General features: G+C 64.9%; 42 protein-coding genes, 4 tRNA genes and 4 pseudogenes. 18 read left to right on the top strand and 32 right to left on the bottom strand.

Features of this window, described 5'->3' with window-relative positions; all coding sequences use genetic code 11:
- Positions 1 to 249: 249 nt before the first annotated feature.
- The 3 genes from meaB to VFW69_RS13360 form a co-directional block, all read right to left on the bottom strand.
- On the bottom strand, positions 250 to 1,137 hold the full coding sequence (meaB, locus tag VFW69_RS13370) for a methylmalonyl Co-A mutase-associated GTPase MeaB (RefSeq protein ID WP_526501982.1): 888 nt from the start codon (positions 1,135 to 1,137) through the stop codon (positions 250 to 252).
- Positions 1,138 to 1,144: 7 nt separating this feature from the next.
- Positions 1,145 to 2,284 (bottom strand): thiolase family protein, encoded by a 1,140-nt coding sequence (locus tag VFW69_RS13365; protein WP_526501980.1) that lies wholly within the window; start codon positions 2,282 to 2,284, stop codon positions 1,145 to 1,147.
- 114 nt (positions 2,285 to 2,398) lie between these two features.
- On the bottom strand, positions 2,399 to 2,917 hold the full coding sequence (locus tag VFW69_RS13360; RefSeq protein ID WP_526501978.1) for a phenolic acid decarboxylase: 519 nt from the start codon (positions 2,915 to 2,917) through the stop codon (positions 2,399 to 2,401).
- Positions 2,918 to 3,080: 163 nt separating this feature from the next.
- On the opposite strand from VFW69_RS13360, the gene VFW69_RS13355 reads away from it, so the two are divergent.
- The gene (locus tag VFW69_RS13355; RefSeq protein WP_526501986.1) at positions 3,081 to 3,932 is read left to right on the top strand and encodes a proline iminopeptidase-family hydrolase; all 852 of its coding nucleotides are present in this window, start codon (positions 3,081 to 3,083) and stop codon (positions 3,930 to 3,932) included.
- A 21-nt stretch (positions 3,933 to 3,953) separates the two neighbouring features.
- Here VFW69_RS13355 and VFW69_RS13350 read toward each other — a convergent pair whose 3' ends face one another.
- Genes VFW69_RS13350 through VFW69_RS13335 form a run of 4 tightly spaced genes read right to left on the bottom strand, consistent with a single transcriptional unit; the run spans position 3,954 to position 8,099 of the window.
- Positions 3,954 to 4,724: an enoyl-CoA hydratase/isomerase family protein gene (locus tag VFW69_RS13350; RefSeq protein ID WP_526501976.1), complete on the bottom strand. Its 771-nt coding sequence runs from the start codon at positions 4,722 to 4,724 to the stop codon at positions 3,954 to 3,956.
- 1 nt (position 4,725) lies between these two features.
- On the bottom strand, positions 4,726 to 5,814 hold the full coding sequence (locus VFW69_RS13345) for an acyl-CoA dehydrogenase family protein (RefSeq protein ID WP_526501974.1): 1,089 nt from the start codon (positions 5,812 to 5,814) through the stop codon (positions 4,726 to 4,728).
- The gene (locus VFW69_RS13340; RefSeq protein ID WP_526501972.1) at positions 5,801 to 6,706 is read right to left on the bottom strand and encodes an acyl-CoA dehydrogenase family protein; all 906 of its coding nucleotides are present in this window, start codon (positions 6,704 to 6,706) and stop codon (positions 5,801 to 5,803) included. Before VFW69_RS13340 ends, VFW69_RS13345 begins: the two co-directional genes overlap by 14 nt.
- The gene (locus tag VFW69_RS13335; protein ID WP_526501970.1) at positions 6,684 to 8,099 is read right to left on the bottom strand and encodes a class I adenylate-forming enzyme family protein; all 1,416 of its coding nucleotides are present in this window, start codon (positions 8,097 to 8,099) and stop codon (positions 6,684 to 6,686) included. The genes VFW69_RS13340 and VFW69_RS13335 overlap by 23 nt, the downstream gene beginning before the upstream one ends.
- A gap of 126 nt (positions 8,100 to 8,225) precedes the next feature.
- Here VFW69_RS13335 and VFW69_RS13330 point away from each other — a divergent pair, with 126 nt between their 5' ends.
- Genes VFW69_RS13330 through VFW69_RS13320 form a run of 3 tightly spaced genes read left to right on the top strand, consistent with a single transcriptional unit; the run spans position 8,226 to position 10,196 of the window.
- Entirely contained in the window at positions 8,226 to 8,564 is a 339-nt protein-coding gene (locus VFW69_RS13330; RefSeq protein ID WP_526501968.1) for a 2Fe-2S iron-sulfur cluster-binding protein, read from the top strand.
- Between the two features lie 20 nt (positions 8,565 to 8,584).
- A complete protein-coding gene (locus VFW69_RS13325) occupies positions 8,585 to 8,899 on the top strand; it encodes a hypothetical protein (RefSeq protein ID WP_526501966.1) in 315 nt (104 codons plus the stop codon).
- Positions 8,900 to 8,939: 40 nt separating this feature from the next.
- Complete coding sequence (locus VFW69_RS13320; protein ID WP_526501964.1) at positions 8,940 to 10,196, top strand: amidohydrolase family protein; 1,257 nt, start codon at positions 8,940 to 8,942, stop codon at positions 10,194 to 10,196.
- Between the two features lie 78 nt (positions 10,197 to 10,274).
- Here VFW69_RS13320 and VFW69_RS13315 read toward each other — a convergent pair whose 3' ends face one another.
- Genes VFW69_RS13315 through VFW69_RS13300 form a run of 4 tightly spaced genes read right to left on the bottom strand, consistent with a single transcriptional unit; the run spans position 10,275 to position 14,256 of the window.
- Positions 10,275 to 11,315 (bottom strand): CaiB/BaiF CoA transferase family protein, encoded by a 1,041-nt coding sequence (locus VFW69_RS13315; protein ID WP_526501962.1) that lies wholly within the window; start codon positions 11,313 to 11,315, stop codon positions 10,275 to 10,277.
- A complete protein-coding gene (locus tag VFW69_RS13310) occupies positions 11,312 to 12,268 on the bottom strand; it encodes an LLM class F420-dependent oxidoreductase (protein WP_526501960.1) in 957 nt (318 codons plus the stop codon). The genes VFW69_RS13315 and VFW69_RS13310 overlap by 4 nt, the downstream gene beginning before the upstream one ends.
- Positions 12,253 to 12,678 (bottom strand): methylmalonyl-CoA mutase C-terminal domain-containing protein, encoded by a 426-nt coding sequence (locus VFW69_RS13305; protein ID WP_526501958.1) that lies wholly within the window; start codon positions 12,676 to 12,678, stop codon positions 12,253 to 12,255. The genes VFW69_RS13310 and VFW69_RS13305 overlap by 16 nt, the downstream gene beginning before the upstream one ends.
- Complete coding sequence (locus VFW69_RS13300) at positions 12,679 to 14,256, bottom strand: methylmalonyl-CoA mutase family protein (protein WP_526501956.1); 1,578 nt, start codon at positions 14,254 to 14,256, stop codon at positions 12,679 to 12,681.
- Positions 14,257 to 14,326: 70 nt separating this feature from the next.
- On the opposite strand from VFW69_RS13300, the gene VFW69_RS13295 reads away from it, so the two are divergent.
- Positions 14,327 to 15,151 (top strand): SDR family oxidoreductase, encoded by an 825-nt coding sequence (locus VFW69_RS13295; RefSeq protein WP_526501954.1) that lies wholly within the window; start codon positions 14,327 to 14,329, stop codon positions 15,149 to 15,151.
- 5 nt (positions 15,152 to 15,156) lie between these two features.
- Here VFW69_RS13295 and VFW69_RS13290 read toward each other — a convergent pair whose 3' ends face one another.
- From VFW69_RS13290 to VFW69_RS13275, 4 genes are all read right to left on the bottom strand, one after another.
- A complete protein-coding gene (locus VFW69_RS13290) occupies positions 15,157 to 15,969 on the bottom strand; it encodes a class I SAM-dependent methyltransferase (protein WP_526501952.1) in 813 nt (270 codons plus the stop codon).
- A gap of 85 nt (positions 15,970 to 16,054) precedes the next feature.
- Positions 16,055 to 16,753 carry a M15 family metallopeptidase gene (locus VFW69_RS13285; protein ID WP_526501950.1) on the bottom strand — a complete coding sequence of 233 codons (699 nt, stop codon included), beginning with the start codon at positions 16,751 to 16,753 and terminating at the stop codon, positions 16,055 to 16,057.
- A 139-nt stretch (positions 16,754 to 16,892) separates the two neighbouring features.
- Positions 16,893 to 17,096 (bottom strand): cold-shock protein, encoded by a 204-nt coding sequence (locus VFW69_RS13280; protein ID WP_406814079.1) that lies wholly within the window; start codon positions 17,094 to 17,096, stop codon positions 16,893 to 16,895.
- Between the two features lie 645 nt (positions 17,097 to 17,741).
- Complete coding sequence (locus VFW69_RS13275; RefSeq protein WP_526501947.1) at positions 17,742 to 17,975, bottom strand: hypothetical protein; 234 nt, start codon at positions 17,973 to 17,975, stop codon at positions 17,742 to 17,744.
- Between the two features lie 504 nt (positions 17,976 to 18,479).
- Here VFW69_RS13275 and VFW69_RS13270 point away from each other — a divergent pair.
- Positions 18,480 to 18,929 (top strand): DUF5994 family protein, encoded by a 450-nt coding sequence (locus tag VFW69_RS13270; RefSeq protein WP_526501945.1) that lies wholly within the window; start codon positions 18,480 to 18,482, stop codon positions 18,927 to 18,929.
- Positions 18,930 to 19,159: 230 nt separating this feature from the next.
- Here VFW69_RS13270 and VFW69_RS13265 read toward each other — a convergent pair.
- Positions 19,160 to 19,498, bottom strand: a pseudogene (locus tag VFW69_RS13265) (cytochrome P450); the annotation flags it as partial.
- A gap of 407 nt (positions 19,499 to 19,905) precedes the next feature.
- Here VFW69_RS13265 and VFW69_RS13260 point away from each other — a divergent pair.
- From VFW69_RS13260 to VFW69_RS13250, 3 genes and pseudogenes are all read left to right on the top strand, one after another.
- Positions 19,906 to 21,285, top strand: coding sequence for a TIGR00366 family protein (locus tag VFW69_RS13260; protein WP_526501984.1), 1,380 nt, complete (start codon positions 19,906 to 19,908; stop codon positions 21,283 to 21,285).
- A 56-nt stretch (positions 21,286 to 21,341) separates the two neighbouring features.
- Positions 21,342 to 21,575 (top strand): annotated as a pseudogene (locus tag VFW69_RS13255) (DUF5994 family protein); the annotation flags it as partial.
- A gap of 669 nt (positions 21,576 to 22,244) precedes the next feature.
- The gene (locus VFW69_RS13250) at positions 22,245 to 23,048 is read left to right on the top strand and encodes a transglutaminase-like domain-containing protein (RefSeq protein WP_526501943.1); all 804 of its coding nucleotides are present in this window, start codon (positions 22,245 to 22,247) and stop codon (positions 23,046 to 23,048) included.
- 172 nt (positions 23,049 to 23,220) lie between these two features.
- On the opposite strand, the gene VFW69_RS13245 is transcribed toward VFW69_RS13250, so the two are convergent.
- Positions 23,221 to 23,358, bottom strand: coding sequence for a hypothetical protein (locus VFW69_RS13245; protein ID WP_526501941.1), 138 nt, complete (start codon positions 23,356 to 23,358; stop codon positions 23,221 to 23,223).
- 154 nt (positions 23,359 to 23,512) lie between these two features.
- Positions 23,513 to 25,147 (bottom strand): fatty acyl-AMP ligase, encoded by a 1,635-nt coding sequence (locus VFW69_RS13240; protein WP_526501939.1) that lies wholly within the window; start codon positions 25,145 to 25,147, stop codon positions 23,513 to 23,515.
- 492 nt (positions 25,148 to 25,639) lie between these two features.
- Between VFW69_RS13240 and VFW69_RS13235 the strand changes: the two are divergent.
- Positions 25,640 to 25,990: pseudogene (locus VFW69_RS13235) on the top strand (site-specific integrase); the annotation flags it as partial.
- Between the two features lie 350 nt (positions 25,991 to 26,340).
- Here the strand turns inward: VFW69_RS13235 and VFW69_RS13230 are convergent.
- The 9 genes from VFW69_RS13230 to VFW69_RS13190 form a co-directional block, all read right to left on the bottom strand.
- Positions 26,341 to 26,754: a Fur family transcriptional regulator gene (locus VFW69_RS13230; protein ID WP_526501937.1), complete on the bottom strand. Its 414-nt coding sequence runs from the start codon at positions 26,752 to 26,754 to the stop codon at positions 26,341 to 26,343.
- Between the two features lie 25 nt (positions 26,755 to 26,779).
- Positions 26,780 to 27,670: a metal ABC transporter permease gene (locus VFW69_RS13225; RefSeq protein ID WP_526501935.1), complete on the bottom strand. Its 891-nt coding sequence runs from the start codon at positions 27,668 to 27,670 to the stop codon at positions 26,780 to 26,782.
- On the bottom strand, positions 27,667 to 28,584 hold the full coding sequence (locus tag VFW69_RS13220) for a metal ABC transporter permease (protein ID WP_526501933.1): 918 nt from the start codon (positions 28,582 to 28,584) through the stop codon (positions 27,667 to 27,669). Before VFW69_RS13220 ends, VFW69_RS13225 begins: the two co-directional genes overlap by 4 nt.
- Positions 28,581 to 29,465 carry a metal ABC transporter ATP-binding protein gene (locus VFW69_RS13215; protein WP_526501931.1) on the bottom strand — a complete coding sequence of 295 codons (885 nt, stop codon included), beginning with the start codon at positions 29,463 to 29,465 and terminating at the stop codon, positions 28,581 to 28,583. The genes VFW69_RS13220 and VFW69_RS13215 overlap by 4 nt, the downstream gene beginning before the upstream one ends.
- Complete coding sequence (locus VFW69_RS13210) at positions 29,466 to 30,269, bottom strand: metal ABC transporter solute-binding protein, Zn/Mn family (protein WP_526501929.1); 804 nt, start codon at positions 30,267 to 30,269, stop codon at positions 29,466 to 29,468. It lies immediately after the preceding gene.
- Positions 30,270 to 30,755: 486 nt separating this feature from the next.
- Positions 30,756 to 31,058, bottom strand: a complete 303-nt coding sequence (locus VFW69_RS13205) for a DUF732 domain-containing protein (protein WP_526501927.1) — start codon at positions 31,056 to 31,058, stop codon at positions 30,756 to 30,758.
- Between the two features lie 63 nt (positions 31,059 to 31,121).
- A complete protein-coding gene (locus tag VFW69_RS13200; RefSeq protein ID WP_526501925.1) occupies positions 31,122 to 32,333 on the bottom strand; it encodes a PPE family protein in 1,212 nt (403 codons plus the stop codon).
- Positions 32,334 to 32,353: 20 nt separating this feature from the next.
- Positions 32,354 to 33,550, bottom strand: coding sequence for a PPE family protein (locus VFW69_RS13195; RefSeq protein WP_526501923.1), 1,197 nt, complete (start codon positions 33,548 to 33,550; stop codon positions 32,354 to 32,356).
- A gap of 17 nt (positions 33,551 to 33,567) precedes the next feature.
- Positions 33,568 to 33,867 (bottom strand): PE domain-containing protein, encoded by a 300-nt coding sequence (locus tag VFW69_RS13190; protein ID WP_526501921.1) that lies wholly within the window; start codon positions 33,865 to 33,867, stop codon positions 33,568 to 33,570.
- A gap of 691 nt (positions 33,868 to 34,558) precedes the next feature.
- Between VFW69_RS13190 and VFW69_RS13185 the strand changes: the two are divergent.
- The 3 genes and pseudogenes from VFW69_RS13185 to VFW69_RS13175 all read left to right on the top strand — a co-directional run bounded on the left by VFW69_RS13185 (position 34,559) and on the right by VFW69_RS13175 (position 38,241).
- Positions 34,559 to 35,462, top strand: a pseudogene (locus tag VFW69_RS13185) (permease).
- Positions 35,463 to 36,191, top strand: coding sequence for a TIGR03943 family putative permease subunit (locus VFW69_RS13180; RefSeq protein ID WP_526501919.1), 729 nt, complete (start codon positions 35,463 to 35,465; stop codon positions 36,189 to 36,191).
- Positions 36,192 to 37,005: 814 nt separating this feature from the next.
- Entirely contained in the window at positions 37,006 to 38,241 is a 1,236-nt protein-coding gene (locus tag VFW69_RS13175; protein WP_526501917.1) for a site-specific integrase, read from the top strand.
- Positions 38,242 to 38,285: 44 nt separating this feature from the next.
- On the opposite strand, the gene VFW69_RS13170 is transcribed toward VFW69_RS13175, so the two are convergent.
- From VFW69_RS13170 to VFW69_RS13160, 3 genes are all read right to left on the bottom strand, one after another.
- A tRNA-Phe gene (locus VFW69_RS13170) sits at positions 38,286 to 38,359 on the bottom strand.
- A 27-nt stretch (positions 38,360 to 38,386) separates the two neighbouring features.
- Positions 38,387 to 38,463 (bottom strand) — tRNA-Asp (locus tag VFW69_RS13165).
- Positions 38,464 to 38,492: 29 nt separating this feature from the next.
- Positions 38,493 to 38,565, bottom strand: a tRNA-Glu gene (locus VFW69_RS13160).
- Between the two features lie 124 nt (positions 38,566 to 38,689).
- Between VFW69_RS13160 and VFW69_RS13155 the strand changes: the two genes are divergently transcribed.
- Positions 38,690 to 38,765, top strand: a tRNA-Lys gene (locus VFW69_RS13155).
- A gap of 40 nt (positions 38,766 to 38,805) precedes the next feature.
- Here VFW69_RS13155 and VFW69_RS13150 read toward each other — a convergent pair.
- Positions 38,806 to 39,705 (bottom strand): class I SAM-dependent methyltransferase, encoded by a 900-nt coding sequence (locus VFW69_RS13150; RefSeq protein WP_526501915.1) that lies wholly within the window; start codon positions 39,703 to 39,705, stop codon positions 38,806 to 38,808.
- Between the two features lie 121 nt (positions 39,706 to 39,826).
- Here VFW69_RS13150 and VFW69_RS13145 point away from each other — a divergent pair, with 121 nt between their 5' ends.
- The 3 genes from VFW69_RS13145 to VFW69_RS13135 are packed head-to-tail and all read left to right on the top strand — an operon-like array spanning position 39,827 to position 41,018.
- Positions 39,827 to 40,324: a nucleoside deaminase gene (locus tag VFW69_RS13145; protein WP_526501913.1), complete on the top strand. Its 498-nt coding sequence runs from the start codon at positions 39,827 to 39,829 to the stop codon at positions 40,322 to 40,324.
- A gap of 44 nt (positions 40,325 to 40,368) precedes the next feature.
- The gene (locus VFW69_RS13140; protein ID WP_526501911.1) at positions 40,369 to 40,818 is read left to right on the top strand and encodes an ArsR/SmtB family transcription factor; all 450 of its coding nucleotides are present in this window, start codon (positions 40,369 to 40,371) and stop codon (positions 40,816 to 40,818) included.
- Positions 40,815 to 41,018, top strand: coding sequence for a zinc transporter Slc39a7 (locus tag VFW69_RS13135; protein ID WP_526501909.1), 204 nt, complete (start codon positions 40,815 to 40,817; stop codon positions 41,016 to 41,018). The genes VFW69_RS13140 and VFW69_RS13135 overlap by 4 nt, the downstream gene beginning before the upstream one ends.
- A gap of 21 nt (positions 41,019 to 41,039) precedes the next feature.
- Here VFW69_RS13135 and VFW69_RS13130 read toward each other — a convergent pair whose 3' ends face one another.
- Positions 41,040 to 42,113 carry an oxygenase MpaB family protein gene (locus tag VFW69_RS13130; RefSeq protein WP_526501907.1) on the bottom strand — a complete coding sequence of 358 codons (1,074 nt, stop codon included), beginning with the start codon at positions 42,111 to 42,113 and terminating at the stop codon, positions 41,040 to 41,042.
- A gap of 67 nt (positions 42,114 to 42,180) precedes the next feature.
- Between VFW69_RS13130 and VFW69_RS13125 the strand changes: the two genes are divergently transcribed.
- Positions 42,181 to 42,707: TetR/AcrR family transcriptional regulator (locus tag VFW69_RS13125; RefSeq protein ID WP_526501905.1), on the top strand; the 527-nt coding region annotated here is incomplete at its 3' end.

Raw genomic sequence — 42,707 nt, 5'->3', positions numbered from 1 at the left:
CAACCAACTAGGGAACTCACCGCCGCCGGTGATGGCCAGCACCGGATCAAAGCCCAAACGGGTTGAGGCATCAAAAGATTCGTTCACGATACGTACAGCAACGCCGACGTGCACTAACCTGAACCAAATCGTATCTCAAGTGATCTGCCTGACCCTCAACTCAGGGCGGTTGCACGCGACGCACCTCCGCCGATCGGCCCGCAAATGTGACGAATGCGCCTATCCCCCGATCGGGGGACAAGCGGGCTGTCAGTCGGTCTGAGGCATGGGCGGTGAGACCAGCTGATCGGCGGCCGTGTACGGGTCCTGGTCGCCGTCGACGACCGCCTCGGCGAGCCGGTCGAGATCGGGCTGGGTACGCAGCCGGGTTTGGGCCAGCGACAGAATCTGCGCTCGGGCGCGGGCCAGCCGGCGGGCGCGGCTGTCGGTGCGGCGGTGGTCCTCGATGGCGGCCATCAGATCTTCGATGCCCCCACCCCGGGCGGCGATCAGCGACACGATGGGAGCGCTGGTTTCGGCCCGAAGATCCCGAACCGTCTGTTCGGCGCCGTCCCGGTCCGCCTTGTTGACCGCCACGATGTCGGCGACTTCCAGCACGCCCGCCTTGGCGGCCTGAACCGCGTCGCCCGCGCCGGGATTGAGAATGACGACAGTCGGGTCGGCGACGGCGGCAATCTCGATCTCGGACTGCCCCACCCCCACCGTCTCCAGCAGGACCACGTCGTAACCGATCGCCCCCAGCAGTCGGATGGCCGCCGGAACCGCGGCCGCAAGGCCCCCCAGATGCCCGCGGGTGGCCACCGAGCGGATGAGTACGTCGGAGTCGTTGATATGCGCGGCCATTCGAATTCGATCGCCCAGCAGCGCACCGCCACTGAACGGCGATGACGGGTCTACCGCCAACACTGCCACCCGGCAGCCGCGTTCGCGGTAGGCACTGACCAGAGCGGCGACCGTCGTCGACTTCCCCGCGCCGGGCGGCCCCGTGATGCCGACGACCGGCCCCATGTCCTGCGGGGCGGGGCCGATAGTCGCCAAAACCTCGTCGCGCTGCTCGCCCTCGACGAGGCTGAGAAGCCGACCGGCCGCGCGGGGAGATCCATTGCGTGCGCGGGCAATCAGATCAGCGATGATCATGTACGCATTATGGAGCCGCGACCTCGATTACCGTCGCCGAGCCCATTCCGCCTCCCGCGCACATCGCCGCGACACCGATGCCACCGCCGCGGCGGCGCAATTCGTGCACCAGGGTGACCAGCATCCGGGCGCCGGTCGCCCCGACGGGGTGTCCCAGCGAGCAGCCACTGCCGCTGACGTTGACCTTGTCGGGGTCAAGCTCGAGCAGTTTGATGGTGGCCACGCACATCGCGGCGAAGGCTTCGTTGATCTCGAAAAGATCCACCTCGGAGGTCGAAAGCCCGGCTCGCTTAAGGGCTTTCGGTATCGCCTCCACCGGCGCCAGGCCGGTGATCGCCGGGTCGACGCCGACGGATGCCCAGGACCGGATCGTGGCAAGCGCTGACAGCCCCAGCCGGTCGCTCGCGACGACCAGCGCCGCCGCCCCGTCGTTGGCGCCGCACGCGTTGCCGGCGGTGATCGAAAAGCCCTCGATTTCGGGGTGCAGCGGCTTGAGCGCGGCCAGCTTTTCCATGGTGGTGTCGCGACGCGGGTGCTCGTCGACCGAGAACAGGCCATGCGGCGTCTCGATCGGGACGATCTCCTCCTTGAAGCGGCCTTCGTCGATGGCGGCGATGGCGTTGCGGTGTGACCGCAGCGCCCAGGCGTCCATCTCCGCACGGCTCACGCCGGCCTTGACCGCGGCGTTCCAGCCCACGGTGATCGACATGTCCATGTTCGGCGCGTCTGGCCGGTTCGGATGGGTCGGCGGGAACCAGTCAATCCACTCACCGTCCACCTGGAGGCGGGAGCGCGGCGACGTCGACGCGGCATTCACACCTCCGGCGATGATCAGCTCGTCCATCCCGGCGCGCACGCTTGCCGCCGCGCTCTGCACCGCCGCCTGTCCGGCCGCGCAGTGCCGGTTGTTGGCCAGACCGGGTACGTGGGGCAGCCCGGCCGTGATGGCCGCGTGGCGGGCGATCACACCGCCGCCGTAGAGCCCCTCGCCCAGGATCACATCGTCGACCTGCGCCGGATCCAGATCTCTGGCCGCTTCGGTGACCACATGCTGCGCCAGATCGAACGCGCTGGTGTCGCGCAGAGTGCCCTTGCGGGCGGTGCCGATGGGGGTGCGCAGGGCGGACACGATGACGGCTTCAGACACGGATCTTCTCCAGTTCAACCAGCAGGTGCGGAACTCCGAGAGCAATCCGCACACTCACGAGAATCATATTCTCTCATTACGAGAGTACGAGTCGCAACAAGCGGCCGGGGTCGGTCAGTTGGTGCGGTTTGACCATCCCGGCGGGAGGCGATCGGGAGCGGTGTCGATGACGGCTTCGTCGTCGGTCCCGACGTATTCGAACAGGGTGATGTAGGCGAATTCGGGGACTTCGTAGATGGGGTAGGTCGGGCCTTCGTCACGGTACGCGCGCATCTCATCCAGGTGTTCGTTCTGGAAGCAGACGGTGCGCTCACCGTGCGTTCGGACCCACTGGGGGAAGAAGATGACCCCGTGGATGCGGCGCTTGGAGGGCAGGACGTTGACCGCCACGCAGGTGCCGGTGGGTTCGGTCCAGGAGATTTTGAAACTGTCGTCGTCGAGTTGGGCGAGGTTGACCTCCTGACCTTTGACCCAACGGCCGCCGACGTGTCCGGAGTGGATGCGGTAGTCGATGGTGGTGGCGTTCTTCACGTACATTTCGTACTGCCATCCGTTGGCGTAGGTGTAAATGAAGCGGTGCCCGACGATTCCCGAAAAGCTTTGCGGCGGAATCGGGTTTGCGACACTGGTCATTGCCGTCCCTCCTATGTGGCCACCGCTGCTGGCGGCCACGGTAAATGATCCTGCCAGGACGCGGCCCCGTCCGTGCGGCATGTTGCAATGGATTCCGGCTGATGTGCGCAACGGGACTGCGGAAAATGCGCTGATTTGCGATGGTGGGTGGATGCATCAGGGAATGGTCGCGGTCCCGGGCGGCGACGTGTGGTTCAAGCGGACCGGTGGTGGTGCGGGCCTCCCGCTGCTTGTCATTCACGGCGGTCCAGGCCTGCCGCACAACTACTTGCGGTCACTGGGGCGGCTTTCCACGGAGCGCGAGGTCATCTTCTGGGATCAGCTCGGTTGCGGAAACTCCAAATGCCCACCCAACCCGGAGCTTTGGACGATGGATCGCTCGGTGGCCGAGGTGGACGCCGTGGTACGAGCCCTGGGTCTGGATCGCTTCCACCTCTTCGGCAACTCCTGGGGTGGGATGTTGGCCCAGCAGTACGTGCTCGAGGCGCCCGCCGGCGCCGCAAGCCTGACCATTTCCAACAGCATCGCCTCCATCCCGGAGTTCGCGAAGATGGTGGCGCGCTTGAAGTCCGAACTTGACCCGGCCACCCAGGCCGCCATCGACCAGCACGAGACCGCGGGCACCACGCACGCGCCCGAGTATCAGGCCGCCATCCGCACCTGGAACGAGACCTACCTATGCCGGGTACGCCCTTGGCCGCGAGAGCTCGAGGATGCGTTTCGGAACATGGGCGCCGAAATCTTCGAAACCATGTTCGGCCCCAGCGACTTTCACATTGTGGGGACGATCCGCAACTGGGACGTGTTCGAAAGGCTCCATGAAATCGCCTTACCGACACTGGTGCTCGCGGGTAGGTACGACGAATGCGTGCCCGAACACATGTGGGATATACACCAGCGCATACCTGGTTCACGGTTCGAGCTGTTCGAAGCCAGCGCTCACATGCCGTTCATCGAGGAGCCGGACAAGTTCGATGCGGTGATGCATGACTTCCTGCGCCGGCACGACGCCTGAGGCCTTCGTGCAGCCACAACCTCAGTTCTTCCTGGCCGCGTTGAATTTCGCGACGTTGGCCCGGAAATCCTCGGTCACGAACGACTGGCTCTCGGCCGACAGCGCATAGTCCAAACTGGCGAGCACGGCCCGCTCCAGATGGATGTTGAGCACCCGCTTGGTGCTCTCCACCGCCTGCTGCGGCAGCTCCAAAATCTCTTTGGCGCTGGCAATCGCCTCGGCAACGGGATCATCCGCAATGTGATTGGCCAATCCGAGTTCGACAGCCCGCTGTGCGCTGATGCGGGTGCCGGTGAGGGCGAATTCCTTGGCCAGCAGCAGACTGATGTGCAGCGGCCAGGTCAGCGGCCCACCGTCGGCGGCCACCAGCCCAACCTGCACGTGCGGGTCAGCCAGATAGGCGCTTTCGGCGATGTAGACGATGTCGCTGAGCGCCACCAGGCTGCAGCCCAGCCCGACGGCGGGGCCGTTGACCGCCGCCACCACCGGAATTCGGCAGCGGGCCATGCCCAGCACGATCTCGCGCCCGTCCCGGATGGTTTTGGCGCGCAGCTCAGCATCGTTCGCCAGCTCTTCGAGATACGTGAAATCGCCGCCGGCCGAAAACGCCCTGCCCGCACCGGTGATCACCGCGGCGCGGGCCGTGGGGTCATCGGTCAGTCGCTGCCACAATCGCGCGAGCCCGACGTGCAGGTTGTCATTGACCGAGTTGAGCGAATCCGGCCGGTTGAGCGTGATGATGCGCAGGGCACCGTCGGCCTGAACGTCGATTTCGGTAGGCATGTCGTACACGTCAGACTCCCAATCCCAAGATTCGTGAAGCGATGATGTTCTTCTGTATTTGTGACGTCCCGCCCATGACGCTCTGCGCCCGGCTGTAGAGATAGGCGCTCAGCAGATCGGGATCGCGCGTTCCCGTTACGGCAAGGGCCGCATGCCCGACGGATTGTTCCACCCAGGTCATCAGCAGCTTGTCCAGCGACCCTTCCGAGCCGTGCGATACTCCATCGAGCTGTTCGGACAGCCGCCGCCGAACGTGATGGGTCAGCATATCCGACTGGACCGCGGCCCACGCCAGCTCAACGGGTACTTCACCGTCGTTGCGCAACAACAGCTCTCGGACGAGCTTGCCGTAGCGGGCCGCATAGCCCAGCGTGGAGGGCTCGCGTTCGTGCCCGACGACCGTCATCGCCACCGCCCAGCCATCGCCGGGAGCGCCGACCATCCGGTCCGCCGGCACCGTCGCATCATCGAAGAACACCTGACCGAACTCGTTGGTGACCCCGTTGATCATCTGCAGCGGGCGCTGTTGCACACCAGGCTGTTTCATGTCCAGGACGAACGCGGACAGACCGCGGTGGCGCTTGCCCTCGGGGTCGGTGCGCGCCAGCAACAAACACCGGCCCGCGATGTCGGAGTAGCTGGTCCAGATCTTGTGCCCGTTCACCACATAGTTGTCGCCCTCGAGGCGCGCGGTGGTGGTCAGCGACGCCAGATCCGAGCCGGCGCCCGGCTCGCTGAAGCCCTGACACCAGCGCTCGGTGCCGTTGATGATGCCGGGCAGGAAGCGTTTTCGAAGCTCGTCGCTGGCGTGCGCGCCGATGCCGTACACCAGATAACCGACGCTGGGCCGCGGCGGTGCACCGGCACGCACCAGCTCCTCGTCGACGATGACGTCGTAGACCGGCGCCAGGTCCTGGCCGCCCCAATCGCGTGGCCAGGACAGGCCGAAAAAGCCGTTCTCGTACAGGGCGCGGTGCCAGTCGGCCATGCGCAGCCAATACTCGTCGCCCGAGCCCGAAAACTCCTTGGCGTGTGCGGCAAGCCACGTGCGCAGCCGCTCCCGGAAGGCGGCTTCATCGGGTGAGTCACGAAAGTCCAAGATCGATCTCCTTCAACGCGACCGGCCACAGCTCGGTCGATGTGAGGGCCCGGCGCAGGTAGACGTGCGCCACGCATTCCCAGGTGTTGCCGATACCGCCGTGCACCTGGATGGCCGTCTCGCATACGGTGCGGGTGGCGCGGGCGCAGTAAACCTTTGCGATCTGTGCGGCCCGGATCGCTTCGGCGGGGGAAAGCTCATCGACCGCCCACGCGGCATGCCGCAACACGCTCACCGAACCCTCAATCAGCGCAAGGCTTTCGGCCAGCAGGTGCGCGATGGCTTGATACGAGCCGATCTGCTTGCCGTACTGTTCACGGATTTTCGCGTAGTCACAGGCGACGGCGTGCGCGCCCCGGGCGATGCCGACCAAGTCGGCCGTCGTGGCGACCAGCGCGAGGGCCCGCCATTGCTCGGCAACCTCGGAGGACACGTCCCCCAACGCCTCCGGCGATCCCGCGATCGTGGCGTCAGCCCGCGTGAGGTCGACGCTCTGCGGCGAACCCTGCACATCGACAGTGAGGACCGTGCCGCGCGAAAGCGACAGGGCGCGCCGGGCGCCGCGGGCATCAATCACTCGATCGCCGACGGCGACCGTCGCCGCCGATACGTCCGCACCGACATGGCGGCCCAGATCGTCGGCGAGTACGGGCCCAAGGAACGGTGTGTCAACCAGGCGGCGGCCGAACTCCTCGGCCACGATGGCTACCTCCACACCGGAGGCCCCATCGGAACGCAACGACCGCCAGCCGGTGTTCTCGATTTGCTTGTCCAGACGGGTAATCCGAGTCTGGTCGTCGAGATCCTGCACGGTTGCGGGGCCCAGATCGTCGGCCAGCTTGGCGGCGGCATCGCGTAATTGCTGTTGTTCAGCTGTCAGACGTACATCCATATCGCTCCTTCAGCACTCGACGCAGCACCTTGCCAGACGGCAGGCGGGGGATGTCGGGGACGAAGACCACCCGGCTCAGATGTTTATATGACGCCAATCTTTCCTCCACCCGGGCGGTCAATTCGGTGGTGACCGCCTCTGTGTCAATGGTTTCGGACGCGGCGACCGCGGCGATGACGGCTTCACCGTTGAGTCCTTCGGGAATCCCGAACACCGCGCAGTCTTTGACGGCGGGATGACCCTGCAGCACCATCTCGATTTCGGCGGGGGCGACCTGGAACCCGCGCACTTTGATCATCTCTTTGAGGCGGTCGGTGATTCGCAGCCAACCACCGGTGTCGAGCCAGCCGACATCCCCGGTGCGGTACCACCCGTCGCGGATCGCCTCGCCGGTCGCTTCGGCCGGTAGGTATCCGGCCATGAGCGACGCCGACCGGCCCTGGATCTCACCGACCTCACCCGGGCAGACCGGCTCGCCGGTCTCCAGTGAAACGACGCGTACGTCCACACCGGGCACCGCTCGCCCGACGGTGTCGAGCCGCGGGTCCTCGATCGGATTGCACGCTACGACAGGCAATTCCGTGGTTCCGTAGGCCGGAAGCCAACGCACTCCGGTGCGCCGGGTGACCGTCTCCGCGACGTGGGTGTTGACCGGCGTGGCACCCCACATGATGTAGCGCAGCGACGACAGGTCATAGGACTCGAGGTCGGGATGCGAGGCGATGGCCAGCGCGATGGGCGCGACCGCCATTTCCACTGTGATGCGGTCACTTTCGATGTGCTGCAGCACCCGGTCAATGTCGAAGCGGCGATGCAGCCGCACGCAGGCGCCGGTCTCCCACGCGGTCAGCAGGTTCAACAGTCCGAGAATGTGTGACGGCGGCGTCGCAACCTGGATCCGGTCGTGCTGCGTCAGTTGCAACGCTCGGCGCCAGTGCCGCACCGCCTCATTCAGCGAGGCATGGGTGTGCCGGACGGCCTTCGGCAGGCCGGTGGTGCCGGAACTGAACACCAGCGCCGCGTCGTTCGTGGGCGGCGGTGAGCCGGCTACCGGCTCTGCGGGCGGGACCGGCTCGTCGAGGTGCAGCATCGGCATCAGACCGGCCAGCACCGGGTGGTCCCCGACCGCATGCTCGGGGCGGGTCAGCGCGAGCGCATGGTCGACCTCGTCGCGCTTCCACGCGGGACTGATGAGCACCGCTGTAGCCGCCACTCGCCAGATCGCCAGCACCACGGCGAGGAACTCCGGCCGATTCGAGGCCATCACGGCGACGCGTTGACCCGCGGTGACACCGTCTTTTGCCAGGTTAGCGGCCCATCCGTCGGCTAACGCGTCGACTTCGGGCACGCTGAAGCGACGTTCCTCGAACACGAGCGCTGCCGGCTCGGTCACGTCCCGTCCTTCCCTGACAGACCGGGCTGACCCGACATCCATACAGTCTTGAGAAGATGCTATCTCTTCGTGAGAATAGTATTCTCTATACTGAAGAATGCAAGTACGGGAGAGGGGGCGGTCTCAATGACGGTCACCCGGATCATCGAGGGGACCCCACGGGTGACAGATCCGGCGACAAACGGCTCCAGTGCCGGAACGGTGACGATTCATCTCGACCGAAAGAAGGTGTCGGCACCCATAGTCCCGGGCGAGACTCTGTTGGAGACCGCGCGGCGGGCCGGGCTGGAACCGCCGTTCAGTTGCGAGGCCGGCAACTGCGGTACGTGCATGGCCAAGCTCGAAGAGGGCCATGCCACTATGCGGGTCAACGACGCTCTCGAGGAGGACGAGGTCGCCGAGGGCTACATTCTGACGTGCCAGGGCGTTCCGGATACGGACTCGGTCACGGTGCGCTACGAGTAGCAGCCAGAGAGGTGGCGACGATGGCCAAGGGCATCATCCTCGTGGAGAGCCGACCCAGCTCACCCGAGCGCGAGCAGGAATACAACACCTGGTACGACGAGGTGCACCTGAATGAGCTCGTTGCCTTGGACGGATTCGTCTCGGCACGCCGGCTGCGACCCGTCGCCGCCGACGGGCCCTACGTCGCCATCTATGAGATCGAGGGTGAGGACCTGCAGGCGATTCTGGACAACATGATCGCCAGCGCGGGGCAGCTGCACATGTCGGACGCCCTGCAGCTGGATCCGGCGCCCATTCCACGACTGCTCGAGACCACCACGGAGTGCAGCGGCTGACCGAGGTCGGCTCGGTCGCTGCGCGGGAGAGGACTGCTTGATGAAGGTCGATGACCTGATTTTGGTGAGCATTGACGACCACGTGGTCGAACCGCCGGACATGTTCCTGCGGCACGTGCCCGCCAAGTACCGGGACGAGGCCCCGATCGTCGTGATGGACGACAAGGGCGTCGACCAGTGGATGTACCAGGGCAGGCCCCAGGGCGTGAGCGGACTCAACGCCGTAGTGTCCTGGCCGGCCGAAGAGTGGGGCCGCGATCCCGCCGGGTTCGCCGAGATGCGTCCCGGCGTCTACGACGTCCACGAACGCGTCCGGGACATGAACCGCAACGGCATCCTCGCGTCGATGTGCTTCCCGACGTTCACCGGCTTCTCGGCTCGGCACCTGAACATGCACCGCGAAGAGGTCACTCTGGTGATGGTGTCGGCCTACAACGACTGGCACATCGACGAGTGGGCCGGGTCGTATCCCGATCGGTTCATCCCGATCGCCATCCTGCCGACGTGGAACCCCGAGGCGATGTGCGCCGAGATCCGCAGGGTCGCCGCGAAGGGCTGTCGGGCGGTAACCATGCCGGAATTGCCTCACTTGGAAGGACTTCCGAGCTACCACGACGAGGACTACTGGGGCCCGGTGTTCCGCACGTTGTCCGAGGAGAACGTGGTGATGTGTCTGCACATCGGCACCGGGTTCGGTGCGATCAGCATGGCGCCTAACGCGCCGATCGACAACCTGATCATTCTGGCCACCCAGGTTTCGGCGATGTGCGCGCAGGATCTGCTGTGGGGCCCCGCGATGCGCAACTACCCGGATCTGAAATTCGCCTTCTCCGAGGGCGGTATCGGCTGGATTCCGTTTTACCTGGATCGCAGCGACCGCCACTACACCAACCAGAAGTGGCTACGCCGCGACTTCGGCGACAAGCTGCCCAGCGACGTCTTCCGCGAGCACTCGCTGGCCTGTTACGTCACCGACAAGACGTCGTTGAAGCTGCGCCACGAGATCGGCATCGACATCATCGCCTGGGAGTGCGACTACCCGCACTCAGACTGCTTCTGGCCCGACGCCCCCGAGCAGGTGCTCGCCGAGCTGCACGCCGCCGGCGCCGACGACTCCGACATCGAGAAGATCACCTGGCAGAACTCGTGCCGGTTCTTCGGCTGGGATCCGTTCGCCCGAACACCTCGCGAGCAGGCGAATGTTAAGGCCCTGCGCGCCAAAGGAAGTGACGTGGACGTGTCGATCCGGTCGCGCGCCGAGTGGGCGCGGCTCTACGCGGAGAAGCAGCTGGCGTAGCCGGCGTAAGGCCTCGAACGTGAAGTTAGTTTCACGCTGGAGGTCGAACGTGAAGTTAGTTTCACACTCGCGTGGTGACTAGTCCTGCGACAACGCGGGCGGCGGCCGGTACTGCGGCTCATACCCGGAGACGTGGATGGGGCTTCCGACCAAACGGAATTCGCCCGCTGTCACAATCACCTCCGGTGTCGCCTCGAGCGCGTCGGGCAGGGTCCGGACGGCTGCGACCGGAACTCCGAGCGGGCGCAGTCGCTGCTCCCACCCGACGGCGCTGTCGGTGGCCAGCATCGCCGTGACGACCGCCAGCACTTCGTCGCGGCGTGCGACTCGCTCGGCCATCGTTTCGAAACCCCCGATGCCCGCTTCCGCGGCGAACGACTTCCAGAAGCCGTCGTGCGTGATGAACAGGGCCAGATATCCCTCGGCGGTCGGAAAGAGCTGAGCCGGAACGTAATACGAGTGCGCCCCATAGGGGCGGCGCTGCGGCTCGACGCCACCGTTGAGATAGGCGGAGGCGTGGTAATTCAGCTGGGACAGCATGACGTCGCGCAGCGACACATCCACCTGGCCGCCGGTGCCGGAAATGATTTTGGCCAACAGCCCCAGGGCCGCGGTCATTCCGGTGGAGTTGTCGGCCGACGAGTAGCCGGGCAGCGTCGGCGGACCGTCCGGGTCACCGGTCAACGCGGCGGTACCGACGCCCGCCTGCACCACGTAGTCGAAGGCCGGATCGTCGCCGCCGTACAGACCGAAGCCGGTGATCGCCACGCAGACAATCCGCTCGTTGTGCGGTCGCAACGCGTCGTAGGTCAGACCGAGCCGGCGGATGGCAGACGGCTTCAGGTTCACCAGCAGCGCGTGCGATTCGGTGACCAGTTCGCCCAATCGCTGCTGTCCCGCACCGGAATTGAGGTCAAGCGTGATGCTGGACTTGTTCCGGTTGAGGCTGGCGAAATAGGTGGCTCCGACGCTGCGGGAGATCTCGCCGCCGGCCGGTTCGATCTTGGTGACCTCGGCACCGAGATCGGCGAGCAGCATGGTCGCGTACGGACCCGCCAGCATGGTGCCGACCTCCAGGATGCGTATCCCGGCCAGCGGTCCGATGTTGCTTGCGGTCAACGCAATTCCGCGGCGAGTGAGGCGATCATCTCTCGGGTGCGCCGCTTGGAAGCGACCAGCTCATCACGGTTGTCACCAATGGGCAGCAGCCGCACCGACAGATCCGTCACGCCCGCATCGGCGAAGCGGCGCATCCGGGCCAGGATCGCCTCCTCGTCACCGGCTGCACACAGATCACCGACATCGCGGGCATCGCCGCGGTCGAGCAGGCGCTGATAGTTCGGCGACACCTCGGCCTCACCCAGGATGCGGTTGGCCCGCTCCTTGGCCGCGTCGACTTGCCCAGGCGCACAAAGGCATACTGGGATCCCCGCGACGATCCGCGGCGCGGGACGACCGGCGTCCGCGGCGGCCTTAGTGATCTTCGGTGCGATGTGATCGCCGATCGCGCGCTCGTCGGCCATCCACAGCACGGTGCCGTTGGCGAGTTCGCCGGCAATCTGCAGCATTACCGGCCCTAAAGCGGCGACGAGCACCGGCATCGGTGTATCGGCCCCGATCGCCAGCGGATTGTGCACTGTGAACGAATCGTTCTCGACATCAATCGATCCCGGCCCCGCAACGGCGGCGTTGAGCACTTCGAGGTAGTCGCGGGTGTAGCCGGCCGGCTTCTCGTACGGCAAGCCGAGCATGTCCCGGATGATCCAGTGGTGCGACGGCCCGACGCCCAGCGCCAGCCGCCCATCGGCCACCGCATGCGTCGAGAGCGCCTGGCGGGCAAGGGCAACGGGGTGCTGCGCCTGCAGCGGCACCACGGCGGTCCCCAGCTCGATGCGCGAGCTGTGGGCTGCCATCAGCGACACCATGGTCAGACAGTCGAAGTCGTTGGGCACCTGCGGCATCCAGGCGGTGTCCAGGCCCGCGGATTCGGCCCATTCGATGTCCGAGGCCAGCTTGTCCACCTTGCGGGCCATGTCGCCACGCTCGGCGCCGATCATTACTCCGACGCGCATGGTTCCTCCGAGACTGCTTCCGGCGTTCCGGTCAATGCGCGGATGTCGCGCACCAAGTTGTCCAGCGGTGTGCCGGTAGGGAATACGGCGGCGGCACCGGCAGAGAGCAGCTTGGGGACGTCGGCGTGCGGGATGGTGCCCCCGACAACGACGGCGATGTCGGCGGCATCGGCGGCGCGCAGCGCTTCCACGGTGCGCGCGGTGAGTGCCAGGTGCGCACCCGACAGGATGCTCAACCCCACTACCGCCACGTCTTCCTGGACGGCGATCGAGGCGATGTCTTCGATGCGCTGGCGGATGCCGGTGTAGATGACCTCGAACCCGGCGTCACGCAGGGTGCGGGCGACGATCTTGGCGCCGCGGTCATGCCCGTCCAAGCCGGGTTTGGCAACAAGAACGCGGACCGCCATCTAGAACACCACCGGTTGCTGGAATTCGCCCCACACGGCTTTGAGGGCGGCGACCATTTCCCCGACCGTGCAGTACGCGTTGGCGCAGTCGATCAGCTTGTGCATCAGATTGTCGTTTCCTTCGGCGGCACTCGAGAGCGCCGCAAGGGTGGCTTTCACGGCGGCCGAATCCCTTTCGGCCTTGACTTTGGACAGCCGCTTGAGCTGTAGATCGCGTCCTTCGGCGTCGAGTTCATAGGTGACGACGTCGTGTGCCGGCTCCTCCGTCACGAACCGGTTGACCCCGACGACGGGGCGAGCGCCGGCTTCAACATCCTGATGCATGTTGAAGGCTTCGTCGGCGATCAGGCCCTGCAGGTAGCCATCCTCAATGGCCTGCACCATCCCGCCGTGTCGCTCGAGGTCGGACATGATCTCGATGATGCGCTCCTCGGTGGCATCGGTGAGCGCCTCCACGAAGTACGAGCCGCCCAGCGGGTCGGCGACGCTGGCCACGCCGGTTTCGTGCGCGAGGATCTGTTGGGTGCGCAGCGCCAGTGTGGTGGTCTCCTCGGTGGGCAGGGCGAACGGCTCGTCCCAGGCCGCCGTGAACATCGACTGGACACCGCCAAGCACCGCGGCCATCGCCTCGTAGGCCACCCGGACGATGTTGTTGTGCGCCTGCGGCGCGTATAGGGATGCGCCACCACAGACGCAGCCGAAGCGGAACATCGCCGCCTTCGCTGTTTTCGCCCCGTAGCGCTCCTGCACGATGGTCGCCCAACGCCGGCGCCCGGCACGGTATTTGGCGATCTCCTCGAAGAAGTCGCCGTGGGTGTAGAAGAAGAACGAGATCTGCGGTGCGAATTGGTCGATGGTCATGCGGCCACGCTCTACCACGGTGTCGCAATAGGTCACCCCGTCGGCCAGGGTGAACGCCATCTCCTGCACCGCGTTGGCCCCCGCATCCCGGAAGTGCGCCCCGGCCACCGAAATCGCGTTGAACCGGGGAACCTCGGCCGCGCAGAACTCGATGGTGTCGGCGATCAGTCGCAGCGACGGCTCCGGCGGCCAGATCCAAGTGCCGCGCGACGCGTACTCCTTGAGAATGTCGTTCTGGATGGTCCCGGTGAGCTTGGCCCGCGGTATCCCTTTTTTCTCGGCGGCGGCGACGTAGAACGCCAGCAGGATCGCCGCCGTCCCGTTGATCGTCATGCTTGTGCTGAGCTTGTCCAACGGGATGCCGTCGAACAGAATCTCGAAATCGGCCAGAGTGTCCACCGCGACGCCGACCCGGCCGACCTCCTCGCCGAACTCAGGGTCGTCGGAGTCGTAGCCGCATTGGGTAGGCAGGTCGAGCGCCACGGACAGCCCCGTGCCGCCCTGCTCCAGCAGGTAGCGGTAGCGGCGGTTGGATTCCTCCGCGGTGCCGAATCCGGAGTACTGCCGGAAGGTCCAGAGCTTGCCGCGATAGCCGGACGCGAAGTTACCCCGGGTGAACGGGAACTCCCCCGGCTGCCGAGGCTCCGCGCGTACATCCGCCGGTCCGTATACGGGCTGCAGCGGGATACCAGACGGAGTGTGGGCCGTATTATCCATCGGTGAATAACGTACTTGCAAAAAAAGAGAATGCCAATACCATCCGTTTGACCAGGTAAAAGGAGGCTCAGTGCCCAACGCATCGCTCGTCGATCGCACCGTCGTCATCTCCGGTGGCAGCCGCGGAATCGGTCTCGCGATCGGAATCGGCGCGGCCAGGCAGGGCGCCAATGTGGTGCTGCTTGCCAAGACCGACACCCCCCATCCCCGTCTGCCCGGGACGGTGCACACCGCCGCCGCCGAGGTCGAGGCCGCCGGTGGCAAGGCGCTCGCGGTCGTCGGTGACGTCCGCCGCGAAGAGGATGTGCAACGGGTGGTCGATGCGGCGGTGCAGCGATTCGGCGGCGTCGACGTCTGCGTCAACAACGCCAGCGCCATCGCGGTGGAGCCGACCGCCGAGTTATCGGCCAAGAAGTACGACCTGATGCAGGAGATCAACCTCCGCGGCACCTTCCTGCTGACCAGGGCGTGCGTGCCGCACCTGGACAAGTCCGCCAACCCGCACGTACTGACCATCTCGCCACCGGTGAACATGAACCCGCGGTGGCTGGGCGCCCACCCCGCCTACACGCTGTCCAAGTACGGCATGACGCTGCTGTCGCTGGGCTGGGCGGCGGAATTCGCCGACGCCGGGATCGGCGTTAATTGCCTTTGGCCGCAGACGTATATCGCCACCGCGGCGGTGGCGAACATGGCCGACGGAGACAAGCTGGCCGAGTCGTCGCGCGGCCCCGAAATCATGGCCGACGCCGCGGTCGAGATCATCTCTCGTCCCAGCCGGGAAGCCACCGGCAACTGCTACATCGACGCCAATGTTCTGCACTCCGCGGGGGTTTCGGACCTGTCTCGGTACGGCGGTGGCGAGCAACCGATCCCGGACCTGTTTCTCGACTGACTGCCCTATGCGCGGCAGATGATTTCGCCGTGCGGGATGGCGATCCAGCCGTCTGGGACGGCGGCCCATTCTCGCCACGCGGCAGAGATCTCCTCGAGCTGCGCAGTGGTCGCCAGGTCGAGGCTCACCAGGTCACGCGCCACGGTCGAGTGCAGAATGCGGTCGGCCCACATTCCGCCCCACCAGTCGCGCGTCGCGGGCGTGGCATAACACCACAGGCTGCCGGTGGGCGTGATGTCGCCGAATCCCGCTTGCTGCGCCCATGACAGCAGTCGCCGTCCCGCATCCGGTTCGCCGCGGTTGGCCCGCGCGACACGGTGGTAGAGATGTCGCCACAGGTCGAGCGCCGGCAGCTCGGGGTACCAGATGAACCCGGAGTAGTCGGCGTCGCGCGCGGCCACGATGCCGCCCGGCACGCACACCCTCCGCATCTCCCGCAGGGCTGCAACCGGATCGGCGACATGCTGCAGCACCTGATGCGCGTGCACGACATCAAAGGCGCCGTCGGGAAAGTCGAGGTTGTGCACGTCAGCGGTGGCGAACGAGACGTTGGACAGATTGCGTCGCTCAACTTCGGTGCGGGCAACACTGAGCACGTCGGCGACCTGGTCGACGGCGGTGACCGGTCCGGGTGCGACCCGCGCGGCCAGGTCGGCGGTAATGGTGCCGGGTCCGCACCCGACGTCGAGCACGGACAGCCCCGGTTTCAGGTGCGGTAACAGATATGTGGCGGAGTCCTCGGCGGTACGTCGCTGGTGAGAGCGCAACACCGATTCGTGATGCCCGTGCGTATAGGTCGCTCGATATTGGTCGTTCACTGTGGCCCCTTGGTTACCGCGTCTGGTCTGGCAGCTTACGTGCGGCAGCCACATTATGAAATTAACGTCTCATATTTTGAGACACCTAGTCGACGGGCACGTTAAGAATCGGTTGGTCGACACCGGCTCCCGGGCCGTCGAAATGCCACCACTCGCCCGAATACACCTTCAACCCGCCATAGTTCATGGCCGACCGCAGCGCCGCCCGGTTTGCCACAGCGTCGGCACTGATGCCCTGCGTGTTGAAAGCGGTTGCCCGAGAAGTGAAGTCGTCGAAGTCGGTACCCATGTCGGCCAGACAAAGTCCGCTCGCGTGTAGCCCGGACGAGCACGGCTGCTGCGTCGTTGTGAACGTTACGTCAACCGAACGCCCCGACTCGTGGCTGTGCGCATACGGGCCTGGGCGTGCCACCCAAGCGGGGTTTGGGACCAGATTGAACATCTTGACCTGAACATCGTGCGGCCGATAGCAGTCCCAGAACACCAGCAGGTGGCCCTGCGGTCGCAGCGCGCCGGCAGCGGCGGCCAGGCCGGGGGCCATCGACTGGTGCACAAGGCATCTGGCGTCGGAGGGATACAGCTGCGTATGGGTGAAATTGTTGGTCGTCGCATAGCGCAGATCGAGCACCGCGTCGGGAACGACGGTGCGGACGTCCACAAACCCGGCCGCTCGTGCGGCGTCGCTCACCGGCGGCACATCCGGGCTGGCGTGCGCGATGAATGCCCAACCCACCGAGACCAGCGCCACCGCTATCGCCAACCTCAGTGCCCAAGCGAGACGCATGCGCTCATCATCCCGGTTGGTACGCCCGGATCGGGTGAATTACTAGGTGATGTCGCAGCCGATGTGGCAAGGGTCCGAAAACACCAGTGGGCTGGTGCGAAGCAACCGCACCAGCCCCACCGTGATGTATGTGAATTTCTTAGACGGCAGTGACTCCTACAGCCTGGGGCCCTTTGGCTCCTTGCTCAACCTCGAACTGAACACGTTGGTTTTCGTCGAGCGAGCGGTAGCCGCTTCCCTGGATCTCAGAGTAGTGGACGAAGAGGTCCTTCGCGCCGTCGTCAGGGGTGATGAAGCCGAAGCCCTTTTCACCGTTGAACCATTTCACAGTTCCCTGTGCCATTTACTTACTTCTCTCATTCAATGCGGATGTACCATACACACCCATGCGGGCTAAGGATAGCACGAGGCCTACTATGTTTTGATAATCGTTGTCGCACCGAGTAATTCAGCATTGTGGGGGTGTATACCGTGGTCACGCCTACCGGTGGTGAACCCGAGCGCCGAGACTGCGACGAAGCCGTCTCCTCAGGTGCGTGCGGAAAGCACGCCAAGGCACCATCTCACCGGTTGCCCCATGCACGGCGCTAGCTGTCTGTACAGTGGAGACAAACCACGTTCTAGTGGTCATCGTGAATCGTGCACGAATTGCGGATGAGATCGCCGTGCGATTCGAACGTCGTCCGACATGAGCTAACAGTGCGTGTCGGCCGAACTCTTCATTCGGAAGGACAGCCTGTGAACAAGTCGAACCTGTTTTCCCATCCCGAGGCACCAACATATGTCGCTTCGGGCGAAACCTCCGGGAAACCGGTCGAGCACCCGACGTTTTCGGATCGGCCCGACGCCGACACCCTCAATTCTGCAACGTGCCGACAGTGATCGGCCTCGGGAGCGCCCTACGCAGCGCCCGGCCCAACCAGCAGCAAGGCCAATTGGTATTACGTTCGTGCGGCGCGAGAGGGTGATGCCCGGAAGTTCGTGGAGTTCAAGTGGATTTGGTGTACCTGCGGACTAGTTCATCTTCTCCGAAAGTACTGGTTCGCTGCTGACCGTTATCGTCTCGGCTGAAAAATGTCCACTGCCCCGGACCACTCTGCGGACCACTGATCATCTTGACCGTCAGGCGCAATTCGGTGGGACGCCGCGTGCCGATGACGTCACCGACCCGGATCTGAGACGGATGGATCTCGATTGCGTCGCACCAGTTCTCTATCGCCATGTAATTCGTCCTCACCTGTTGCCGCAACCCTACCCGCAATCCTGCTCCACAGGGCAGATGGCAGGCGTCGTCCCTGAACCCTTTTGCAGCGCAAGGACTCTGTTGCGTCCTTACAACCGAGAGGTCCCAATCGTTGACGTGGGCCCAGCGCGGCACGCCGGGGCCCCGGGTGCAACTCCCACGATGCCGTCCGAGCAAGCTATGCCGCGCTTGCGCGCTGTCGCTGGTTACCCGACCGTCCGAATGGGCCGCTGGTGGCGTAGCGTCATGTACGAGCCGTTCGTTGTCAGCGGTGTACACGCGATCGCGCGATGGCACCCCCGGGCAATGTGATTCCTCCGCCGGTCCCGCGCCCGTGGGCCCGACGACGCCGAGCGCGAAGGAACCGCCCATGGGTTTCGCAGCCCCCGCTATCGTCCGACACCCAAACACTTTGACGGCCTTTGCGCACAACTGCTCCGCAATGGTTGTCGGTCGCGCGAACTGCAAATTGCGGTACCTGCAATGAACCACGCGCTCAGAACCCGACGCCAAGCCAATCCCATCCGGCTATCGGTATCTCGCGAACTCGGCCGCGGTATCGACGGCGCGTGGTGGCCGCGCGCAGATCGCATCACCAATGAATTGCCCGAGCTTGTTGCGGTCCTGACTCCTTTGCTCGGAGACGTCATATCCATCAACGTCAATTGGTCGTCGCTTCAACGACCGCCCGATCTCAACTGGCCGGGATGGGAAGGCAAACTCCAGCACGTAATGACGGTCAGCGGGGCACATGCGCGCGCTAACCTGCTGATCGTCTCGTACGCGACCCACAGCGCGTTGGCGCTGATGGTGCTGCGCCGTGCCGCAAATCTGCCCATCGAGAGTGTTGACCGCGTCAAACCTGCATTTGTGGCCGCAGACTCGATCCTGCGGGCCGCGCAACAACAACGTGAACGTGCTGTCGGCAACTAGCCGGCATATAGAGCATGGCGGCGCTGGCGCTTCGCAGGTCCAGCAAAAGCCCTAGGCACGGCAGACGGCGGCGACGACGTCACTACCGAAGCGCCGAGATGGGGACGCGTTTCGGCGAGACCATTGATGAACTGGTGGCCATCATCTATCGTCGGGTAGCCGATCGGCTAGCCTCTGGCCGTCGGCTCGAAGGAGCGATGGCGGCCCTTGCGGCACGGGACTAGCGCCCGTCAGTCGGCCTGGGTGAACTCGATATGCAACTCCTTGAGTCCGCGCAGCAAGAACGTGGACTCGTAGCGGTACCCGCGGTTGGACGGCAGGCCGTGCTTGGCCTCGCTGATCGCGATGTCGCGCGTTCGGTCAAGGAGGCGGTTGATGGTGACTTGGCCCTCCACGCGCGCCAGGGGTTCGCCCGCGCAGGTATGAATTCCGCGACCGAAAGCGATGTGCTCGCGGACGTTCTTCCGGTCGGCCTGAAATTCATTGGGGCTCTCGAATTTTCGAGGATTCCGGTTGGCCGCCCCCAGGCAGAGCATGATGACCGTGCCCGCTCCGGTCACGTTGACGCCGGGAGCATGCTCAAGTGGCTGCATCCAAGCGTGCACCCACGCTCAGGCGAGCGCCTCAAACGGTCGATGACGCCGCGAGCGCAAAGGAAGCGGCCCTGCGCAAGGTCTATTACGATCAGCCGATGCGCGCGGTAGAACGCGAGCTGGCCACATAAAACAGAGGGGTCGATCTGCGAACGAGTTCCGCTGGGCGATGGCGATGCGCGGGCTTCGAATACGCACCCCGCGTGCACTAGCGATTCCCGCCGAATCCGCCCCGGTAGCGATCGCCGACGCCGACGCAGAGAGATGGCGAGGGCAAGTCGATGACGACGAGCGAAGACCCCATGGCCACAACCGAGGCGCCTGAGGCCGAGCCCGAACAGTCAAGGCAGTCAGAAGAAGAACGCAAACCCAGACGCCGCGGCATCATCCAAGCGTTCACCGCACTCTGTGTCCGGTATGTCGAACGGCTGATGCCCGACCCCTACCTGTTCGCAGTCATCCTCACCGTCATCGTCGCCGCGCTGGTTGCGCTCTTGGTGCACGGCGCCTCGCCGAGCGGCATGCTCAGGGCATGGTATGGGGGTGTGTGGGGATCGCAGAATATCTTCACTTTCGCCTTCCAGATGGTCTTGATACTCGTGACCGGTTACACGCTCGCCGAGGCGCCGGTTCTGAAGCGGGCCATCGTCTACATCGCGAGTAGGCCGAGGAACCAGGTGCAAGGAGCCCTCCTGTGTTTCGGCTTGAGCGCCGCGCTCTCCCTGCTGAATTGGGGACTCGGGTTGGTGGCCGGTGCGCTGATCGCACGCCAGGTCGCGAAGCGCTTCACCGACACACATTTCGGCTACCTCATCGCGGCGGCGTTCATGGGCTTCATCGTCTGGACGCAGGGACTGTCGTCCTCGATCGCGCTGGCTAACACCGACGACGGCAGCCCAATCAACGTGATCCACAAAATGACTGGCGCCACCGTGCCGCTCAAGCTGACGATCTTCGAGCCCTACAGCTGGCTGTCGGTGATCGTCGTGCTGGCGCTGCTCGCGGTAGCGATCTGGCGCATGCAGCCAACGCAAAGCCTTACGCCCGATCCCGCGGTGTTCGAGGACGAGGACCAGGCCGAGGCCAAGCCCGAGGGCAAGCGATCGTTTGCCGAATGGCTGGAAACCCAGTGGATTCTCAATGTCCTCGTGTTCGCCGCGGGTATTGCCTACTTCTGGCTCAGCGGTTTTGCGCTGAACATCGCGGCGATGATCATGTTGTTCACCATCACGAGTGCGCTGTTGCACCGCACGCCGATCCGGTTCATCCGGGCGTTCACCGGCGCCGCAAAGGTCTCTGGTCCGCTGCTGCTGCAGTACCCGCTCTATGGCGGTCTGGTCGCGCTGCTCGGCTATGCGCCCGCGCAAGCCGGCGGCAAGGCCGTGCCCCTGCAGACGCTGCTGGCCCACGGGCTGGTGAGCGGCGCGACGCAGTACACGCTGCCGTTCCTGACTTTCATCGGCTCGTTGATCATCAGCTTGTTCGTGCCGTCCGGCGGCGGGCATTGGGCCGTGCAGGGCCCGATCGCGGTCGATTCGGCGCGGGCGGTAGGTCAGAGTTCGCCGGCCTACCTGGGGTTGATGTCCATGGCGGTCGCCGTCGGCGAAGGGGTGGCTAACATGATCCAGCCCTTCTGGTTGCTGCCCCTGCTCGCGATCGCGAAACTCAATGTCCGTCAGGTGATGGGCTTCACGATCGTCGCGTTCCTGATCGGGTTGGTGGTGTTGGGTACCACCACTCTGATTGCGCCCTACGTGGTTTGACGGTGCGGCCCTGGTGGCGCGAGCGCCGGTAGCGGTCTTCTACTGGATTCAGCCACCAACCAGCCAACACCCTCGAAGTGCTTGGGGTCGGCCGCGAGAGGATCCTGCTGATGGTGGTGCCTCCGACCACCGATGCAGATATTGCGCATAAGGCGATGATGACGGCGGCGGCGCCGGGCAACGCTTCCACGGTCGGCGACAGGCTCGGGACCGGCGACGGCGGCCAACAACCGCCGGGGGCGTGTTACCGACCGGCATTTCACCGACGCGTCCAAAAGTTTCGACCGTGACAGTCAAAGTGACCTGAAGAGGACCACGAGACGTGGTTTCTCGGGGGGGATCAACGCCACCAGCCGCCCAGGGCAGCGTCTTACCCGACGTTCGCGTGTAGATTGGCTGGTAGGCCATTCGCGTTGGCACGTCGTCCTAGACAGTTTCGTGTAGAGATGACCAGCTCGCGAACGATCGCTCTTCGCTCGACAGACTAACGTTTGAGCCGAAGCCAAACTGATCTGAGAATCCGCATACATGAAACCGTCCGATTTGTTTTCACACCGCTACCAGCCCGAGGTCGTGGCCCCCGCCCGTCGCGATTCAGAACCGGTGCAACTTCCTACTTTCTCCGACCGCCCCGAGAGCGATCCGGCCTCTACGAGGCCAGTGTCGTGGAGGGCTTGAGCGGGACGCGGCGCCGTACTCGAGGCGCTGGGCTCGATTCAACACGGCAGTTCGGGGCCTTATATCGACGGCGTCCGGTGACCCGACACTGGCGACGTGGCATGTGAAGCGCCGGACGGCATCGTTCCCAACGTTGTCTATTCCTGCGGTGCACTCGCGCACGTGGGACGCTGGTGGTGCCGTACGGAATGGGCGATGCTGCATCGGCGTCGCGGAAACGCCGCTGAGCGAGCAGCTGGGCCGCGATCGAGGCCTGACTGTCTGGCGATGGGGAGGGGAAGATGAGACGAGAGGTCGCCGCTGAACTCGAGGTCGAGGTGACCGCGGCGACGACTCTGGAATTCCAGATCGCCGTCGCACCGCATCCCAAAGCCGAGGTATCCGAGTCGTTGTCATTTGTGTTAGACGGAACGCCACTGCAGCCGTTGGAGATCAGTGGTATGCACGGTAACCGTATCCACAAGTTGGACGTTCCGGTAGGTAACCTCAAGGTCGACTACGGCGCGACGATCGTGGGCCAAACCGATCCGGCACCGGTGACCGAGTACGACCTATCGATGTACCTTCGTCCGAGCCGCTACGCCGAGTCCGACAAGTTCTTCGGCTTCGCCGCAACCGAATTCGGGAACTACCTCGATTCGACGGCTCTGTTGGAGAGGGTTTCGCTTTGGGTCGGCAGCCGGCTGAACTATGTACCAGGCTCGAGTGATCCCATCGATGGAGCAGTGGATACCTTGCTCTCCGGTGCCGGCGTCTGTCGAGACTTCGCGCATCTTGTGGTGGCGCTGTTGCGGGCCGTCAAGGTGCCTGCCCGTGTTGTTTCGGTGTATGCGCCCGGCTTGTACCCGATGGACTTTCATGCGGTAGCCGAGGCTTTCGTAGAGGGGCACTGGCGAGTTGTCGACGGCACGCTCTCGGCGCCGAGGCAAACCCTGGTGCGCATCGCCACCGGACGCGATGCCGCCGACACCGCTTTCCTCGACAACCACAACGGCGCGATCACACTGGACAAACTGGTGGTGACGGCCGTGGTCGACGGCGACCTGCCCAGGGACGCGATCGACCAGCTGGCATCGATCAGGTGAAGCCGGCCGCGCCCAACGAGTTTGACGTGAGCGCCAAGTCGGACCCATAGCCATGGGCAAAGATCCGCGGCCGGACCCGGCGATCGATCCTGCTGAAGTACGCCGGGTGGATAGCCAACCTTCGCTCGGTCTCCTCGCGGGTAAGCTAGGGTCCTAGGAAAGCTGTTGCGCCTCAGCGCTTCTTGTCATTAAGCAAGGCCTCGGCGGATGAGACACGAGCCGCTGTCTTGGCGTTTTTGGCGGCACGCTTCTCTTTCAGAGATTTTCCGGACTTCTTGGCCATAGTTTGCCGAGGAGATTTGTCAGACATGGCTGGCCCCTTGATCATGGGGGCCTTGGATGGTCCCGATGCCCCGACCTTACGCCCCGGTGTCCAACGCCGGGATCTAGATGCAACCAACACACGCTCGACGCACTACGCCGTCGGGGCGCCGAGACACTCGCCCTCAGCCGACGAGGCCGATTCAGCCGACGAGGCCGAGCGCGTGAGCGCGCCGCAGCTTGCCCGACGGGGTTTTCGGGATCATCCCGGGCTGAAGCACCACCACGTTGCGGGGCCGGACATCGACCTCGGCGAACACCTCGTGCGCCACCTGACGCTCGATGCGCCGCGCCTGCGCCGGGTCGTCGTACTCCTTGGATTCCACCGCCACCGCGAACGTCTCCCGCGACTGCCCGGCGTCGAGTCGCACCGCGACCGAACAGCCCGGCCGCACCCCCGTCACACGGCAGGCGGCGCGCTCGATGTCGGTCGGGTAGATGTTGCGGCCCGCCATGATGATCACGTCCTTGAGCCGCCCGCACACCACGACATTGCCTGCCTCGGTGAGATAGCCCAGGTCGCCGGTGTCATACCAGCCCCGTTCGTCCTGCGCCACGATGAACCCGGCCGCGGTGGTGTAGCCGTTGGTCACCGGTTCGCCGCGTACCTCGATGACGCCGACGCCACGCGGCGGCATCAGGCTCCCTTCCTCGTCGATGACGCGCAGCTCCAGGCCTTCCAGCGGCCGGCCCAGCGAGACCAGCCGCCGGGTATGTCCCCTGCTCGCCGGGACGGCGCGGTGCAGTAGGGCCAGCAGGTCGGCGTCCACCTCGTCGACGACCATGCCCCCGCCGCACGCGGAGAACGACACCGCCACCGTCGTCTCGGCCATGCCGTAGGCGGGGATGATCGCCTCGGGCTTGAGCCCGAACGGCGCCCCGGCGTCGCAGAGGTCCTCGACGTCGAGCGGGTCCACCTGTTCGGCGCCCGAGAGCGCCCACCGCAGCGAGGACAGGTCGAAATCCCCGGGTGTGGCCTGTCTGCGCAACCGCTTGGCGAACAGGTTGTAGGCGAAGTTCGGCGCCGCCGTCATTGTTCCCTTGTATTTGTCAATCAGCCTGGCCCACAACAACGTATCGTTCAGGAAGTCCATCGGCGTGACCTTCACCAGCTCGGCGCCGACATACATCGGCACCGTCAGGTAGCCGGTCATGCCCATGTCGTGGAAGCACGGCAGCCAGCTCACGATCACATCGATATCGATGTCGAAGTTGCAGCCGACCATCATGGCTTCGGCGTTGGCGACAATGTTGGCGTGCGTGATCTGAACGGCCTTGGGCGTCCCCGTCGAGCCCGATGTCAGCTGCAGCAGCGCCACGTCGTCGTCGCAGGTGTCGACGGGCCCGACCGGGGCGTTCGCGAGCAGCGTCTCGACAGTCAGCACCGTCATACCGAGCCCCGACAGCACCGGCGCGGCGGCCATGAACGGCTCGGAGATGACGACGGCTTTCGCCGCCAACATGCTGATGACGCCGGTGGTCTCGTCGGCCCAACGCACCAGGTCGGTGCGGGGAGTGGGCTGATGCAACATGGTCAGGCTGGCGCCGCGCATCCAGATGCCTTGTGCGGTCGGCGCGATCTCGACCGGTGCGCCGGCCAGCACCGCGACGGCGTCACCGTGTCCGATGCCCGCCGCGGCCAGCCCACCCGCCACCCGGCGGCCCCGCTCGTGCACCTGGGCCCAGGTATGCCGGGCGGGCGCATGCGGCTCCCCGGTAACCATCCCCTTGAGGCTCCACCGGGCGTTGTGGTACATCGTCTCGGTAAATCGGCTCACGGCAATCCCCTTGGCCTACACGAACTTACGATGTGCATTTGGTGTGTGCGTCACCGGCGCGTATATGCAGGCGCGCCAGCAATTTCGGGAGCCGCTGGGGGCTCCGCCGTCGTCGAGCACTGTGGTGTAGACGATGACTGCAGGAGTGCGTAAAACCTTCGTATTCACCCCAGATGCTCCCGTCGCTCCGGCATGAAGCGACACGTCGTGCGTGTCAGACAGGCTAACTGTACAGACCCGATGCGCTGCGAGCGCCAAGCACGCCGAGCGCGGCATAAATCGTGACAATCGCCGCTGAACCCGATGCCGCAAAGGGAAGGTCAGCGGCGCGCTGAGCAAATGACACGGCTCGTACCATCACGGCTCAGGAGGCCACGATGCGACACGGTCGTGAGAAGCTTGACGCTTAACCACTCACCCTTGCACTCACATCGCTGAACTGGCGAAGTATCTTCTGCCGCAAGATCATTGGGATACACCCCCGGACACCACCTAGTGACGCGCCGGCTCTACGTCCGCCAAGCGGCGCCGGAAGTGGATGGACGGATCGTCGTCGGACCGCCAAAAGGCACGCTCCGCCGTCCGGACCGTTCCACTCCCCAGATCGTCATAGATGCACTCAAGCCACGAATTGCCGGCCGTGCACCCAGCGAACGAGTGGTCACCTCATCGAACGGTGGCTTTCTCAGGTCGAACGACTGGCGTCGCCACGTCCGCTGGTCTCGTGCCTTGTGGACAACTCAACTGGCGCCCTTGACAATTCAGGACCTACGTCATACCTACGCCAGCCTGGCCCGGGCTTCCGGCGCTGACCTTCGCTACACCGCGAATATTCACAGCGATCGCTGTCACCGCGTCCGTGCAGCTCGAGTACTAAAGTGGCCAGGGGCGGGATCGAAACGCCGACCTTCCGCTTTTCAGTCGAGGATTGCCGGAACATCGCAGCAGCTGCCAAAGCGTACGTCTCACAGAGTGTTTGGCTCGCGAGACTCTTCAACAGTTCGCAAGGATTATCGGCGTGTCGCGGGTATTTACGACGAATAACCGTCGGTCGGCCACCCCTAGCGCCCCTCGGAAGACGGCCGTGATCGCGTTCAACGAGTCTCTCGTACGTCGTACCCCTGCTTGCGCGGCACCTCAGCGGTCCCCCCAGTTTGCGGCGGATAGCGGTACGCAGGTGATCTCAACCGCGGTCAGATTTCGGTGCATCGTGGGCAGGTTCCGTAAAAGTCGATCTGGTGTGTGACGTCGGTGTAGCGGTGGTCCTCCGCGAGTTGGCTTGTGAGGTGTTCAAACTCACCGGCGGTGAAGCCGATCGCGCGCCCGCACCGTCGGCACAGTAGGTAGTGGCGGTGCTCGGGTGCGGTGCGCAGCCGGTAAAGCATCTCACCGTCTTCGGCGCGCTGGGTTTCGGTGATTTTCATCTCGGCGAACGTGCGCAGGATCCGGTACACGGTCACCAACCCGATCCGGACGCCGTGGCGTTGACGGAGATCGAGATGGAGTTGTTGGGCACTACGGAAGCGATCGCTGCGACGCAGCAGCTCGAGCACCGCTCGTTGCTGGGCGGTCATTCGTGTCTGGCGTAGCGCCGGCGGCGCGGGCATCGTTGCGCTCCTAGGCTTTCCTGCGTTATTTCGCCGCCACTGCAAGCCGTGGCTCGCGGCCGCGGGCGCTTATCACGGCGGCGATTAGGTAGATCGTGGCGGCGGTGCTCATGATGGTGAAGGTGGCCGGCGCCGCGGGAACGGCGTAGGCGATGATGACGCCAATCCAGATCGCGGCGGTGGCCAAGACCGCCGACAGCCACAACCCGTGCCAGGGCCGGGTCGTCAGACGCGCGGCGGCGGCGGCCGGCGCGGCGAGCAGGCCGAGCATGACCAGCGCGCCGATGATCTGGGTGGCCTCGGCGACGGTGACCCCGACAATGACCAGGAAAAGCGTACTGAGCAGCCGAGTCGGCACGCCGGCGGCATGGGCGACGGCCGGATCGACGGTGGCGAACAGCAGCGGCCGGGCGATCACGACCACCACGACACCCACACCGGCGGCGACCGTGACTGCCAGGGTCCTGGCCTGTTCGTTGATCCCGAAGATGCTGCCGAACAACACGTTTACGTTGGCTGTGCCGTTGTTGCCGCTGCCGTGGGTGGTGTAGTAGGTCAAGAACAGCGCGCCCAACCCGAGTATCCAGGAGAAAAACGAGCCGATCGCGACGTCGTCGGCGCCGCGACGGCTGATCACGCCCAGCGCGACTCCGGCGATCATGGTGGCGGTGAACAACCCGACGCGGGGGTCCAGCCCAGCCACCAGCGCCGCCATGGCGCCGGTATAGGCGATGTGTCCTTGTGCGTCGCCGGCGAATACCTGGCCGCGCAACACCAGGAAGTAGCCGACCAGCCCGCACACCACCGCCACCGCGGTCCCGGCCACCAGCGCGTGGGTGATGAAAGGGTGGCCCAGCATGTTCGCGAAACCGGTCAGCGGCTTCGATGCGCTGGCGCGCCCGTAGACGATCGTCATGCCGCCACCGCGGGGCGAGCCGGAGAGCGCCGTCGATCGATCCGCCGCAGGGTCCGCTCGACGCTTGCTCGGTAGCCGGCGGCCAGCAGATACACGCCAAACGCGAAACTGCTCACCCAGAACCCAATCGGATACGGCGAATAGAACGCACAGCCGATCCCGACCCAGGTCACGGCGACCGCGATGAGGAGCGAGATCGCAATGCCCAGCGCGGGACGGGCAGTGAAGTGGAAAGCGGCCGCAGGCGGGGCCACCAACAGCGCGAACACCAAGAGGCTGCCGGTGATCTGGCTGGCACCGGCCGCGGCGACGCCGAGCACCAGCAGGAACACCCCGGCGACCAGTCGGATCGGGACACCGTTGACGGCGGCGGCATCGGGATCGATCGAGCCCCACAGCAGGGGGCGCCCGATCGCGGCCAACACGATCAGGCACACCGGTGCGGCGATGAGGAGCACGTCAAGCTGCTGGGAGCTGACCCCGGCGATGGTGCCGAACAGCAGGCTGGTCAACCCCGACAGAAATCCGTGATACAGGCTGACGAACAGGAATCCGGTCGCCAGTGCGAGGGCTTGAATCGTGCCGATCCCGGCGGACTCCTCGCTGAAGCCGCCCAACCCGCCCCCCTTGGTCGGCGCGGGCAGTAGCGCGATCACCGCCGCGGCGCCGATGCAGGCCGCGAAGTAGCCGTAACCGGTGGCCACGCCCAGCCAGGCGGCGGCGGCGGCGCCGGGGAAACCGACGACGGCCAGGGTGTGCCCGGCGAAGCTTTCCTTGCGCAGCACCATCACCCAGCCAACAACACCGGCGAGGACGGCGACGACGGTGCCGGCACGCAGCGCGGTGACCATGAACGGGTAGGCCCACATCTGCCGCACATCGGTAATAAGATTCCAGGTCAACTGCGGATTCATTCACGCGCTCCAGCGGTGTGGACGGGAGGAGCGTCGGGCTGGCCGACGACGAACAGGCGCCCGGCCCGGTCATGGAGCACTTCGATCGGGATGCCGTAGAGCGCGCTGAGCTGATCGGCGGTGATCACCGACTCGGGCGTTCCGATCACAGCCGACCCGCGGGCGACGTAAATGACGCGATCCAGGTAGGGCAGGATCGGGTTCACGTCGTGGGCCACCATGACCACCGCGACGCGGTCTCGGCGGCAGATGTCGCTCACCAGGGCGCTGATCCCGGCCTGGCTGGGTACGTCCAGGCTGTCGAGCGGCTCGTCGAGCAACAGCAGTTCAGGCCGGCGAATTAGGGCCTGCGCGATCAGCAGCCGCTGCTGTTCACCACCAGAGCAGCGGCCGATCGGACGAGTCGCAGAGTCAGCGGCGCCGACCACCTCGATCACCTGCTCGAGCCGTCGTCGCCGTTCCGCGAACCGTCGCGGGGCCAGCAGCCGGGTCAGCCACGGCACGGGCGTTCCCCAACGCGCGCCGTCCAATCCCAGGGACACCACATCGATGCCGCGGATGCGCACGCTGGCGTCGAACGCGCGCCGTTGCGGCAGATACCCGATCCGGTTGTTGCGCCGGCCCGGGCGCGCGCCTAGCACCTCAACCATGCCGTCCGACGGTGTCAGCCCCAGCAGCACCTTCAGCAACGTCGATTTTCCGCAGCCGTTAGGTCCGAGCACCGCCACGAACTCCCCCGCGGCGACGTCGAGGGACACATCCGACCAAACCGTCGTCCCGCCCACCACGGCCGAGGCGCCGCGCATCCGGACCGTGAGCCCATCGGCAACCGGCGTCGGGACCGCCTGCTGGCTGGCGTTTCCGGGGACCGTGCTGGTCATCTACTTTCCTGTCGCGGTGTGCAGAGCGTCGGCCAAGCCAGACAGCTGGGTGGATTGCCAATCTTGAAACGACGCGCTCGCCGGCGACAGTGTCTCGGTCACGGTAGTAACTGGAATGCCTTGCTTCTTGGCCGCGTCGACCTGGGCCTGCACATCTGGGCTGTTGTTTTGGCTGTTGAACACATACACCTTGATCGTTTTCGTGGCGATCTGCTGGTCGATGGTCGCCTTGTCCACCGGCGACGGATCGGTGCCCTCACTGATCGCCTTGAGGAATTCCGGCGGCGTGATCAGGTTCAGCCCCAACGCATCCGAGAGCGGGGAGAAGATCGATTCACTGGCACCGACTGGCGTCCCGGCGTACTTGGCTTTGATACTGGCGATGAATCTGCGGTAGTCGGACAGGCCCCGGTTGAGGAACTGCTGGTTCTGCTGGTCGAAATATCCCGAGTCATTCGGGTCGGCTTTCTTGTAGGCGGCGGTGATCGCGTTGGCCACCTTGGCGACCGAGTCGGGCGCATACCACTGGTGCGGGTTGCCGCCCTCGGCAACCCCGACGGTGTCGGCGACACTGACCACTGTGCGCTGCGGTTGCGGGTCGGACGCAAGCATTTTGTCGGCCCAGGCGTCGTAGCCGATGCCGTTTTCGACCACGACCTTCGCGTCCGCAACCATGCGGGTATCAGCGGCCGACGGCTCATAGCTGTGCGGATCGGTGTCGGGATTGGTGACGATGCTGGTCTCCTGCACCCGGTCACCGCCGAGCTGCGAGGCGATGCTGCCCCACGCGTTGATCGTCGCCACAACGGCGAGTTTGGGGCCGGCCCCCGTGCTGCTTGTGCCACTAGGCCCGGATTGCCGTGCGTTGTGACTGCTACACGCAACCGCGCCCAGCAGTACCGCGGCCGTGCCTACCGCTGCCCATATCGCCGCCCTGCACCGACCAGGTCGACCTTCCATAGCCGATCCACCGCCTGTTATTGAAAATGGTTTTCATTAATTATGTGGCGGAACGGTAGCACGACACTGCGCGGTTCGCACCCAGCGGCCCGGACCGCCCCCAAGCCGGTAGGCACCGGCGATCCTCGTTGGGCAACCTGAAGTTTGGTGTCGCTGATTTGGTGAAAAGTTCTACACGGCCGGTCGCAATTGTCGATGCTGGTGACCACAGGCTTACGTCCATGTCGGGCGCGACGCGGCGCATGGGCGGTGGAGGCTGCGGGGCGTGCAAGGTAGGACACGCAGATGGCCTCCGCTAGGGGAAGGTCATCGCGGCCTGACGTTCGTGGGCTACTTGCCGCCACCGCCACCGCCGTCAGTAGCGGCCCCGCCGCTGTCCGCCGACAATCGTTCAGGGCAGTACACGCTGGCGGCCGCCTTGGCGAACTTGGCGGCGCTGATCATGGTGAATCCTGGATTGAGATCTTTGATATCCCTGATGATGTCGAGCTGCGAGGTCCCCGAGTTGGCCAAGTCGCACACCTTTTGGCCGGCTGTTACGGCGCGGTCGGGGTTCCGATAGCTGATCCCTGCCTGGGTGAGCGCGGCGAGGAAGGCATCGTCATCCGAGTCGGCGTGCGCTGGTATGGCCATGGCGATTAAGCTGCCGACGCTTGCGAGAAACGGTAGGACTTTCATATCTCAGGACTGCTGTCGTTAACCGGCGGCGGGTGGGCGTCCGATGAAGCGTGGGCGGAACCCATAGATCGGGTCGGCGAACTCATCCTGATGCGGACCGGGAATGCCTGCCAGGGGCAGCCCGGGCATACCCACCGCCCCAGCCTCTTCCATCACCATCGGAGTGGCGGTGCCAAAGCTGTGGTACGCCCCAGCTCCGACCTGAGTCGTCGCCGCGACCGTGCTGACCGTTGCCCCGGTGCCAGCCCAGGCCTGCGGGACCGATAAAGCCCCAACCAGGCTCGCCTGTCCCACCCCTACTGTTGCCGCCGCACCGGGCACGCTCACTGCCGATGCCAGCGATCCGGCATTACCCAGGCCGGCGGCCAGGTCCTCCAGCCCCGACGTGGTATCGCCTACTGCGCTCAGAGAGCTGACCGTCCTCATCGAATCGACGAAAGTGTTCGGGTTCATAATTCCGTTGGTGGTGAACCCGTTAAGGATGCCGGACCAGGAATTATTGTTGAGAAAGGCCCCGGTCAGATTCTCGTTTGAATTGCTCAGAAAGTTCATGACGCCGGCAAGTCCGGTGGTGGACGTATTCGAGTTGGGCGCAAGACCAAGCCAGTCCCAGATACTCGTCGCCTGAGTCGCGGCCGGGGCGGCCACGGCGTTGTTGGTGGCGCCGCGAACCGCGTTGCTCTGCAGTGCCGTTGCGCCGGTGGTGGTGTCGGACTGCGGTGCGCTGAACGACGTCATTTCGCTGGCTGCGCGCGAGGCGGCGGTGTAGCCGGTCATCGCCGAGGCATCTTGAGCCCACATCTCGCCGTATTGGGCCTCGGTGGCCGCGATAGCCCCGGTGTTTTGGCCGAAGATGTTGCTCGCCACCAGGTTAGCCTGCAGGGTGCGGTTGGCCGCGACAACGGGCGGGGGCACCGTCGCGGCGAACGCGGCCTCGTACGCGGCGGCGGCGGTGCTGGCTTGAGCGCCGGCCTGCTCGGCCTGAACGGCCGTGGTGTTGAGCCATTCGAGATACGGTGCGATCGCCGCCGACATCTTCGCCGAAGACGGGCCGAGCCAGCCCTCGCTGACGAGCGACTTGATCACCGAGTCGTAATTGGTTGCTGCGGAACGCATTTCAGCGGCGGCGGCGTTCCATGCGGCCGCGGCGGCCAGCAACGATCCCGATCCAGGTCCGGCGTACATCTTGGCCGAGTTGACTTCCGGCGGTAATGCCCCAAAATTCAGCATGACATTTTTCCTGAAATCTTTTATCCGGCGGCCGGCGGACGCGGCATGACGGCGGGGCGAAACCCGTACCTTGGGATGGCGCGGCGCAGCCTCTTGCCGGTACCGCCCGGCGGCCCCGCAACGCCTCCCGGCCCGCCCCCCGCCGGCGCCGCGGATGTCCCGATATCACTGAGACCACTGACCGGCACCGCCGTTTGACCGGGGCTGATATTGGCTGCGGAGCTCCAGCTCTGCGGGACCGACATCGAACCCACCAGATGCGCATTGCCCACCCCGGCAGATGCGCCGGTGAGGCCCGCTGACCCCACCGTGTTGGACGCCAGGCTGCCGGCGGATGCGGTGGCTTCCGCGCCGGCGGTGAAGTCGTCCAGACCCGAGAGTGTCGTGGGGCGTGTCCCCATGGCGCCCACTGCCGTTGCCAGGATGGTTTGCGGGTTGAACGGGCCGCCGGCGATCGAACCGTTGAGGATGTTGTTGCTGACGAGGTTACTTTGCAGGAAGCTTCCCAGCGCCGTGTTGTTCGACCCGTCCAGCAGGCCTGTCAGGTAGTCAGTCGTCGATCCGGAGGTGGGGGCGGCAGCAAGGTCATTCGCCGACAAGGTGTTAGCCGACAACAGCGATTGCGTTTTCCCGGCTGCGGTATTGGCCGCCTGCGCGACTGCCTGATTTTGTCCGGTCACCGCGTCAGGGGTGGTGTTCGTTTGCGGCGCGGTGAGCGGCGTCAACTGCGATGCGGTTGCCGAGGAGCCTGCATAGCCGTACATCGCGGCGGCATCTTGTGCCCACATTTCCGCATACTGGGCCTCGGTGGCCGCGATCGCCGGGGTGTTCTGGCCGAAAATGTTGGTCGCGACCAGCGTCGCCAGCTGAGTCCGGTTGGCCGCGATGACCGGCGGTGGCACCGTCATGGCAAACGCGTACTCGTAGGCGGCAGCGGCCGCGTTTGCTTGGGTGCCGGCCTGCTCGGCCTGGGTGGCGGTGGTGCTCAGCCACGCCAGGTAGGGTGCGGTCGCGACCGACATCGACATCGACGATGGACCAAACCACCCCTCGCTGGTCAGATCCGACACCACCGAACCGTAACCGGCTGCCGCCGAACGCATTTCAGCGGCCATCGTGGTCCACGCAGCGGCGGCGGCCAGCATCGGCCCCGGTCCGGGGCCGGAATACATTCTGGCAGAGTTAATTTCCGGCGGTAACGCCGCGAAATCAAGCATTGGTCCCCCGTGGGCGCTCAGCGGGTCGCAGCCGCGTTGGCTGCCTCGGTGGCCGCGTACGATCCGGCACTGGTCTGCAAGGTGGCCACAAACGCCTCGTGCATCGCGGTCGCTTGGGCGCTCACCGCCTGAAACGTCTGGGCGTGGCTTGCGAATTGTGCCGCCGTAAGCGCCGACACCTCATCGGCGGCGGCGGGTACGACACCGGTCATCGGCGCTGCGTTGGCCGCATTCTGGGCGACCAGCGACGAGCCAATCAACTGCAGGTGGCTCGCGGCGGCGGCCAGCATCTCCGGCTGCACAGTGACATAAATCATCAGAGTTCTCCTCCCGAAAATAAGCCGAGCCCGAGGGCGGTGGTCGTGCTGGGGCGTGCCTACCACGCGGCCGCTGTCCCCCTAAGCAGCCACAAGGACCGCCGGGGTACGCATTGCCCCTCCCAATATTGAAAACGATTATCATTAAGACGGCCTGAGCGTACCGACTGCGGTGGGCGTTGTCCACAATGATTGTCATTGTCATTAGGAGCACTTGCACCGGCAAGCGCCACGTGTCGGCCCACTGCTGGCTCCGGGAGCCCAACTCGGTTTCAACACACTGGGGCCGATCGTCACGTTCGCGTCGATGCACATAGGGAGGCAATTGCCGAAAAGCGGCTGCGCGGGTGCAATAACCGTTCCCAACGCCGCCGATGCCACAGTTCTGCCAGTGCTGACGGGCGGTCGCGGTACGCATCAGCGGTCACCCAGGGCATTGCGGCGTACCTGGGTTCCACGACCCCGGCACATCTATGAAATCTGTTGTGCCAGAGGGGTTTTACTCAAGAATGTGCGTTGATACCGGTAGTTCGTTTCGGTAACTCGAGCAGGACGAAGACGTTGGCCAGGATCGGTGGCAATGCGCTGACATAATGAGACGGTGGCGACGCTGAGGTGGGGGCGCGGACTGCACGTCGGGTCGACCGAAGTGTTGGTATGCATTCTGCTTGCTTGCGCCTTCTCTGCGACGATGTTGCGAAATGCGGTCTTCGACAGTCAGGCATTGTCGACCGCAGGCACGGTGTTCTGTGGGGTGTTCGTGCAAGCGGTTCCGTTTTTGGCGCTGGGGGTAGTGGTCAGCGGGTTGATTGCGGTGTTTGTGTCTCCGGAGCGGTTGGCGCGGTGGTTGCCCGCGTCGTACCGCAGTGGCGGTATTGGCCGCCGGTGTGGGTGGGGCGGCGTTGCCGGGCTGTGAATGCGGGTCGGTCCCGGTGGCGCGGCGGTTGTTCGGCGAAGGAGGGGCGACAGGAGCCGCGGCTTTGACCTTCATGCTGGCCGCGCCGGCGATCAACCCGGTGGTCTTAGTCGCCACCGCGGTGGCGTTTCCGGGTGCGCCCAAGATGGTTTTTGCCCGGATGGGGGCGTCTCTGCTGACCGCGGTGATCATGGGCTGGGCATGGTCACGTTGGGGCCGAACGGAGTGGATCACCCGCCGGCTTCCCCCTTCAGACGTACAGACACAGTCACGCTGGGAGGTGTTCGCAGAGGCGGCCCGCCACGACTTCCTTCAAGCCGCATCTTATTTGGTATTAGGTGCCGCCGCGGCCGCGATACTTCACGTGGTGGTGCCGCGGTGGGTCTTCGAACGTTTGTCGGCACACCTGATCGTTGGTGTGGTCGTGATGGCCGCGTTGGCGGTGGTGCTCGCGTTGTGTTCGGAGGCCGACGCGTTCGTAGCCGCCAGCATGACGATGGTGCCGCTGCTGCCCCGGCTTGTGTTTCTGGTTGTGGGGCCGGCGGTTGACGTGAAGCTGTTCGCGATGCAGGCGGGCATGTTCGGCCGCGCTTTTGCGGCGCGCTTTGCCCCCACCACGTTGTTGGTTGCAACGGCAAGCGCGTGCGCCGTCGGGTTGTTGGTTCTCGGTGGTGGATAAATGAGCCGCGAAACCGAGAACATCGTTCTCTTGCTGGTAGGCACCAGCATCGGGGCGATCATCGTGTCGGGCGCGTTCACGCGCTACGTCAAGCCTGGGCTGCTGCCTTGGCTGGCCGCGTCCGCGCTGCTGCTGATTGCGTTAGCGCTATTCGCGATCATTAGGGATGTCCGCCGGGGAGGACCGCGGCCCAGTGATTGCAGTGAGGCACACTCCCACCGGACCGGCATCGTGTGGCTGCTCGTCGTCCCTGTCTTGATTTTGATCGTCGTTTCGCCGCCGGCGCTGCGGCCCTCAGCCGCTGCCCCGTCTGTGACCACCGTGTCGAACGCTGTCCTGAATCGTGTTCCATTTGCCCCACTACCGCCGGGCAACGCCCCGGAAGTGTCCCTCCCAGAGGTACTGGAGCGCGAGGTGCAAGACTCCACCGGCTCGTTGACTAATCGATCGATCACGGTGACTGGTTTTGTCCTCAGCGAGGCACAGGGCGTCGACCTTGCTCGCATCGTCATTACCTGTTGCGCCGCCGACGCTCAGCTGGCCCGCATCCATCTGCGTGGCCCGGCCGCCATACACGCCGCCGGGCTGCCCGACAACACATGGCTTCGGGTCGAGGGCCGAGTCGAACCCCTTATTGGACAGTCGAATTACCTCATGATCCCGACGCTGGAAGCCACCATGGTCATGCGCATCGATACTCCGGCCAACCCTTACGATTACCCGCATTGATGACGCACGCTTCAATCGCCTCATCGTGAAGCCGCGACGCGGTCAGGGTTGGTGGGGCTAATCGGCTCGGTAGTCGCCGGCCGTCATGACCTCACTACTGCCAGCTTGCCGGGACGCTACCCACGCTTGGACAGCGTGCTCAAAATCGCCACCAATCGGCGAGCAGCGGCTGGTTTCGTCGCTGCTCGCGCGGAGTCGTCGAGAATGCTGGCCAATGCTAGCGCTGCCGCGGCCAGGCCGGGCCGTTCGGCAGCGGCCGGCGCGGGCCTCGAGCTCGGCGCGCACAGCCTCAACCACAGAACCCTCATGTGATGAAACCAGCTATGGATCAACCACACTCAGCTTCGGGGGGTCTGGCGGGTCGATGGGAAGCCCGCGCTGCCGCCTGTAGCGACTGCGCTGGTAGTCGCGCTCGGCAGCCTTGCAAATACCACAGCGGCATCCGCTGGTGTAGCGGGTGCGTCCGTGCTCCAGTGCCATCGTTTGCCCTTAATCCGTTGTGCTGCAATGCATGTCCGAATCCCACGATGGTTCGCAGGGTGAGGGCGGGCAGATCTCAAGAGGGAGAGGGCTACTTGGAGTCGACGGCCCCTAGCATTTTTCGCAAACGCTTTTCGACTACACATGTGTGACCCGCATTGTCGTTGGCGCGGCTCGAGCTGACCATGAAGTTAAACGAGGTCAACCAACTCCTCGACATCCAGCGGCACAACCTGTTTCAGGTGGAGTCGGCGTTGCAGACCTTCGATGCCCGAAGCGTTCAGGGAACGTCAGCAGGAGACAGTGAAACACAGGCGGGAATTCATTAAATCGCTTGAGAATCAACGCGATGAAATCCTTTACAGCTTCGGCCAGAATCGGAATCACGATGGCGGGTAAACCACCGCTGCGCATCGGGCAGCACGGGAAGGTCAGCCGGAAGTACCTCGGTGGCTTAGTCCGGATGGCACGATGCCGATTTCGCGACGTCGATGGCGTAACGCGGCGCATCGAACGTGTGACACCGTTTGGAATGTCCGACGAATACGGCGCACGCGCGGAGGAAGCACTACGAGACGCGCTCGCGGGCCGGCGTCCACCGGGCACTGGAACGGTCAGCCGTGCAACAACACTCGGGACGCTGCTCACCAGATACATCGAGCGTTGTCGGCAGGACGGAGAGCTGGCACCAAAGAGTATTGACACTTACGCCGCCACCCTAGACAAGGTGCGGCCTCGTCTCGCGGACATCGGTGTTTGTGAGGCGACACCAGGCCTACCGGACGAACTCCGGGGCGTCCGGCGGGACCACGGAGCAACCCGCGAACGGCATACGAAGGTTGCGTTGAACTCGGTGCTCACCGACACCGTGTTGGCGGGCGCGATTGCCGCGAACCCGGTGCGAGAGCTTGGGACGCGCCGGAAGCGGAAAGCCGATAAGAAGGTGCAGGGTGCGCCGGCCCTTGATGTGGACCAGGTACGCGCACTTTTGCGGGCCATCGGCGAATCAAAGGTCTGCGAGCGGAAAGATTTACGCGACCCGGTGATTGTGCTCGCAGCGACCGGGATGCGGCGCTCAGAGCTGCGGGCGCTGCGGTGGGAGGACGTCGATCTGGATGGCCGGGTGCTAACGGTGACCGGCGCAGTGGTGAGGTTGAAAGGCCGGGGCTTGGTTCGGCAGGACACCACCAAAGGCGGTGACGCGCGGTCGGTTCCGCTCCCCCAGTTCGCCGTGGATGCGCTCCACCGTCGCAAGGGTGGCCGCCAAGACTCAAACACTGCCGGAGTGATCTTTCCGTCGTCGACGGGGACGTTGCGCGACCCTGACAACTTCGGTAAGCAGTGGCGGGAGGTACGCGAAGATCTGGGCGTAGCTGCCGTGTCGTCACACAGTTTCAGGAAGACGGTCGCAACGCTCATCGACGACAGCGGTTTGTCTGCACGGGTGGGGGCCGACCAACTCGGAAACGCCCGGCCGTCGATGACCCAGGACATCTATATGAGCAGAGGCCATGTACACATGGAAGTGGCTGCGGTGCTGGACAAAGCGGCCGGTATATCCGACGGATAAACGTCGAATGACATAGGGAAGCAACGCAGAAATGGCCTTTGATGTGGCCAGGGGCGGGATCGAACCGCCGACCTTCCGCTTTTCAGGCGGACGCTCGTACCGACTGAGCTACCTGGCCGGAGGGCAGCGAGGGCCTCGCCGCGCTTGGCGACCCTGACGGGACTCGAACCCGCGACCTCCGCCGTGACAGGGCGGCGCGCTAACCAACTGCGCCACAGGGCCTTGCTGCTGCTCCGCGTCACCGCGTCGCGTACCCCCAACGGGATTCGAACCCGTGCTACCGCCGTGAAAGGGCGGCGTCCTAGGCCACTAGACGATGGGGGCCAGAACCGAATCACTCCGGGGTACTCGCAACGTGGTTTCGTTGGGAGCCACGTCAGCTTAGGTCACGGTGTGCCCAATCCTCAAACGAGCCTGGTTTTCGGTCCAAGTATCCTGAATCTCCGCGGCCCCTATAGCTCAGTTGGTAGAGCTACGGACTTTTAATCCGCAGGTCCCAGGTTCGAGCCCTGGTGGGGGCACCACAACGCGCACGGCCGGAGCTGTGCGCGCCGGCATGACGGCTCATCGCCCGAGCACCGCGCTGCTGTACGTAACATCGGCGAAGGCCGCAGCGACGTCGTCGTCCACGTAGACAAATCCGTTAGCCGCATGCAACTCCGCAATGGTCTTCGATGTGGTCTGCCAGCCGCGCTGCCTCAAATGGTCGACGATGTGGCTGCGCTGGCCGTGGTAGACGAGATCGTTGAAGTCGATCTCGAACCCGAGTTCGCTCATCCGGTCATGGTGGGCGCGCCACCGCGGGTCGGCGAAAACGGCAGTGTCAGGCACGAATTCAAAGGCGAGACGGCTGCCGGGGGCACTCAGCGTCGTGATGTTGTCGAACAGCGCATCTTGAGCCTCGTCCGGCAGGTAGACCACCAGACCTTCGGCGCTCCATGCCGAGGGAGCCTGCGGGTCGAATCCGGCCGCCTGCAGGGCCGAGGCCCAATCGTCGCGCAGGTCGATGGCGACGGTGCGCCGCTCGGCGGTCGGCTCGGCTCCCAGGTCGCCCAGCGTCAGGGTCTTGAATTCGATCACCTCTGGCATGTCGACCTCGTAGACGACCGTCCCTGCCGGCCACGGCAGCCGATAGGCGCGGGAATCGAGGCCCGACGCGAGGATCACCACCTGACCGATGCCGCTGCGGGTCGCGTCCAGAAAGAACTGGTCGTAGAACCGGGTGCGGCAGGCCATCCCCTGCGCCATTCGCTGCGGATCGAACTCCGTGTTCCCGTCGGCCGCGATTTCGCCATTCACCAGCCGGACGTAGACGTCGATCCCGACCGCGCGCACCAGCGGCGCGGCATACGGATCGTCGATCAACTTCGCGTCAGAAGACAGGGCCCGCTGGGCGGCCACCATGGTCGCCGTCGCCCCGACACTCGTCTCAAGGTCCCAACGATCACGTTCGGTGCGCGCCATGGTGCCCCCTCAAATGGGTCCGAAAAAACATAGACAATCTAGTTAGTATCACAAGTTCGCATCCCGGCCCGCGGGACTACTCTCCGAGTTATCTGCTCCCCGTTCTATGCCGGAGGACCCGATGACCGATTTCGCACAGCGAACGATCGACCTGGCCAGCCGCAACGTGACGGAGGGCGGCCGCCCCTTTGCGACGGTGATCGTCCGGGACGGCGCGGTGCTCGCCGAGAGCGCCAACAAGGTGGCCCAGACGAACGATCCCACCGCCCACGCGGAGATCCTGGCGATCCGCGAGGCCTGCATGAAGCTCGGCACCGAGCACCTCGTCGGCACCACCATCTACGTGCTGGCCCACCCGTGCCCGATGTGTCTGGGCTCGCTGTACTACTGCTCGCCCAAGGAAGTCGTCTTCCTGACCACCCGGGACAGCTACGAGCAGTACTACCTGGATGACCGCAAGTACTTCGAGTTGTCCACGTTCTACGACGAATTCGCGAAGGAATGGGACCAGCGACGCCTGCCGATGCGCTACGACCCCAGAGATGACGCCGTGGAGGTCTACCGGCTTTGGAACGAGCGCAACGGCGGCCCCCGGTCGACGGTCGTTCCGTCGGCCTGAACCGCGTCCTTGGCAGCACAGCCGGCTTTCGCTAGTATTTGCGTATGCATGCAGATAACAGCACAGGCCGGCTGCCTGACGACCAGGCCAACCTGGTGGTCGAGGTGTTCCGGATGCTGGCCGATGCCACTCGCGTGCAGGTGCTCTGGACGTTGACCGACCGCGAGATGGCGGTCAACGAGCTCGCCGAGCACGTGGGCAAGCCGGCACCGTCGGTTTCCCAGCACCTCGCGAAGTTGCGGATGGCACGGCTGGTTCGCACCCGCCGGGAGGGCACGACCATTTTCTACAGCCTGGAAAACGATCACGTCCGTCAGCTCGTCATCGACGCGGTCTTCAACGCCGAGCACGCCGGCCCCGGGGTGCCCGGTCACCACCGCGGCGACAGTGGGCTGAAGGCCGTCGCCGCGTCGTCTCGCCCGTCGAACCGGCAGCGCAGCGCGCTGAGCGAGCAATCGCCACAAGGCATTTCATTAAGGAGAAAGCACCAATGAGCGAACAGCACACCCACGACGCGCCGCACGCGCACGACCATCAGCACGGCGACGTGACGCATGCCCATGCGCACACGACCCACGAGCATGACCATGTCGAGCACGAACACTCACACGCTCACGCCGACGGGACCGAACACACCCATCAGCACGTGCATCAGGCCGGCCTGGAAGAAGTTCACGGTCACCCCCACGCATAGCGCGAGCGGCGCCTCGGCTGCTCAGGAGACCATCGGGCAATAATGCTTGGGGTTTCCGCGCTCGTCTTCGGGCGGCAGGTTGCGCGCCGGGGTTTGCATCAGTGGCGTATCGAGCGGGATCCGCCCGCTGGCGCGGTCCAAGCCGGCCCGGGCCCGCGGGTGCTTGCGGAATCTGCTTGGCACCAGGGCGAACACGCCACGGACGAGGTCGCCGAAACGCCGGTGCAGCCACTCGTCGCGGCGTGACCAGCGGTAGCCCATCAGTTCCCGCACCGGTGGGTCGTACAGGCCGACCGTCACCCAGACGAAGAACGGCGCCAACAGTTTGCGTTGCGCAGCCCACAACGGATCCGGAATCCATTGCGCGAACGGGGGTTTCGGTAGCTCGGTCAGATCGAGCACGGCCCGGGCCGCCCAGTTGTTCTCCAGCACGTTGCGGCACATGTGGTCCCAGTAGACCTGGAATTCCTGCCAGGAACCCGGCACCGGCCGCATGCTCATGCCGTACATCCGGTACCACTCGACGTGTTCTTCGAACAGCTGCTGCTTCTGCTCCTCGGTGATCCCGCCGCAGAATCGTTCGGCCACATGAATGGTGCCCATGAAGAAGGTGGAGTGCGCCCAGTAGAAGACGTCGGGGTTCAACGCGTGATAGCGCCGGCCCCGTTCGTCGACCCCCTTGATGTCGGTGTGGTAATCGCGGACCTCGGCACCGGTGCCCGGGGCGCGATCCCCGTCGAACACGACCCCACCAATGGGGTACAACGAGCGCAGCAGGCGCGGCCAGCGCTCGCGGAAGAACGTGGAGTGATCGATGACCGCCGCGCCCAGCTGAGGGTGCATGTTCTGCATCGACCCCGCCCACGGACCCTGAAGCATGCCCCGCCAGTCCCCGAAGTACCGCCAGGTCAGCGAATCGGGCCCCAGCGGTGCTGGCGGTGCGTCATACCCCGCCGGCGAGACCGGACAGCCACCCGCGACACCGTCGGACGCTTCGGCCGGCCCAGCCGAAACTGACTGCTCAGCGGTGCCGACGACATTGCTACCTGCGACGTCGCTGGTCAGAGGGGGCGATGCGGACGTATCTTGAGTCACTATTAGGCCCCTGTTGGTATCGTGAATTTTGACTACAACCGTTGTCAATCTCAAGCTTAGGAGCGATGTGCAGGCGGGTCAACGACGGGGACGCTGGACCGGCGTCCCCTTGGAGAGTCGACTCGCGCTCCGCCGTGACAACCTCGTCAGCGCCGGCGTGCAGTTACTCGGCAGTGCCGGGGGGCCGGCGCTGACCGTGCGCGCTGTCTGCCGTGAGGCCGCCCTGACCGAACGCTACTTCTACGAAAGCTTCGCCGACCGTGACGAATTCGTGCGCGCGGTGTACGACGATGTCTGCACGCGCGCCATGAACACCCTGACGTCGGCGACGACTCCGCGGGAAGCCGTCGAGCGATTCGTCGAGCTGATGGTCGACGACCCGGTCCGTGGACGCGTGCTGTTGGTGGCGCCGGCGGTGGAGCCCGTTCTGATTCGGTCCGGCGCGGAGTGGATGCCCAATTTCATCGATCTACTGCAGCACAAGCTGTCCCGGATCGGCGATGCCGTGCTGCAGAAGATGATCGCCACCAGCCTGATAGGCGGGTTGTCGGGCCTGTTCACCGCCTACCTGCACGGGCAGCTGGGCGCCAGTCG

This window comes from Mycobacterium sp., assembly GCF_036273375.1.
Lineage (GTDB): Bacteria > Actinomycetota > Actinomycetes > Mycobacteriales > Mycobacteriaceae > Mycobacterium.
This window is presented reverse-complemented; position numbering and strand designations above follow the sequence as displayed.

Bases quoted from the DNA above. Each gene is read 5' to 3' on its own strand.
- VFW69_RS13245 (WP_526501941.1), bottom strand. From the start codon at position 23,358: ATGTCTGACAAATCTCCTCGGCAAACTATGGCCAAGAAGTCCGGAAAA.
- VFW69_RS13285 (WP_526501950.1), bottom strand. From the start codon at position 16,753: ATGCGTCTCGCTTGGGCACTGAGGTTGGCGATAGCGGTGGCGCTGGTC.
- VFW69_RS13340 (WP_526501972.1), bottom strand. From the start codon at position 6,706: ATGGATGTACGTCTGACAGCTGAACAACAGCAATTACGCGATGCCGCC.
- VFW69_RS13270 (WP_526501945.1), top strand. From the start codon at position 18,480: ATGAACCACGCGCTCAGAACCCGACGCCAAGCCAATCCCATCCGGCTA.
- VFW69_RS13135 (WP_526501909.1), top strand. From the start codon at position 40,815: ATGAGCGAACAGCACACCCACGACGCGCCGCACGCGCACGACCATCAG.
- VFW69_RS13200 (WP_526501925.1), bottom strand. From the start codon at position 32,333: ATGCTGAATTTTGGGGCATTACCGCCGGAAGTCAACTCGGCCAAGATG.
- VFW69_RS13305 (WP_526501958.1), bottom strand. From the start codon at position 12,678: ATGGCGGTCCGCGTTCTTGTTGCCAAACCCGGCTTGGACGGGCATGAC.
- VFW69_RS13355 (WP_526501986.1), top strand. From the start codon at position 3,081: ATGGTCGCGGTCCCGGGCGGCGACGTGTGGTTCAAGCGGACCGGTGGT.
- VFW69_RS13140 (WP_526501911.1), top strand. From the start codon at position 40,369: ATGCATGCAGATAACAGCACAGGCCGGCTGCCTGACGACCAGGCCAAC.
- VFW69_RS13325 (WP_526501966.1), top strand. From the start codon at position 8,585: ATGGCCAAGGGCATCATCCTCGTGGAGAGCCGACCCAGCTCACCCGAG.
- VFW69_RS13250 (WP_526501943.1), top strand. From the start codon at position 22,245: ATGAGACGAGAGGTCGCCGCTGAACTCGAGGTCGAGGTGACCGCGGCG.
- VFW69_RS13310 (WP_526501960.1), bottom strand. From the start codon at position 12,268: ATGCGCGTCGGAGTAATGATCGGCGCCGAGCGTGGCGACATGGCCCGC.
- VFW69_RS13205 (WP_526501927.1), bottom strand. From the start codon at position 31,058: ATGGCCATACCAGCGCACGCCGACTCGGATGACGATGCCTTCCTCGCC.
- VFW69_RS13150 (WP_526501915.1), bottom strand. From the start codon at position 39,705: ATGGCGCGCACCGAACGTGATCGTTGGGACCTTGAGACGAGTGTCGGG.
- VFW69_RS13220 (WP_526501933.1), bottom strand. From the start codon at position 28,584: ATGAATCCGCAGTTGACCTGGAATCTTATTACCGATGTGCGGCAGATG.
- VFW69_RS13180 (WP_526501919.1), top strand. From the start codon at position 35,463: ATGAGCCGCGAAACCGAGAACATCGTTCTCTTGCTGGTAGGCACCAGC.
- VFW69_RS13145 (WP_526501913.1), top strand. From the start codon at position 39,827: ATGACCGATTTCGCACAGCGAACGATCGACCTGGCCAGCCGCAACGTG.
- VFW69_RS13215 (WP_526501931.1), bottom strand. From the start codon at position 29,465: ATGACCAGCACGGTCCCCGGAAACGCCAGCCAGCAGGCGGTCCCGACG.
- VFW69_RS13190 (WP_526501921.1), bottom strand. From the start codon at position 33,867: ATGATTTATGTCACTGTGCAGCCGGAGATGCTGGCCGCCGCCGCGAGC.
- VFW69_RS13230 (WP_526501937.1), bottom strand. From the start codon at position 26,754: ATGCCCGCGCCGCCGGCGCTACGCCAGACACGAATGACCGCCCAGCAA.
- VFW69_RS13320 (WP_526501964.1), top strand. From the start codon at position 8,940: ATGAAGGTCGATGACCTGATTTTGGTGAGCATTGACGACCACGTGGTC.
- VFW69_RS13195 (WP_526501923.1), bottom strand. From the start codon at position 33,550: ATGCTTGATTTCGCGGCGTTACCGCCGGAAATTAACTCTGCCAGAATG.
- VFW69_RS13360 (WP_526501978.1), bottom strand. From the start codon at position 2,917: ATGACCAGTGTCGCAAACCCGATTCCGCCGCAAAGCTTTTCGGGAATC.
- VFW69_RS13330 (WP_526501968.1), top strand. From the start codon at position 8,226: ATGACGGTCACCCGGATCATCGAGGGGACCCCACGGGTGACAGATCCG.
- VFW69_RS13225 (WP_526501935.1), bottom strand. From the start codon at position 27,670: ATGACGATCGTCTACGGGCGCGCCAGCGCATCGAAGCCGCTGACCGGT.
- VFW69_RS13275 (WP_526501947.1), bottom strand. From the start codon at position 17,975: ATGGCGATAGAGAACTGGTGCGACGCAATCGAGATCCATCCGTCTCAG.
- VFW69_RS13300 (WP_526501956.1), bottom strand. From the start codon at position 14,256: ATGGATAATACGGCCCACACTCCGTCTGGTATCCCGCTGCAGCCCGTA.
- VFW69_RS13280 (WP_406814079.1), bottom strand. From the start codon at position 17,096: ATGGCACAGGGAACTGTGAAATGGTTCAACGGTGAAAAGGGCTTCGGC.
- meaB (WP_526501982.1), bottom strand. From the start codon at position 1,137: ATGATCATCGCTGATCTGATTGCCCGCGCACGCAATGGATCTCCCCGC.